This window comes from Microbacterium sp. zg.B48 (assembly GCF_024623505.1).
Classification (GTDB): Bacteria; Actinomycetota; Actinomycetes; order Actinomycetales; family Microbacteriaceae; genus Microbacterium.
In genome coordinates, this window is sequence record NZ_JANJFE010000010.1 from 169,254 (window position 1) to 223,353 (window position 54,100).

57 protein-coding genes and 2 tRNA genes (2 of these 59 only partly in view) are annotated in these 54,100 nt (G+C 69.8%); 30 read left to right on the forward strand and 29 right to left on the reverse strand.

What is annotated here, in order from left to right; genetic code table 11:
* From NQ152_RS08070 to NQ152_RS08090, 5 genes are all read right to left on the reverse strand, one after another.
* Nucleotides 1-570: the 5' portion of a response regulator transcription factor gene (locus NQ152_RS08070; RefSeq protein ID WP_257501835.1), read on the reverse strand. It extends 93 nt beyond the left edge of the window; the window shows 570 of its 663 coding nt (coding positions 1-570); the start codon lies at nt 568-570; its stop codon lies off the left edge, out of view.
* The gene (locus NQ152_RS08075) at nt 567-1,748 is read right to left on the reverse strand and encodes a sensor histidine kinase (protein WP_257501836.1); all 1,182 of its coding nucleotides are present in this window, start codon (nt 1,746-1,748) and stop codon (nt 567-569) included. Before NQ152_RS08075 ends, NQ152_RS08070 begins: the two co-directional genes overlap by 4 nt.
* 177 nt (nt 1,749-1,925) lie before the next feature.
* On the reverse strand, nt 1,926-2,870 hold the full coding sequence (locus NQ152_RS08080; RefSeq protein WP_257501837.1) for a 5'-3' exonuclease: 945 nt from the start codon (nt 2,868-2,870) through the stop codon (nt 1,926-1,928).
* 169 nt (nt 2,871-3,039) lie between these two features.
* Nucleotides 3,040-3,537, reverse strand: a complete 498-nt coding sequence (locus NQ152_RS08085) for a hypothetical protein (RefSeq protein WP_257523613.1) — start codon at nt 3,535-3,537, stop codon at nt 3,040-3,042.
* Nucleotides 3,538-3,791: 254 nt separating this feature from the next.
* A complete protein-coding gene (locus NQ152_RS08090) occupies nt 3,792-4,331 on the reverse strand; it encodes a hypothetical protein (RefSeq protein ID WP_257523614.1) in 540 nt (179 codons plus the stop codon).
* A gap of 103 nt (nt 4,332-4,434) precedes the next feature.
* Here NQ152_RS08090 and NQ152_RS08095 point away from each other — a divergent pair, with 103 nt between their 5' ends.
* Nucleotides 4,435-4,800 (forward strand): hypothetical protein, encoded by a 366-nt coding sequence (locus NQ152_RS08095; protein ID WP_257523615.1) that lies wholly within the window; start codon nt 4,435-4,437, stop codon nt 4,798-4,800.
* Between the two features lie 9 nt (nt 4,801-4,809).
* Here the strand turns inward: NQ152_RS08095 and NQ152_RS08100 are convergent, their stop codons facing one another.
* Nucleotides 4,810-5,847 carry an FUSC family protein gene (locus NQ152_RS08100; RefSeq protein ID WP_257501840.1) on the reverse strand — a complete coding sequence of 346 codons (1,038 nt, stop codon included), beginning with the start codon at nt 5,845-5,847 and terminating at the stop codon, nt 4,810-4,812.
* Nucleotides 5,848-5,921: 74 nt separating this feature from the next.
* On the opposite strand from NQ152_RS08100, the gene NQ152_RS08105 reads away from it, so the two are divergent.
* Nucleotides 5,922-6,698 carry an isocitrate lyase/phosphoenolpyruvate mutase family protein gene (locus NQ152_RS08105; RefSeq protein ID WP_257501841.1) on the forward strand — a complete coding sequence of 259 codons (777 nt, stop codon included), beginning with the start codon at nt 5,922-5,924 and terminating at the stop codon, nt 6,696-6,698.
* A 64-nt stretch (nt 6,699-6,762) separates the two neighbouring features.
* Nucleotides 6,763-7,857 (forward strand): NAD(P)/FAD-dependent oxidoreductase, encoded by a 1,095-nt coding sequence (locus NQ152_RS08110; protein WP_257523669.1) that lies wholly within the window; start codon nt 6,763-6,765, stop codon nt 7,855-7,857.
* Between the two features lie 15 nt (nt 7,858-7,872).
* Here the strand turns inward: NQ152_RS08110 and NQ152_RS08115 are convergent, their stop codons facing one another.
* Together NQ152_RS08115 and NQ152_RS08120 are read right to left on the reverse strand one after the other, a co-directional pair.
* On the reverse strand, nt 7,873-8,040 hold the full coding sequence (locus tag NQ152_RS08115) for a methionine/alanine import family NSS transporter small subunit (RefSeq protein WP_257501842.1): 168 nt from the start codon (nt 8,038-8,040) through the stop codon (nt 7,873-7,875).
* Nucleotides 8,037-9,644 (reverse strand): sodium-dependent transporter, encoded by a 1,608-nt coding sequence (locus tag NQ152_RS08120; RefSeq protein ID WP_257523616.1) that lies wholly within the window; start codon nt 9,642-9,644, stop codon nt 8,037-8,039. Before NQ152_RS08120 ends, NQ152_RS08115 begins: the two co-directional genes overlap by 4 nt.
* A 117-nt stretch (nt 9,645-9,761) precedes the next feature.
* Here NQ152_RS08120 and NQ152_RS08125 point away from each other — a divergent pair, with 117 nt between their 5' ends.
* Together NQ152_RS08125 and NQ152_RS08130 are read left to right on the forward strand one after the other, a co-directional pair.
* On the forward strand, nt 9,762-10,187 hold the full coding sequence (locus tag NQ152_RS08125) for a YchJ family protein (RefSeq protein WP_257523617.1): 426 nt from the start codon (nt 9,762-9,764) through the stop codon (nt 10,185-10,187).
* A 34-nt stretch (nt 10,188-10,221) separates the two neighbouring features.
* Nucleotides 10,222-10,719, forward strand: coding sequence for a DUF427 domain-containing protein (locus tag NQ152_RS08130; protein WP_257523618.1), 498 nt, complete (start codon nt 10,222-10,224; stop codon nt 10,717-10,719).
* A 9-nt stretch (nt 10,720-10,728) separates the two neighbouring features.
* Here the strand turns inward: NQ152_RS08130 and NQ152_RS08135 are convergent, their stop codons facing one another.
* Nucleotides 10,729-11,484 carry an LON peptidase substrate-binding domain-containing protein gene (locus NQ152_RS08135; protein WP_306815760.1) on the reverse strand — a complete coding sequence of 252 codons (756 nt, stop codon included), beginning with the start codon at nt 11,482-11,484 and terminating at the stop codon, nt 10,729-10,731.
* Between the two features lie 82 nt (nt 11,485-11,566).
* Nucleotides 11,567-12,661: a hypothetical protein gene (locus tag NQ152_RS08140; RefSeq protein ID WP_257523619.1), complete on the reverse strand. Its 1,095-nt coding sequence runs from the start codon at nt 12,659-12,661 to the stop codon at nt 11,567-11,569.
* 213 nt (nt 12,662-12,874) lie between these two features.
* On the opposite strand from NQ152_RS08140, the gene NQ152_RS08145 reads away from it, so the two are divergent.
* From NQ152_RS08145 to NQ152_RS08155, 3 genes are read left to right on the forward strand one after another with little or no spacing between them, the layout of a single operon-like run.
* Nucleotides 12,875-15,046 (forward strand): M66 family metalloprotease, encoded by a 2,172-nt coding sequence (locus tag NQ152_RS08145; protein WP_257523620.1) that lies wholly within the window; start codon nt 12,875-12,877, stop codon nt 15,044-15,046.
* 51 nt (nt 15,047-15,097) lie between these two features.
* Nucleotides 15,098-15,739 carry an NAD(P)H-binding protein gene (locus tag NQ152_RS08150; RefSeq protein WP_257523621.1) on the forward strand — a complete coding sequence of 214 codons (642 nt, stop codon included), beginning with the start codon at nt 15,098-15,100 and terminating at the stop codon, nt 15,737-15,739.
* Nucleotides 15,736-16,080: a TraR/DksA C4-type zinc finger protein gene (locus NQ152_RS08155; RefSeq protein ID WP_257523622.1), complete on the forward strand. Its 345-nt coding sequence runs from the start codon at nt 15,736-15,738 to the stop codon at nt 16,078-16,080. Before NQ152_RS08150 ends, NQ152_RS08155 begins: the two co-directional genes overlap by 4 nt.
* A 17-nt stretch (nt 16,081-16,097) precedes the next feature.
* On the opposite strand, the gene NQ152_RS08160 is transcribed toward NQ152_RS08155, so the two are convergent.
* The 3 genes from NQ152_RS08160 to NQ152_RS08170 all read right to left on the reverse strand — a co-directional run bounded on the left by NQ152_RS08160 (nt 16,098) and on the right by NQ152_RS08170 (nt 17,760).
* Nucleotides 16,098-17,060 (reverse strand): alpha/beta hydrolase, encoded by a 963-nt coding sequence (locus tag NQ152_RS08160; RefSeq protein WP_257523623.1) that lies wholly within the window; start codon nt 17,058-17,060, stop codon nt 16,098-16,100.
* 98 nt (nt 17,061-17,158) lie between these two features.
* On the reverse strand, nt 17,159-17,371 hold the full coding sequence (locus NQ152_RS08165) for a DUF1653 domain-containing protein (protein ID WP_257523624.1): 213 nt from the start codon (nt 17,369-17,371) through the stop codon (nt 17,159-17,161).
* Nucleotides 17,368-17,760, reverse strand: a complete 393-nt coding sequence (locus tag NQ152_RS08170) for a DUF1801 domain-containing protein (protein ID WP_257523625.1) — start codon at nt 17,758-17,760, stop codon at nt 17,368-17,370. Before NQ152_RS08170 ends, NQ152_RS08165 begins: the two co-directional genes overlap by 4 nt.
* Nucleotides 17,761-17,884: 124 nt before the next feature.
* Between NQ152_RS08170 and NQ152_RS08175 the strand changes: the two genes are divergently transcribed.
* The 5 genes from NQ152_RS08175 (at nt 17,885) to NQ152_RS08195 (ending at nt 22,937) form a co-directional block, all read left to right on the forward strand.
* Nucleotides 17,885-19,045, forward strand: coding sequence for an acyl-CoA dehydrogenase family protein (locus NQ152_RS08175; protein ID WP_257523626.1), 1,161 nt, complete (start codon nt 17,885-17,887; stop codon nt 19,043-19,045).
* Nucleotides 19,046-19,116: 71 nt separating this feature from the next.
* Nucleotides 19,117-19,857, forward strand: a complete 741-nt coding sequence (locus tag NQ152_RS08180; RefSeq protein ID WP_257523627.1) for a sulfurtransferase — start codon at nt 19,117-19,119, stop codon at nt 19,855-19,857.
* Nucleotides 19,854-20,264 carry a DUF3054 domain-containing protein gene (locus NQ152_RS08185; protein ID WP_257523628.1) on the forward strand — a complete coding sequence of 137 codons (411 nt, stop codon included), beginning with the start codon at nt 19,854-19,856 and terminating at the stop codon, nt 20,262-20,264. The genes NQ152_RS08180 and NQ152_RS08185 overlap by 4 nt, the downstream gene beginning before the upstream one ends.
* A 347-nt stretch (nt 20,265-20,611) precedes the next feature.
* Nucleotides 20,612-21,205 (forward strand): PadR family transcriptional regulator, encoded by a 594-nt coding sequence (locus NQ152_RS08190; protein WP_257501856.1) that lies wholly within the window; start codon nt 20,612-20,614, stop codon nt 21,203-21,205.
* 37 nt (nt 21,206-21,242) lie between these two features.
* Nucleotides 21,243-22,937: an AarF/ABC1/UbiB kinase family protein gene (locus tag NQ152_RS08195; RefSeq protein ID WP_257523629.1), complete on the forward strand. Its 1,695-nt coding sequence runs from the start codon at nt 21,243-21,245 to the stop codon at nt 22,935-22,937.
* A 38-nt stretch (nt 22,938-22,975) separates the two neighbouring features.
* On the opposite strand, the gene NQ152_RS08200 is transcribed toward NQ152_RS08195, so the two are convergent.
* Nucleotides 22,976-23,524, reverse strand: coding sequence for a hypothetical protein (locus NQ152_RS08200; RefSeq protein ID WP_257501858.1), 549 nt, complete (start codon nt 23,522-23,524; stop codon nt 22,976-22,978).
* Between the two features lie 203 nt (nt 23,525-23,727).
* Nucleotides 23,728-23,931: a cold-shock protein gene (locus NQ152_RS08205; RefSeq protein ID WP_056118089.1), complete on the reverse strand. Its 204-nt coding sequence runs from the start codon at nt 23,929-23,931 to the stop codon at nt 23,728-23,730.
* 828 nt (nt 23,932-24,759) lie between these two features.
* Here NQ152_RS08205 and NQ152_RS08210 point away from each other — a divergent pair.
* A complete protein-coding gene (locus tag NQ152_RS08210) occupies nt 24,760-25,044 on the forward strand; it encodes a hypothetical protein (RefSeq protein ID WP_257501860.1) in 285 nt (94 codons plus the stop codon).
* A gap of 81 nt (nt 25,045-25,125) precedes the next feature.
* Here the strand turns inward: NQ152_RS08210 and NQ152_RS08215 are convergent.
* A tRNA-Met gene (locus tag NQ152_RS08215) sits at nt 25,126-25,199 on the reverse strand.
* 90 nt (nt 25,200-25,289) lie between these two features.
* Here NQ152_RS08215 and NQ152_RS08220 point away from each other — a divergent pair.
* The gene (locus NQ152_RS08220) at nt 25,290-25,802 is read left to right on the forward strand and encodes a DUF6328 family protein (protein ID WP_257523630.1); all 513 of its coding nucleotides are present in this window, start codon (nt 25,290-25,292) and stop codon (nt 25,800-25,802) included.
* Entirely contained in the window at nt 25,799-26,617 is an 819-nt protein-coding gene (locus NQ152_RS08225; RefSeq protein ID WP_257501862.1) for a carbon-nitrogen hydrolase family protein, read from the forward strand. The genes NQ152_RS08220 and NQ152_RS08225 overlap by 4 nt, the downstream gene beginning before the upstream one ends.
* A 48-nt stretch (nt 26,618-26,665) precedes the next feature.
* On the opposite strand, the gene NQ152_RS08230 is transcribed toward NQ152_RS08225, so the two are convergent.
* Nucleotides 26,666-27,868 (reverse strand): aminotransferase class I/II-fold pyridoxal phosphate-dependent enzyme, encoded by a 1,203-nt coding sequence (locus NQ152_RS08230; protein WP_257523631.1) that lies wholly within the window; start codon nt 27,866-27,868, stop codon nt 26,666-26,668.
* A 97-nt stretch (nt 27,869-27,965) separates the two neighbouring features.
* Here NQ152_RS08230 and NQ152_RS08235 point away from each other — a divergent pair, with 97 nt between their 5' ends.
* From NQ152_RS08235 to NQ152_RS08245, 3 genes are read left to right on the forward strand one after another with little or no spacing between them, the layout of a single operon-like run.
* A complete protein-coding gene (locus NQ152_RS08235; protein WP_257523632.1) occupies nt 27,966-29,717 on the forward strand; it encodes a S1C family serine protease in 1,752 nt (583 codons plus the stop codon).
* A gap of 44 nt (nt 29,718-29,761) precedes the next feature.
* Entirely contained in the window at nt 29,762-31,039 is a 1,278-nt protein-coding gene (locus tag NQ152_RS08240) for a CDP-glycerol glycerophosphotransferase family protein (RefSeq protein WP_257523633.1), read from the forward strand.
* Nucleotides 31,040-32,497 carry a CDP-glycerol glycerophosphotransferase family protein gene (locus tag NQ152_RS08245; RefSeq protein WP_257501866.1) on the forward strand — a complete coding sequence of 486 codons (1,458 nt, stop codon included), beginning with the start codon at nt 31,040-31,042 and terminating at the stop codon, nt 32,495-32,497. It abuts the gene before it with no gap.
* 1 nt (nt 32,498) lies between these two features.
* On the opposite strand, the gene NQ152_RS08250 is transcribed toward NQ152_RS08245, so the two are convergent.
* Together NQ152_RS08250 and NQ152_RS08255 are read right to left on the reverse strand one after the other, a co-directional pair.
* The gene (locus NQ152_RS08250) at nt 32,499-33,554 is read right to left on the reverse strand and encodes a zinc-dependent alcohol dehydrogenase family protein (protein ID WP_257501867.1); all 1,056 of its coding nucleotides are present in this window, start codon (nt 33,552-33,554) and stop codon (nt 32,499-32,501) included.
* An 89-nt stretch (nt 33,555-33,643) separates the two neighbouring features.
* Nucleotides 33,644-34,666, reverse strand: a complete 1,023-nt coding sequence (locus NQ152_RS08255; protein WP_306815793.1) for a glycosyltransferase family 2 protein — start codon at nt 34,664-34,666, stop codon at nt 33,644-33,646.
* Between the two features lie 110 nt (nt 34,667-34,776).
* On the opposite strand from NQ152_RS08255, the gene NQ152_RS08260 reads away from it, so the two are divergent.
* A complete protein-coding gene (locus tag NQ152_RS08260) occupies nt 34,777-36,057 on the forward strand; it encodes a CDP-glycerol glycerophosphotransferase family protein (RefSeq protein WP_257523635.1) in 1,281 nt (426 codons plus the stop codon).
* Between the two features lie 15 nt (nt 36,058-36,072).
* Here the strand turns inward: NQ152_RS08260 and NQ152_RS08265 are convergent, their stop codons facing one another.
* From NQ152_RS08265 to NQ152_RS08280, 4 genes are all read right to left on the reverse strand, one after another.
* Nucleotides 36,073-36,315, reverse strand: coding sequence for a hypothetical protein (locus NQ152_RS08265; protein ID WP_257523636.1), 243 nt, complete (start codon nt 36,313-36,315; stop codon nt 36,073-36,075).
* A gap of 40 nt (nt 36,316-36,355) precedes the next feature.
* Nucleotides 36,356-36,655: a hypothetical protein gene (locus NQ152_RS08270; RefSeq protein ID WP_257523637.1), complete on the reverse strand. Its 300-nt coding sequence runs from the start codon at nt 36,653-36,655 to the stop codon at nt 36,356-36,358.
* A 109-nt stretch (nt 36,656-36,764) separates the two neighbouring features.
* Nucleotides 36,765-37,736 (reverse strand): hypothetical protein, encoded by a 972-nt coding sequence (locus tag NQ152_RS08275; RefSeq protein WP_257501872.1) that lies wholly within the window; start codon nt 37,734-37,736, stop codon nt 36,765-36,767.
* Between the two features lie 59 nt (nt 37,737-37,795).
* A complete protein-coding gene (locus NQ152_RS08280; RefSeq protein WP_257501873.1) occupies nt 37,796-38,488 on the reverse strand; it encodes a phosphocholine cytidylyltransferase family protein in 693 nt (230 codons plus the stop codon).
* Nucleotides 38,489-38,686: 198 nt separating this feature from the next.
* Here NQ152_RS08280 and NQ152_RS17070 point away from each other — a divergent pair, with 198 nt between their 5' ends.
* The 3 genes from NQ152_RS17070 (at nt 38,687) to NQ152_RS08295 (ending at nt 42,236) form a co-directional block, all read left to right on the forward strand.
* Nucleotides 38,687-40,348, forward strand: coding sequence for an ABC transporter ATP-binding protein (locus tag NQ152_RS17070; protein ID WP_308209126.1), 1,662 nt, complete (start codon nt 38,687-38,689; stop codon nt 40,346-40,348).
* The gene (locus NQ152_RS08290; protein ID WP_257523638.1) at nt 40,324-41,895 is read left to right on the forward strand and encodes a hypothetical protein; all 1,572 of its coding nucleotides are present in this window, start codon (nt 40,324-40,326) and stop codon (nt 41,893-41,895) included. Before NQ152_RS17070 ends, NQ152_RS08290 begins: the two co-directional genes overlap by 25 nt.
* A 74-nt stretch (nt 41,896-41,969) precedes the next feature.
* Nucleotides 41,970-42,236 carry a DUF3039 domain-containing protein gene (locus tag NQ152_RS08295; RefSeq protein ID WP_257501875.1) on the forward strand — a complete coding sequence of 89 codons (267 nt, stop codon included), beginning with the start codon at nt 41,970-41,972 and terminating at the stop codon, nt 42,234-42,236.
* A gap of 30 nt (nt 42,237-42,266) precedes the next feature.
* Here the strand turns inward: NQ152_RS08295 and NQ152_RS08300 are convergent, their stop codons facing one another.
* Nucleotides 42,267-43,607 (reverse strand): nicotinate phosphoribosyltransferase, encoded by a 1,341-nt coding sequence (locus NQ152_RS08300; RefSeq protein ID WP_257523639.1) that lies wholly within the window; start codon nt 43,605-43,607, stop codon nt 42,267-42,269.
* Between the two features lie 115 nt (nt 43,608-43,722).
* Here NQ152_RS08300 and murI point away from each other — a divergent pair, with 115 nt between their 5' ends.
* The 4 genes from murI to NQ152_RS08320 all read left to right on the forward strand — a co-directional run bounded on the left by murI (nt 43,723) and on the right by NQ152_RS08320 (nt 47,087).
* Nucleotides 43,723-44,547 (forward strand): glutamate racemase, encoded by an 825-nt coding sequence (gene murI, locus NQ152_RS08305; protein ID WP_257501877.1) that lies wholly within the window; start codon nt 43,723-43,725, stop codon nt 44,545-44,547.
* A 91-nt stretch (nt 44,548-44,638) separates the two neighbouring features.
* Nucleotides 44,639-45,382 (forward strand): ribonuclease PH, encoded by a 744-nt coding sequence (gene rph / locus NQ152_RS08310; RefSeq protein ID WP_257523640.1) that lies wholly within the window; start codon nt 44,639-44,641, stop codon nt 45,380-45,382.
* Nucleotides 45,383-45,393: 11 nt separating this feature from the next.
* The gene (gene rdgB / locus NQ152_RS08315) at nt 45,394-46,011 is read left to right on the forward strand and encodes an RdgB/HAM1 family non-canonical purine NTP pyrophosphatase (RefSeq protein ID WP_257501879.1); all 618 of its coding nucleotides are present in this window, start codon (nt 45,394-45,396) and stop codon (nt 46,009-46,011) included.
* Between the two features lie 167 nt (nt 46,012-46,178).
* Nucleotides 46,179-47,087: a cation diffusion facilitator family transporter gene (locus tag NQ152_RS08320; RefSeq protein WP_257501880.1), complete on the forward strand. Its 909-nt coding sequence runs from the start codon at nt 46,179-46,181 to the stop codon at nt 47,085-47,087.
* 206 nt (nt 47,088-47,293) lie between these two features.
* Here NQ152_RS08320 and NQ152_RS08325 read toward each other — a convergent pair whose 3' ends face one another.
* On the reverse strand, nt 47,294-49,849 hold the full coding sequence (locus NQ152_RS08325) for an ATP-dependent DNA ligase (RefSeq protein ID WP_257523641.1): 2,556 nt from the start codon (nt 49,847-49,849) through the stop codon (nt 47,294-47,296).
* Nucleotides 49,850-49,864: 15 nt separating this feature from the next.
* Nucleotides 49,865-49,996 carry a hypothetical protein gene (locus tag NQ152_RS08330; RefSeq protein ID WP_257523642.1) on the reverse strand — a complete coding sequence of 44 codons (132 nt, stop codon included), beginning with the start codon at nt 49,994-49,996 and terminating at the stop codon, nt 49,865-49,867.
* 227 nt (nt 49,997-50,223) lie between these two features.
* On the opposite strand from NQ152_RS08330, the gene NQ152_RS08335 reads away from it, so the two are divergent.
* On the forward strand, nt 50,224-51,219 hold the full coding sequence (locus NQ152_RS08335) for a Ku protein (RefSeq protein ID WP_257523643.1): 996 nt from the start codon (nt 50,224-50,226) through the stop codon (nt 51,217-51,219).
* A 24-nt stretch (nt 51,220-51,243) separates the two neighbouring features.
* On the opposite strand, the gene NQ152_RS08340 is transcribed toward NQ152_RS08335, so the two are convergent.
* The 3 genes from NQ152_RS08340 to NQ152_RS08350 all read right to left on the reverse strand — a co-directional run bounded on the left by NQ152_RS08340 (nt 51,244) and on the right by NQ152_RS08350 (nt 52,545).
* A complete protein-coding gene (locus NQ152_RS08340; protein ID WP_257501943.1) occupies nt 51,244-52,014 on the reverse strand; it encodes a DedA family protein in 771 nt (256 codons plus the stop codon).
* A 75-nt stretch (nt 52,015-52,089) separates the two neighbouring features.
* Nucleotides 52,090-52,171: transfer RNA gene (locus tag NQ152_RS08345), tRNA-Leu, on the reverse strand.
* Nucleotides 52,172-52,326: 155 nt separating this feature from the next.
* Nucleotides 52,327-52,545: a PLDc N-terminal domain-containing protein gene (locus NQ152_RS08350; protein WP_257501883.1), complete on the reverse strand. Its 219-nt coding sequence runs from the start codon at nt 52,543-52,545 to the stop codon at nt 52,327-52,329.
* Between the two features lie 154 nt (nt 52,546-52,699).
* Between NQ152_RS08350 and NQ152_RS08355 the strand changes: the two genes are divergently transcribed.
* Together NQ152_RS08355 and NQ152_RS08360 are read left to right on the forward strand one after the other, a co-directional pair.
* On the forward strand, nt 52,700-53,857 hold the full coding sequence (locus NQ152_RS08355; protein ID WP_257523644.1) for an ATPase, T2SS/T4P/T4SS family: 1,158 nt from the start codon (nt 52,700-52,702) through the stop codon (nt 53,855-53,857).
* A protein-coding gene (locus NQ152_RS08360; RefSeq protein WP_257523645.1) for a type II secretion system F family protein crosses the window boundary here: on the forward strand, nt 53,854-54,100 show its beginning. 611 nt of this gene lie beyond the right edge of the window; only the first 247 of its 858 coding nucleotides appear in the window; the start codon lies at nt 53,854-53,856; its stop codon lies off the right edge, out of view. The genes NQ152_RS08355 and NQ152_RS08360 overlap by 4 nt, the downstream gene beginning before the upstream one ends.

Consider the following 54,100-nt stretch of genomic DNA (forward strand, 5'->3'; position numbering starts at 1 on the left):
GACGTGCGTCTTCGCCGTCAGTGGAGACAGGAACAGCCGCTGGGCGATCTCGTCGTTGGTCAGTCCCTGACCGACCAGCCGCAGCACTTCGGTCTCGCGCTCGGTCAGCGGGCCGAGGCGATCGGGGTCCGCGGCATCCCGCAGTCCCACGGCGGCGCGCTCGAGCAGGCGGCGCGTGACACCGGGGGAGAGGAGCGCGTCGCCGCCCGCGACGACGCGGACCGCGCGGATCAGGTCGACCGGTTCGGTGTCCTTCACCAGGAAGCCGCTGGCGCCCGCCCGGATGGCCCGGGCGACATACTCGTCCAGCTCGAAGGTCGTGACGATCACGACGCGGACGCCGGCCAGAGCGACGTCCGTCGCGATCTGCTCTGTCGTCCAGAGGCCGTCGCCATCCGGCATCCGGATGTCCAGAAGAGCGACGTCCACGGGCGTCTCGCGGATCGCGCGCAGCAGAGCCTGGCCACCGGAAGCCTCCACGACGACGTCGATGTCGGGCTCCGAGTCCAGCAGGGCACGGAATCCCGCGCGCACGAGCTGGTGGTCATCGGCCAGCGCGACCCTGATCACGCGACACCCTCCCAGGGGATGCGTGCGGTCACCACAGTGCCGGCGCGAGGGGCGGCCGTGATGGTCAGCTCGCCGCCGGCCAGCTCCGCACGCTCGCGCATACCGCGGATGCCGGCGCCGTCGGTCGCGGCCGGACCCCGCCCGGTGCCGTCGTCCTCGACGGTGAGGACGAGCTGATCCCCATCGGCGGAGTGCACCCGGTCGAGGGTGATGGTCGCGGCAGAGCCACCCGAGTGGCGCACGACGTTCGTGAGCGCCTCCTGAGCGATCCGGAACGCGGCGGTCTGGACGGAGCTGGGCGGCAGTGTCTCGCCGAGATGGTCAGCGATGGTCACCTCCAGCCCGAGGCCGGTGCGCTGCGTCGCCAGCATCCCGAGGTCGGCCAGCTGCGGCTGAGGGGTGAGCGGCGCGGTGATCGGGGAGGCTTCGTCCCCGCGCAGGAAGGAGAGCACTCCGCGCACTTCGTCCAGTCCGGTCGCACTGAGCGCGCGGATGTTCGCGAGTGCCTCGCGGGCGCGCTCGGGTTCCCTGTCGAACAGGTGCAGCCCGACTCCGGACTGCACGGCGATCTGGCTCAGCGAGTGCGCGAGGACGTCGTGCAGTTCGCGTGCGATGCGCGTGCGCTCCTCCTGCTCGACCGTCCGCCGCCGCTCCTGAAGCTGGGCGCGGCGTTCGGTGCCGCGGTCCATCCGTCGCCGGATGCCCTCGCCGATCGCGAAGCACGCGGCCAGGGCGAGTGTCGTGATCGCGACGCGGAACGGGTGCACGCCGTCGGGATTCAGCAGCCCCAGAGCGACGATCGCGACCAGCCACGCCGCACCGACCGAGATGAGCGCCCAGAGGCGGGCGCGTCGAGCCACCGCTCCGATGATCGCGAAAGCGAGCGCGACGTACGGGGGTGACAGGTCGGGTGGCACGAACAGATCCGCCACGGTGAGCGCCGTCACCACAGCGACCGTCGGCCCGGGGTACCGGCGGGCTCCGAGCAGAGCCAGGGCGGATGCCGCAGCCAGCGTGACGCTCAGCGCGGCGTACCCGAAGGGGACGCGCTGCCAGAGCGAGATGCCCACCGTGCCGGGAACCTGGATGAGCAGCGCCAGCACCACCGGGACGACCAGCAGAACTACCGGGTTCGGGCGCGAGCGGGAGCCGGAACCGTCCCAGCGCTCATCCGACATGGCACCCACGCGACACGGGGCTCATCCGGCGCAGCCCCCCTCGAGGGAGGCTGGTGCGAGATGGTGCTGACCCGGCATGGGCTCGATCGTACGCCGCGACACCGTGCGTCTCGTCGGCGCCCGGAAGGTGGCCGGCTACTCCGGGGGGAGTATCCCAGGCGGGCCGGCCCCGCCGAGTCAGCCCTTGCGCGCGCCGGTGGCGTCCAGCGCGCCGATGATGCGCGTCATCGCGGTGCCCAGCGCCCAGCGGTCGGCGAGGGCTGCGGCATCCGCCCGCGCACCGTCGTCGAGGGGCTGCAGCACCCATTCGCGGGCGTCGAGGTCGAGATCGAGGTCCTTGACGACTTCGACGACCGTCGGCGCGACGGCCAGGTAGGGCAGCGAGGAGAGGACCTTGCTGCGGATCCCCGCCGACATCCCTTCGCCGCGCTCGGCCGCCGCGAGAATGCCGGCGAGGTCGCCGTGCGCGGCGAGCAGGCTCGCGGCGGTCTTCTCGCCGATGCCCGCCACGCCCGGCAGCCCGTCGGATGCGTCGCCGCGCAGGGTCGCGAAATCGGCATATTGGCTCGGCAGCACGCCGTACTTGGCAACGACGGTGGCGTCGGTGACGGTCTCGAGGTTGCTCATCCCTCGGGCGGTGTAGATCACGCGGACCTGTGCGGCGTCGTCCACCAGCTGGAACAGGTCCCGGTCGCCCGTGACGACGTCGACGGGCAGAGTCGCGCGCGTTGCGAGAGTGCCGATGACGTCGTCGGCTTCGTGTGCGGCCGCGCCGACGATCGTGATGCCGAGCGCGTCCAGGACCTCGCGGATGACAGGCACCTGAACCTCGAGCGGGTCGGGGACGACCTCGATGTCCGGCCCGACGGCGGTGATCTCGGCGACCCGGTGGGTCTTGTACGTCGGAATCAGGTCGACGCGCCACTGCGGACGCCAGTCATCGTCCCAGCACGCGACCAGATGGGTGGGCTCGTAGGTCGTCACGAGCTTGGTGATGATGTCGAGGAAGCCGCGCACCGCGTTCACGGGGGTGCCGTCAGGCGCTCGTACCGTATCGGGCACGCCGTAGAAGGCACGGAAGTACAGCGACGCGGAGTCCAGCAGCATGAGGCGTTCGGTCACGCGTGTCATCCTGCCACGACGGTGTGACGCGGGCACGCGGCCTGGACCCCGCCGTTTGAGTCCCGACCCCGCGTGGGAGGCTCGCCCCCGCCGTTCGAGGCTCGCCTGTCACGTTGTGCGCGGTGGGTCGGCGTGTTGTGACAGGGGAGCAGCGGTGGGGGACGGGGGATCAGCAGCCGGGGCCGGCGGGGTTCTCGGCGCAGGTGCGATCCACCAGCGCGGTGCGCGCTTCCACGACGCGCACGTCGTAGCCGCCACTGGTGGCGGTGACATACCCCGTGACGGGCCGCCACGTCCCGGATCCGAAGTCGACGTAGGCGGCGTACTGCACGGTGACGCTCACCGGGTACGTGCCGCGCTCGCGGTAGACGTGACTCGTCGCGGTCGGCGTGAACTGCGCCTGTCCGAGGCTCTCCCAGCTCGCGCCGCCCGTCGTCGATCGCGCGGTCGACCCGTCGCCGTAGTCGAACACGAACCCGGCGGGAACGAACTGCACGGTCACGTCCCAGCCCAGCAGCGTCCCGCTCATGACCTGCTCGGATGCCGCAGCCACGACGTTCGCCGGTGCTCCGACGATGCCGAATCCGGCCGGTTCGCCCGTCAGCGACGGCGCGGCCGGCCGGAAGGAGGCCAGATCGGCCGCCGTGACATCGGGCGGAGTCACCACGATGAAGCCGCACCGGTCCGGCTGCGTCGGACAGCGCGGAGCGGGGGGCGAGGGCTCGCTGGGGGCGGGTGAGCCCCCTCCGCGCGAGTCACCGACAGGAGGTGCGGGTTCGTTGATGCTCGCCCCGATGTCCACCTGAGAGCCGTTGTTCGAAGCGCACGCGGTGATCAAAGTCGAGGCCGAGTCGCAGGTGGGTGAACTGCTGGCGGAGCTAGTCAGTCCGGCCAGGAGGATTACGGCAGCAGCCACTTGGATTAGCAATTCAGATCACCTTCGGCGGGAGAAATCGCGTCAATCCCGAGTGAGGTTGGGGTGTCAGCGGTGACAAATACAAGGGCTAGCCTCTGGAGCGAGGGTCTCTCAGGGGAAACTACGGACTTGCCTTCTTTGTCGACCACGTCGACCGCTGACACGTCGTAACACGCTTCCATCCGCACGGTGACGTCAGGACTACCGAGGCGGTGGACGGCACCGGCGCGAGTTTCCGTAATCCGCGCTTCTCCCGACTTGGAATACCCGTCTGCATGCCAGGCGGAGAAGTTCTTCCTATCCGTGGCGTTGAGCTCACCCGTCGTCCACGCGTACACGGCCTCGAAGGTCTCCGGATCACTCAGATCCACCTGGTTCAGCGCGTCCACATAGGCGCGATACGTCTCCTCGGCCGCCGCGAACGCCTCCTCCTCGCTGGCGAAGACCGAGGCTGTCGGAGTCGGCTCGGGCTGGGGCTGGCATCCGGTCGCCAGTCCGGCGAGCACCGCGAGCATGAGGATCACGGAGGCGACTCGGGGGATCACCCGACCAAGGTATCCGCGATCCGGACCGGCCCACCCGACTTATCCACACCCCGGCTTCCGCGTGGCGTGGTGCGGCGTGTCGGCACGCTGACATACTGACCGCGTGAAGATCTCGAACCTGTACGGCATCATCGCCGTCGTCGCGCTGACGGCCGGCCTCAGCGCCTGTGCGGCGCCCACACCGGTGATCGCGCCCGTGACCATGGACGCCGACGACCTGCAGGGGGCCACCGTGGACCTCGTGGTGGGTCAGGTGCTGAACATCAACACTGGCGACCTCGCCGTCGACAGCTACAGCGGCAAGGTGGCGGACACCAGCGTCGCGGAGTTCGTCGCGGGCCGCGAAGATGGCGGAGCCACGTTCAACCCCGGGGTGAAGGCGCTCGCGGAGGGCTCCACGCAGGTGGTCATGTCCAACTCGAACGGCGGCATCCAGAACCTCACCTTCACCGTCGACGTCGGCAAGTAGCCGCTTCCGTCACGAGGCAGGTTCGAGCGCCTCGTGGATCCGGCGCAGGTCCTCCAGCATGGAGCCGATCAGCACCCAATGGTCACTCGACGGCGTGCTCACCCTGAGCGGCGCGGTCAGCGCGGCCGGCTCCTCCCGGTGCTCCGCGATCAACGGCGCGGCATCCGTTCTTCGCACTTCGAGGCGCACGTCGTGTGCGGCGCGTCGCAGCTGCTCTGCGATCGCCTGGACGGCGGGCTCGTCCGCGATGGTCGGGTCGTAGTGGTCGGCGAACGCGCGGGTCATGCCGACGGTCTGCGTGACGATGGGGCCCAGACGGTCCAGCAGCGCCTGGACTGCGGCAAGGTCCTCCCGGTGCCGGCGCCCCCGCGGATTGAGGGAGAGCGACTCCGTCCCGACCTCGATGGCCGCGTCCGCGGCATCCTTCATCGGCCGCATGAGCCGTGCTTCCACGAGCAGGCCGTGCAGCTGACCCGCGGACTGCGGTGACTCGAGCGCACCGGCCAGCCGCTCGAGCGAATTGGCGAGCTCGTTGCCGAGCGCCATGACCGCGTTGCGTGCGGGTGCGACGGCGACGGGCGGCACCAGCGCGAGGTTGACCAGGATGCCGATCACCGCGCCGATCAGCGTCTCCAGCACGCGGTTGACCGCGTAGGCGGGCGTGGCCGTGCCCAGGGCGAGCACCAGCAGCGCGCTGATGGCGACCTGGTTCGTGGATCCCGGAGTCAGCCGCAGCGCCCACGCGATCAGCAATCCGGTCACCGTGGCGAGCAGGATCACCCAGGTGCTGCCGCCGAGGAGGATGCCGAGGAGGGAGGCGATCACGACACCGGTGAAGACTCCGATGCTGCGCTCGACGGCCTTCGTGAGCGACTGGTTCAGGCTCGGCGCGACCACCAGCAGGGCGGCGATCGCCGCGAACACCGGCGGCTCTCCCGGAATGAGCAACCCCGCGATCAGCCACGACGCCGCGATGGCGATCGCCGACTTGACGACCTGCAGGAGTGGGCTGCGGTGGGAGGCTCGGATGCCGGCGGTGACTCGCATCCTCCGAGGGTATGCCTGGCTCCGTGCCGGGTGCGGCGAGCCGACCACTTCGACCACCCCGATACCGTGGACGGATGAGCACTCAGCCAGAAAAAGCACAGACCCTCGCCCAGCTGCATGCCGCGCCCGAGATCCTCCGCGTCGTGAACGTCTGGGACGTCGTGTCTGCCAAGGCCATCGCCGCCATGTCGCAGACCAAGGCGCTCGCCACCGCGGGCCACTCGATCGCCGCGACGTTCGGGTACCCCGACGGCGAGAAGATCCCCCTGGATGTGATGCTGGACATGATCGGCCGGATCGCCGCCGCCGTGGACCTGCCCGTCTCCTCGGACCTCGACGCCGGTTACGGCAACCCGGGCGAGACCGTCCGTCGTGCGATCGGCGTGGGTGTGGTGGGCGCCAACGTGGAGGACGCCCTGAAGCCCCTCGCGGAATCGGTCGCCGCCGTGGAGGCGATCATCGCCGCGGGGCAGGCGGAGGGTGTGCCCTTCGTGCTGAACGCCCGTACGGATGCGTTCGTGCGCGCCGGCGACCGCCCGATCGCGGAGTCCATCGCTGACGCGATCACCCGGGGTCGTGCCTACATCGATGCGGGAGCGGATCTCGTGTTCGTTCCGGGCAAGCTGGACGCGGACACCACCCGCCGGCTGGTCGACGGGATCGGCGAACGCAAGATCAGTGTCATCGGCGTTCCCGGCGCGCTGTCGGCTGCCGAGTACGAAGCGCTCGGTGTCGCGCGCATCTCGTACGGTCCGCTCACCCAGCGGGTCGCACTGACCGCGCTGCAGGATGTCGCCGCCGACCTCTACGCCGACGGAGTGATCCCGACCACCACGCGGAATCTGAACTGACGGCGCCGCCCCCGATTCCCTCGGCCGAGGGAATCGGGGTCACCCCGTGGATGTTCACGTGAGCATGGAGCACACGCCCGTCGACGTCGTGGTGATCGGCGCGGGCCAGGCGGGTCTGTCCGCGGGATACCACCTTCAACGCCGGGGATTCGTGCCCGTGGGTCGGGCGTCCCAGGGGGAGCGCACGTTCGTCGTCCTCGACGCGAACGACCGGCCGGGCGGCGCCTGGCAGCATCGGTGGGCGTCGCTGAAGATGGCGACGGTCAACGGCATCCACGAGCTGCCGGGGCATGCGGTGCCGGAGGCGGCCGGTCACGCCGCGAGCCGCGACGTGCTGCCGCCCTACTTCAGCGAATACGAGTCCAAGTACGCGCTCGACGTGCGTCGACCGGTGCGGGTGACCGCGGTGCGGCGTGCCGACGAGGACCCGAGGGGCCGGCTGCTGGTCGACACCGACGACGGCGCCTGGGCGGCGCGCTACGTGATCAACGCGACCGGCACATGGACGCGCCCGTTCTGGCCGCACTACCCCGGCAAGAGCCGCTTCCGCGGGCGGCAGCTGCACGTCGCCGACTACGAGTCCGCGGAGCAGTTCGCCGGTCAGCGCGTGGTGATCGTGGGGGCGGGGATCTCGGCGGTGCAGCTGCTCGATGAGATATCCCGGGTGGCCGACACGTTCTGGGTGACCAGACGCGAGCCGGAATGGTCCGAGGAGGCGTTCGACATCCCCGCGCGGGTGGCCGCCATCGCCGGGGTCGAGGATCGCGTGCGGCGGGGCCTGCCGCCGGGCAGCGTCATCTCGGTGACCGGCATGCACTGGACACCGTGGGCTCGGGCTGCCCAGGCGCGAGGCGTTCTGGAGCGGCATCCGATGTTCAGCGCGATCGAGGAGGACGGCGTCCGCATGCCGGACGGCTCCTTCGAGCCCGCGGATGCGATCCTCTGGGCAACCGGCTTCCGGCCGGCCGTGGACCACCTGGCGCCGCTGCGGCTGCGCACACCGGACGGTGGCATCCGCGTGGCAGACACCCGCGCTCTGGACGAGCCGCGGCTGTTCCTCATCGGCTACGGACCGTCGCAGTCCACCATCGGCGCCAACCGCGCCGGCCGCGCCGCGGTGGGGGCGATCGTCGCCGACGAGGCGCCTGTCCCCGCGTGACGCGCTGATCAGGTCTCAGGTGTCATGGATGATCGGGGCGTCATCGTCGCGATGGTCGTCGATGCCGCCGGGCGGATAGTCGGTCAGTTCGGGCCGAGACCGCAGGTACAGCGTGCTCGCCACCAGCCCGCCCCAGACGACCACGATCGCGAGGATCAGGAAGGTGATGGCGATCGGGGTCATGACGATGCTCCTTCCCGCGTCGGAGAGTTCGACGCGGCGACCGGACCAGCCGGCGGATAGGGGGGCCAGGCCGTGAAGTCATCCGGCGACCGCCGCCAACGGAACATCGGCAGCACGACGGCCGCGACGATGACGAACGCGATCGTTCCCCAGCCCATGACCGCCAGATACCAGGGCGGCAGCCCCTCATAGCCCTCGATGATCAGCGTGATGATCCGCTGGATCAGCATGTAGCCGAGCACCACGGGTGCGAGCAGACCGACCAGCAGAACCCAGATCCGACCCACCCGGAACGTCGACACCGCGTTCAGGTGGTAGCGCAGTTCGGGTCCGCTCCGCAGCACCCAGATCACCAGGATGGTCGATATGACCGCGGAGGCGACGATCCCGACGTTGTTCGCCCACTGGTCGGTCACATCCAGAGCCAGCAGGCCCGTCGTGGTGGCGAACAGGAGGACGGACAGGATCGCGGAGAGGATGCCGACACCGACTGCGGCGCTGCGGCGCGAGATCCCGAACTTCTCCTGCACCGCAGCCGAGACCACCTGCAGCACGGAGATGAGCGAGGTGAAACCGGCCATCACGAGCGAGCCGAAGAACAGCGCCCCGAAGATCGGTCCGCCGGGCATCTCGGACACGATCGCGGGGAACGTGATGAAGGACAGGCCTACGCCGGTGAGACCTTCGAGTTCACCGACTTCGATGCCCTGCTGGAAGGCGAAGAATCCCAAGGTCGCGAACACTCCGATGCCCGCGAGGATCTCGAAGGACGAGTTCGCGAACGCCACGACGAGCCCAGGGCCGGTGAGGTTTGAGCGGCGCCGTCGATAGGACGCGTAGGTGACCATGATCCCGAACGCGATCGAGAGCGAGAAGAAGATCTGGCTGTACGCGGCGATCCACACGTTCGGGTCGCCCAGGACCGCCCAGTCCGGCGTGAACAGTGCGTTGAGTCCTGCCGCAGCACCGTCCAGGAACAGCGCGCGGACGACGAGGATCGAGAAGGCGACGACCAGGAGCGGCAGGAAGATGACGTTCACCCGCTGCAGCCCCTTGGCCACGCCCAGGACGAGCACGAGGATGACCGCGAGCCACACGATCAGCAGCGGAATGAGCACACCGGGGACGAACTCCAGGCTGAAGCCGGGATCGCCGACCTGCAGATATTCGCCGGTGAGGAAGCCGGCCGGGTCGTCGCCCCATCGCAGATCGAACGAGAACACGAAGTAGCTGAGCGCCCAGGCGATCACGGCGGTGTAGTACAGCCCGATCACGAACGCGATCGCCACCTGGAACCACCCGAGCGACTCCATCCAGACCTTGCCCCTGCCGAGTCGTCGGAACGCGGTCGGCGCAGAGCCGCGGAAGCGGTGCCCGATGGCGTAGTCGAGGAACAGGATGGGGATTCCGGCGGTGATCAGGGCCACCAGATAGGGGATGAGGAACGCGCCGCCGCCGTTCTCGTACGCCACGCCCGGGAAGCGCCAGATGTTGCCCAGGCCTACCGCGGATCCGATCGCGGCCAGGATGAACCCCACCTGCCCGGTCCATTCCTCCCGCGGCTTGTCCGGAGTGGCCGGCTTTCCGTTCTGCACGTCCGTCATTGGGGGACTCCTCGTATGCCGTCGCTTCGCTGCGATGCTCGTCGGTACGCGGCACGCTACCAGGATGGTTGCGTCTGCGCTCGCCTAGGCTGGCGGACGGTCCAGAAGGGAAGAATCATGTCATTCGGCAACGCCGCCTCGCGCCGCGCGCGCACCGTGGAGGCGACGGCGGCCTGCCCCTGCGGGAGCACGGCGACATTCGGCGGATGCTGCGGGCCGCTGCTGCGGGGTGCGCCGGCACCGACGGCCGAACGTCTGATGCGCTCCCGTTATACGGCATTCGTCCTCGGCGACGATGACCATCTGTCCGGATCCTGGCATGCCCGCACACGTCCGGACGCCGTCGACTCCGCGAGCGGCCCGCACTGGACCGGCTTGGAGATCCTCGACACCGAAGGCGGCGGGGTCGAGGATGCCGGCGGCGTCGTGGAGTTCCGCGCCAGATGGACCGACCGGGGCACGCGCGGTGAGCTGCACGAGCGCAGCCGGTTCGTTCGGCAGGCCGGGCGCTGGTGGTATGTCGCCGGAGATGTCCTGGGATGACCCTCGCCCCGTGAATCGTGCGTACCGTGGAGGCATGCCCCACCCCACGCCCGATCCCGTCCTGGCCGGTCAGGAGTCCGTGTGGGACTACCCGCGGCCGCCCCGCATAGAGACCGTCGATCGCCGGGTCACGATCGAGATCGGTGGTCAGCGGATCGTGGACACGGCCGATGTCGTGCGCGTCCTCGAGACCAGCCATCCGCCCGTCTATTACGTGCCGATCTCGGCGTTCGCCGAGGGGACGCTGATTCCCGCGCGAGGTTCCTCGTTCTGCGAGTTCAAGGGCTACGCGCGCTATTTCGACGTGCGAGGCGGCGATCGGACGGTCCAGGGCGCGGCATGGAACTATCCGACCCCTGCGCGCGGTTACGAACTCCTGGCCGACCGTGTCGCGGTCTACGCCGGCAAGATGGACGTCTGCACCGTCGACGGTGAAGTCGTCGCGCCGCAGCCCGGCGGGTTCTACGGCGGCTGGGTCACTGCCGACGTCGTCGGTCCGTTCAAGGGCGACCCGGCGACCCTCGGCTGGTAACGGCGCACGTCACGGCCCCGGCGGGGTCCCGTCCTCGGACGCGGCATCCGGGTCGTCGTCGTCCTGCGGCGCGGCGCTCGGGCCGTCGTCGGGAGCCTCTTCCTCGGCCTGCGCTTTGTCGAGGAGGTCTATCAGCGCCGCATCGAAATCGTCTCCGCGCGGCGGGGCCGTCAGAAGCGGCTCCGCGGCCAGTGTCAGGTCGATCAGCTCGCGCAGCAGTCCGCCGACCGTCGTCGAGCGCAGCAGACGGAACTGATCCAGCTGGCCGAGGGGAGCGATGGCCGCCAGCTGCCAACTCGACTCGAGCGGGTCATCCGACAGCTCTACACTCGGATCCCACTGCACCTCGGCGAACTCCGCTGCGCGCGCGAGAACCCGACGAACGATGCGCTCGGCCTCGGTGTGCAGCGGGGTGAGCGCGTCATCCCAGACCAACGGCGGCAGCTCCCGCACCGAGGCCGTCGGGTACGGCTGGTCATCGCGCCATTCGTCGACCTCGACGCGCGAACCGCCCACGGCGATGAGGTGGATATCGCTCTCACCTGCCATGACGTTGGTGATGCGTGCCATCGTGCCCACTCGCACGCGCTGTTCGCCGCCGCCGGTCTCGCTGCCGCGCTCGATGAGCACCACGCCGAACTGCGGATCCTCGTCGTCCAGCAGTCGGCCGAGCATCATGAGATAGCGCTCTTCGAAGATCCGCAGTGCCAGGGGCGTGTGCGGAAAGAGCACCGTTCCGAGTGGGAACATCGCGACGTTCGCCATGCATCCAGTCAATCAGCGTTCCGGCAGACCGGGCCGGAAAACTGCAATTCCGCGCCGGTCGGCGATCCCGCTGGCGGTGCGGCTACTGTGGCGCGGCCCAGTAGAGCTCGTAGTCGAAGCCGATGGCGGTACGCACGCCACCGACCGCATCCAGCGGCGCGTCGACCACGGAATGGAACGTCACGGTTTGGCCGGGCCCCATCGTCGCCAGGTCCAGCGCGCTGAGATACCCGTCCGGCAGCAGGAGGTACTCCTCCTCCAACGGCGCGCCGCCCAGGGTGACCCAGGAGGTCTCGACGACCCATTCATAGTCCCGCCACGGATCGATGGTCCCGTCGCCGATGTACGTCAGTGTGACCGGAACGGCGCTGTACACACCCGTCTCCGGAGTCGGATTGAACAGGTCCTCGGCGGCGAGCTCGCCGGTCAGGTCCACCGGTGTGCCGACCGAGATCTCCCAGACGGGATCGCCGGTCGCGGCGTTCCAGATCGGAACGAGCTCACCGTAGCCATACGGGCTGTCGATCGTCCCGCGCATGCCGTCGCTGCCGTCCGTCGGCTCGGCGTCCACGGGGGGGACGTAGGTCTCGGACGAGGGCAGCGGGCTCGGAACGACCGCGTCATCGCGCCAGGCATCGGCGAGCCCGAAGAGTCCGAAGACGACGGTGGAGAGGATCCACGCCGTCATCCCGCCCACCACTGCGACGACGATCGCGGCCACGCCGAAGCCCTTGCCGCCCTGACGGCGACTCGCGAGCGCGACGATTCCCAGAACGATCGCGGCGAGCAGGATGAGCCCTGCCACCACGCTGATGATCGGGACGAACACCGCGACCACACCCGCGAGGGCGGTCGCCAGCGCGACGGTGGCGAGCGTCTTCGGGCGGGAATCCGGCGCCGCGGCGTACGGCTGCGGATAGGGGTCCTGCATCGGCCCGCCGGGATACTGCGCTGTCTGCGCGTACGGCGGCGGGGGATACGGCGCTGTCTGCGCGTACGGCGGCGCTGTCTGCGCGTACGGCGGCGCGGGATACGGCGCTGTCTGCGCGTACGGCGAACCAGGCGCCTGCTGAAGCGCCGGATTCGGCTCGGGCGGGGCTCCGGGATAGCGCTGGATGAATGCCGGCGGCGGCGGCGCGGAATCGCGATTCGCGTCGCCGGTCGGAACCTCTGTCATGGCACGTCCTTTCGGTGCACCGACCGCGCACGCCTCACGACTCGCAGTGTATCGCCGACCTCGCCGTGCCGATGCCCGCTCCACACCGACGCGACCGTCTCGTCGGCGAACCCCGCGGAGTGTGCGGGTCCGTGCCGTCATTCCACCGCTGTGAGTATCACCGCGCCCGGCCGCGTCCTCTCCGCTGCAGAGATCCGACGACCGGAGGTGGCCATGCCTGAATTCGACGACATCGTCCAAAGCTTGAAACGGCTGCGGGACGCCATCGAGCTGGAGTCGCCGTTCTTCACCGGTCCGGCAATCACCGGCATCGAGGTGACGCAGGCGATCCAGTACTACGACTCCTCCGAGCACCTCAGTGATCCCGCCGACCGGGGCATGGACAACGCCGCCACACTGGTCGCATACAAGCCGGCCATCGTGCGGGTCTACGTACGCCCGCCGCTCGGCGACACACTCGGAGAGCCGGTCACGGGGGAGCTGCTGGTCGAGCGCGGGAAATTCTTCGGGCCGTATCGCGTGATCGGCACGTATGCGCCGGTGTGGACGAACACGGTCACGCCGCAGGACGACAGCTACGACGACGAACGGCGCAACTGGTGGCGTTCGCTGAACTTCCGGATACCGGCATCCGACTTCGTCGGCTCCCTGCGGTTGACGGTGACCCTCGAGACCGGGCAGACCCACACGGTATCGGTGGTTGCCGCGCTCGTGCAGACGTTGCGGGTCCGCGTCATCGGGGTGCGCTACCAGGGACCGAGCACGTCATCGCCTCCGGCCGGGACGGCCGCGACGGCGCTGGATCTCCCCGCTCCTTCGCTCGCGGATGCGCAGGTCACGGCGGCGCTCGCCTTCCGTGCCATGCCCGTGCAGCAGACCGGATCGTTCGCCACGGCGGGTGCGATGAACTGGTTCGTGCCGCTCGACGATCCGCGCAACGGGGCGGGTGGGTGCTCGGACAACTGGAACTCGCTGCTGGCCTGGATGCGACTGATCCGGGACAACGACGGCAACCGTTCCGATGTCGTCTACTACGGGCTACTGCCGGCCGGAATGCCTGTCGGAGTCCCGGGCTGCGGCGAGGGCGGGCTGGGCGCGGGGCGCGTCGGCGACACCGTGACGTTCGTGCACGAGATCGGACACGGATACGGCTTCGCACACACGCCCTCCGGGTCGGTGGGCACGCCCGACCCGGACTATCCGGTCTACGAGCCGCACCCATCGGCATCCATCGGCGAATACGGCATCGACATCCAGAACGGGCAGGTGTACTCGCCGGCTTCGTCGACGGACTACATGAGCTACGGTCCGATGCGGTGGATGTCGCTCTACCAGCACAACCGGCTGATCTCCCACCCGCGCCTGGCCCCGACCTGGATCCGCGACAAGAACCCGTTCGAGGACGTGCCCATCCCGTACGATCCGGACGACCTGTGGTGGCCCGATCCGCCCTGGCGGAGGGAGGAGCTGGTGATCCACGAGCTGCGGCCGATGATCTCGGTGCGGGGATTCGTCGACGAGCGCGGAGCGGTGCGGGTGGACTCGGTCGCCCGGGTGACCGCCAGCGCCACGGTGCACGGACCTGCGACGGACTGGTCGCTGCAGCTGGTGTCCGGCAGGGGCGAGGTCGCAAGCCGCGGGCAGCTCACCCGCGTGGACAACCATGGCGGCCAGGACTGCGGCTGCGCGCCTGGCGCGCACGAGGGCAACCCGAACCGATTGCCGTTCGCGTTCCACGCGATGATCCCGGATGCCGAGCCCGGAGCGGCGCTGCAGATCACCGACCCGCGCGGTGAAGGCTCCTGGGAGCGGCTCGCACCCGAACGTCCGGCACGCTTCACCCGTGCCGAGGGGGCGGTTGACGGCGACTCGCTGCGGCTGAGCTGGTCCCTTGACCGTGGGATCGAGGTCGCCGACGTCTGGGCGCAGTGGAGCCAGGACGACGGGCGAAGCTGGCACGGCCTCGCGATCGGGCTGACCGACGGGGACGAGCTGAGCGTGGCCGGCCTGCCCGCGGGGGTCGTCCTGGTGCGGCTGCTCGGTCATGACGGCTTCTTCACCGCCTACTCCGACGCCATCGAGGTCGAGATTCCGCAGCGCGCCCCCGAGGTCGCGATCCTGTACCCGACCGACACCGGGACTGTCCTGGCCGACACGCCGATCGAGGTCTTCGGCAGCGCGGTCGATCAGGCCGGCGCCCCGATCGAGGAGGAACGACTCGAGTGGCTGGTCGACGGGGAGCCGGTCGGCCGCGGCCGCGCGGTTTCGCTGACGCTCGAGCCCGGTGAGCACACCGTATCGCTCGTGGCCCATGCCGCCCCGGAGGGATCGACCCGGGTGCGGGTGCAGGCGCTGCGACTGGAGGACGCGGCCGGCACGCAATAGGCCGGGCGTCCCGCAGCACGCGTAGCGTGGAGGTGAACCCTGGAGGTCTTCATGTCTCGCGTCCTGATCATCGGCGGCCATGGCAAGATCGCGCTGCTGCTCGCTCCGCTGCTGGTCGCCGGCGGCGATGAGGTGACCGGTCTCATTCGCAATCCGGCGCACGCCGCCGCCGTCTCGTCCACCGGCGCGGCACCGCTGGTGGCCGACGTCGAGGCGCTGTCCGTCTCGGAGCTCGCGGAGCTGGTCGCGGGGCAGGATGCGATCGTGTGGTCGGCCGGAGCCGGTGGCGGCGACGCCGCGCGCACCTTCGCCGTCGACCGAGACGCCGCCATCCGGTCGATGGATGCCGCGGCATCCGCCGGGGTGGATCGCTACGTCATGGTGTCGTACTTCGGGGCGCGGACGGACCACGGGGTTCCGGCCGAGAATCCGTTCTTCGCGTACGCCGAGGCCAAAGCCGCCGCGGACGAGCACCTTCGTGGCAGCAGCCTCGCGTGGACGGTGCTCGGTCCCAGCGCGCTGACGCTCGACGAGCCCACCGGCCGGATCGACGTCGACCCCGCGGAGTCCACATCGGTCTCCCGGGCCGATGTCGCAGCCGTGGTCGCGGCGAGCCTGCACGAGGACGCGACGATCGGTCGGACGATTCGCTTCAACAACGGGCGGACGCCGATCGCCGAGGCGCTCGGGTGAGAGCCGAGTTCACGCGGCTCATCGCGGATCGACGAGCGGAGCTGGAGGCCAGGCTGACCGCCGCCGAAGAGCGGCTCGCGTCCATCCGGCTCGCCCGCAGCGGCGCGACCGACGACGACGAGCATGATCCCGAGGGCTCCACGCTCTCCACCGAGTGGTCCCGCGCGGAGGGGCAGCGCACGGATGTGATCCGTGAGCTCGCCGACCTGGACGCCGCCTCCGACCGGGTGGGCGCGGGGACATACGGCGTGTGCGCCGCGTGCGGCAACCCGATCCCGTTGGAGCGGCTGCGGCTGCTGCCCGCCGCCGCGCTCTGCGTGCCCTGCGCGTCCCGGGTCTGACCCGGCCTCGTTCGGCTTCAGTTCTCGAGCATGCGACCGAGCCAGCGGTTGCGGGTCTCGATCATCGATCGGGACACGCGCGCCAGCGGCACGAACCCGTCGAAGCCGTGGAAGCCGCCGGGCCAGACGTGCAGCTCGGCAACGCCCCCGGCCGCCCAGATCCGTGACGCGTAGGCGACATCCTCGTCCCGGAACACCTCTGCGCTTCCCACGTCGATGAACGTCGGAGGCAGGCCGGAGAGGTCCTCGGCGCGTCCGGGTGCGGCGTAGATGGACACGTCGTCGGTGCCGCGGCGGTCTCCGAGCAGCGCGTTCCAGCCGGTGAGATTGCTGACCCGGTCCCAGACGCCGATGCCCTGGATCTGGTGAGAGGACACCGTCTCGTTGCGGTCGTCGAGCATCGGATAGATCAGCAGCGATGCCCGCAGCGCCGGACCCCGACGATCACGAGCCAGCAGGGTCACTCCAGCGGAGAGCCCGCCGCCTGCGCTGGCCCCGCCGACGATGATCCGGGACGGATCGATGCCCAGCTCGGCGGCGTGCGCAGCCGTCCAGACGAGGCCGGCGTAGCAGTCCTCGACGGGCACCGGGTCGGGGAATTCGGGAGCCAGCCGGTACTCGACGCTGACGAGCACCGCGCCGTGGGTGGCGACGAAAGGCAGGAACGACGGCAGGCCCGAGAACCGATCGCCCAGCACCATACCGCCGCCGTGAATGTGGTAGATCCCCGGCCCCGCGATGCTCTGTTCGGCCGGACGGTAGATCGACACCACGATCTCCGCGCCGTCGAAACCGAGGATCGTGCGCTGTTCGTGAACGGCGCCGACGCTGGCCACGACGTCCTCCAGCCCCGGGTCAGGCGGCGTCTCCCGCATGAGCGGGATCATCTCGGGCGTGAGCGTCGGCGGCATCGTCTCGGACACGACCTCGAGCGCGGCTGCGAGCTCCGGATCGAACGGCGGAACGGCGTGGGCGGACATGCGGGCCTCCATCGGTACGAAACGCCTGCCCTACGGGTCGTGGGTGGCGAGAAACGTGGTCGCAGGCTATCGCGCTGCGGTCCGGAGGAAGTGCCCGATCACCGGACCCGTGCGAAGCGCGGTCCGTCGTACCCGTCCCGCACGACCCGCTCCTGCCACATGTCCAGGGGGCGGATCCACAGGTCGCCCTCGCCGTAGCGGGGACGGTAGAGCACGTACTGCTCTTCGGTCTCGCTGTGCCGCACGGTGCCGATCACCTCGTACTGCCGGCCCTTGAAGTGCTGGTAGATCCCCGGCTCGACCTCACTCATCGCGCACGTCCCTGCGTCTGGTCGATCCACGCGCCCACGATCTCGCGCAGCGCCGCCGCGTTGCTCTGCACGTCGCTCACGCCGGCGAACCTGACAACGGCCCGATCGGCTCCGCGCCACTCGAGCAGGTTCCCCGGGTCGTCGATCACCACACGGCGCGGGTCGCCTCTGCGTCGCGCGCCGGTGTGCAGGACGAGACGGACGCCACCACCGGGGGAGACCCCGGTGGTGGCGAAGTGATCCCTGATGGCGAAGCTGGGCGCGTTCCATTTGATCTCGCCCCGGATGCGCTCGTCGCACCCCACGATGAGTGCGCACAGCTCCGCCAGCACGCTGCGCGCCGGTTCCGCCACCGTGTGCAGGTAGCCGTCCACTTCGTCTGTGCTCATGCGATCTCGCCCTTGCCGTCGCGTCGCCCCTCGGTGAGCGTTCTCGGTTTCGCCGAGCCTACGGGAGGCCCGGCGCGCTACGGTGGCCGGGCACCACCGCCCGCTCTCACCCCCGGAGGCCGACATGAGCGCTGTCCCCGACCTGCTCGACTTCGATGAGCTCCTCACCGACGACGAGCGGGCTGTCCGCGACCGGGTGCGAGGATTCGTCGACGCGCGCGTTCGGCCGTTCATCGCGGACTGGTACGAACGCGCGCTCTTTCCGACCGAGCTCGTTCCCGAGCTGGCCGAACTCGGAGTGCTCGGGATGCATCTGCGCGGGTACGGATGCCCCGGCCGCAGCGCCGTCGAGTACGGCCTGGCGGCGATGGAGCTGGAAGCGGGCGATTCGGGACTGCGCACCTTCGTCTCGGTACAGGGCTCGCTCGCGATGAGCGCGATCCACACGTACGGAAGCGAGGCGCAGAAGAAGCGATGGCTGCCCCGCATGGCAGCGGGCGCGGCGATCGGCTGCTTCGGCCTGACGGAGCCCGATTCCGGATCCGACCCGGCCGGTATGACCACCTTCGCCCGCAAGGAGGGCGACGCCTGGATCCTGGACGGTGCGAAGCGGTGGATCGGCCTGGCGTCGATCGCGCAGATCGCGGTCGTCTGGGCGCAGACCGACGACGGCGTCCGTGGTTTCCTGGTCCCGACCGACAGTCCAGGTTTCGTGGCCACCCCCATCGGCCCGAAGATGTCCCTGCGCGCATCGATCCAGTGCGACATCACCCTCACCGAGGTCCGGCTTCCCAGCGATGCGCTGCTGCCGCAGGCACGTGGACTGCGTGCCCCGCTCTCCTGCCTCAACGAGGCCCGGTACGGCATCGGCTGGGGTGTCATCGGGGCGGCGCGCGACAGCTACGCGACCGCCCTGGCGTACTCGCAGACGCGGATGCAGTTCGATCGTCCGATCGCCGGCTTCCAGCTGACGCAGCAGAAGCTGGTCGACATGGCCGTGGAGATCGAGAAGGCCCAGCTGGTCGCGCTGCGGCTGGGCCGGTTGAAGGATGCCGGCAGGCTGCAGCCGCACCAGATCTCCGTCGCGAAACTCAGCAACACCCGGGCGGCGATCGCCATCGCGCGCGAGGCGCGCACGATCATCGGCGGCAACGGCATCTCCGCGGAGTACTCGCCGATGCGGCACGCCGCCAACCTCGAGTCCGTCCGCACCTACGAGGGGACCGACGAAGTCCACACCCTCGTTCTCGGTGCGCACATCACCGGGATACCCGCCTTCCGCTAGGTGCACCGGCTCGGGGTGCGCTCGGCGTGATCGTGCGTCGGACAGCAGCGATCCGTCCGTAGGCTGAGTGGGTGGCATCCGTACTGAACGTCTCGGCATACCTGTTCACGCGGATCGAGGACGCCGCGGCCCTGCGCGCGGTGCTGCGTGAGCGTGCTGCCGTGCGCGCTCTGAAGGGCACGATCCTCTTGGCCGAGGAAGGCATCAACCTCTTCCTTGCCGGCGACCCGCATGCGGTGCGCGCGTTTCTGGCCGACATGCGCGCTGATCCTCGTTTCGCAGATCTGACGACGAAGGAGAGCTGGTCGGACACGCAGCCCTTCAAGCGGATGCTGGTCAAGGTCAAGCGCGAGATCATCCGGATGGACCACCCCACCATCCGCCCCGACGCCGGCCGTGCACCCGCGGTGACACCGGCGACGCTCAGACGCTGGCTCGACCGCGGGAGCGACGACGAAGGCCGCGAGGTCGTGCTGCTGGACACGCGCAACGCGTTCGAGGTCGAGTACGGAGCGTTCCGGGGCGCGGTGAGTTGGGGGATCGAACGGTTCACGCAGTTCCCCGATGCCGCGTCCGCCCACCACGCCCAGCTGCGGGGCAAGACGGTGGTCAGCTACTGCACGGGCGGCATCCGCTGCGAGAAGGCCGCGCTGTATCTGCGTGAGGAGGGCATCGACGCACACCAGCTCGACGGAGGGATCCTCGGCTACTTCGAGCACGTCGGAGCCGAGCACTGGACCGGGGAGTGTTTCGTCTTCGACGAGCGAGAGGCGCTCCGACCAGACCTCGAGCCGCGGCACGTCGCGCGATGAGCCCGCACACGCACCCGCGATCCGACGACGGCGCGATCCGCCGGTCCCCCCGCACGCGCACGGTCGTCCTGTCCCTCGCCTGCGACGTTCTCCTCGTCGTCGCCTTCGCCGCCTTCGGTCGGGCCAGTCACGAATCCGACGTGTTCGCCGGTCTGTGGCAGACCGCGTGGCCGTTCCTGGCCGGCCTCGCCCTGGGCTGGCTCGTCACACTCGCGTGGCGAGCGCCGAGCGCTCCAGTGCGGACCGGCCTGGGAGTCTGGGCGGCGACGCTGGTCGGCGGGATGCTGCTGCGCACGGCATCCGGCCAGGGAACGGCGCTGCCGTTCATCGTCGTTGCAGCCGTCACGCTCCTCGTGGCGCTGGTGGGGTGGCGGGTGCTCGCGCGGATCGTCGCCCGCCGCCGCTGACCCGACTCCCGTCGCGGCCACTCCCATCCCCGTCCCCCGTCCGCTCACCTGTCACAACACGTCGGCGCGGCCCGCAGATCGTGACGGCGGAGCGGCGAGGTGTCCGTCCGCTCACCTGTCACAACACGCCGGTGCGGCCCGCTGGTCGTGACGTCGGAGCGGAGAGGTGTCCGTCCGCTCACCTGTCACAACACGCCGGTGCGGCCCGCAGATCGTGACGGGGGAGCGGCGAGGTGTCCGCTCGTCTGCGCACCGGTCAGTGCAGATTCACAGCCGCGACCGACCCTTAACGATATATCGTTGACTATCGCTGAGCCCGGCCGGGCGACGGCGCGAAGGAGGTCATCATGAGCGGTTCGAACATGGGCGACTGGTTCGGTGGCGGAGCCACCGGCAGCACCGGCGGCACTCGCGGATCGGGCCAGGGCTGGCCCTTGACCGGTCTGTGGGAAGCGATGGAGCAGCTGCGCGGGCAGTTCGAGCAGAAGGTCGGCGGCGGCACCCGGATGGGTCGCGGCGACGTACGCGCAGCGGTCCTGGCGCTACTGGCCGAGAAGCCGATGCACGGCTACCAGATCATTCAGCTGATCGAAGAGCGCAGCGGCGGCTCGTGGAAGCCGAGCCCCGGCTCGGTGTACCCGACGCTTCAGCTGCTGGCCGACGAGGGGCTGATCAGTGCGGAAGAGTCCAACGGGCGCAAGACGTACTCGCTGACCGAAGAAGGCCGACAGGTCGCCGACGAAGCCGGCAAGTCGGTGCCGTGGGAGACGTCGGCGGCGAAGGAGAACCCGCGCACCGCCGGGCTCCCCAAGGCCGGCATCGACCTCGCGCAGGCCGTCGCTCAGGTCGGACGCACGGGTACGCCCGAGCAGGTGAAGGAGTCCATCGCGGTCCTCGACGAGGCCCGCCGTCGGATCTTCAGCATTCTCGCCCAGGACTGACCGGTTGCCCGCCGAACGTCGGCATCATGGAGATCCGATGACCGACGCCGGCAGCATGCGCGCCCGCTACCGCCGGATCCTGCGGTTCGCTGCCCGTTACCTGGTGCAGGCGTGGTGGTTCGAGCTCACCCTGCCCAGGATCGGACTGGAGCGGGTCGCGGCACGCGGCAGGGCCGTCCGATTGCAGCGGATCGCGCAGCGCTTCCACGTGCTTGCGGTGGACCTCGGCGGCCTCATGATCAAGGTGGGGCAGTTCATGTCCTCGCGACTGGACGTGCTGCCTCCGGAGATCACCAAGGAGCTCGAGGGACTGCAGGACGAGGTCCCTCCCGTTCCGTTCCCCGCGATCCGTGAGCTGGCAGAGGCGGAGCTGGGCGTACCGCTCGAGCGTGCATACGCGTTCGTGGATCCGTCGCCGCTGGCCGCGGCATCCCTGGGTCAGGCTCATCGGGCACGGCTCTCGGATGCCGATGCGCAAGACGCCGGAATGACCGACGTCGTGGTGAAGATCCAGCGGCCGGGGATCGACAAGGTCGTCGACGTCGATCTGCGGGCGCTGCGTCGCGTCGCGGGCTGGCTCAGCCGCGTGAAAGTCGTCGCTGATCGCGTCGACATGCCTTCGCTCGTCGAGGAGTTCGCCCAGACCAGCCTGGAGGAGATCGAGTATCTCCACGAGGCCGCCAACGCCGAGCGATTCGCGGAGATGTTCGCCGGCGACCCCCGGGTAGGCGTTCCGCGCGTCTTCTGGGAGCGCAGCACCCGGCGGGTGCTCACCCTCGAGGACGTGACGGCGATCAAGATCAACGACATCGTCGCGTTGGAGGCCGCCGGTATCGACCCTGCGGAGGTCGCACAGCAGTTCGCCTCCGTGATGTTCGACCAGCTCTTCCAGCATGGGTACTTCCACGCCGACCCACACCCCGGGAACATCTTCGTCACCCCGCTGGTCGGGGGGGCGGATTCCGGCGGCCGGGCCTGGAAGCTCACGTTCATCGACTTCGGAATGATGGGCGAGGTTCCGGACGGTCTGCGCCGGGGCCTGCAGAAAGTGCTCATCGCAGCGGCATCGCGCGACGGCAAGGGGCTCGTCGACGGCATCCGGCACGTCGGAGTGCTGCTGCCGTCGGCCGACACCGCTGAGCTCGAGCGGGCGATGACGAAACTGTTCGGACGGTTCGGAGGAATGGGGTTCGCGGAGCTGCAGGAGGTCGATCCGCGCGAGTTCCGCGAGTTCGCGGTCGAGTTCGCCGACGTCGTGCGCACACTGCCGTTCCAGCTGCCCGAGAATTTCCTGCTCATCATCCGCTCGATGGGACTCACCTCGGGCATGTGCAGCGCGCTGGACCCCCGATTCAACATCTGGGACGCGATCGAGCCGTACGCCGCCCAGCTCATCCGGGACGAGAGCGGCAACATCCTGCAGGGGTTCGGTCAGAAGGCGATGTCGGTCGCGGGTCTGCTCGCGCGGCTGCCTCAGCGGCTGGATGACGTGGTCACGCGGATCGAAGACGGACGGCTGACGGCACAGAGTCCGCGGCTCGAGCGGCGCATGGGACGCCTCGAGCGCACCGGTCGGCGCGTCATCTCGGCCGTGCTGTTCGCGGCGTTGTTCATCGGCGGGATCCTGCTCCGCGTGGACGATGTCGTGTTCGGCACCGTGATCATGGCGATATCGGTGCTTCCCCTGCTGCACGCCCTGTTCGCCGGGCTCGCCGCACGCTCCGATCGGTGACGGTGACGGTGCCCGGCGCGCGGCGCGCCGCTGCCGCATCAGTTGCGCAGACCCACCCGGTCCGGGATCTCGAACGGCAGGCGGGGGAGCCAGGATGCCGGGTCCGGCCACGGCCGCGAGGACGGCAGGTGGCTGAGCAGACGCCGGATGGCGGCATCCGTCACCGTCGCCGGCGCGGGGGAGGCGAGCACGCGCTGAGGGGCGTGGTGTCCGAGCGCTCCGCACCACCAGTGCCGCCACGTGTCCGGCGCGCCCAGCGGCTCGAGCACGATGTAGTAGTCGGGCATCAAAGCGGAGCCCGCCTCGAACATGGCCAGGACGGTCTCGACCTCGAGTTCGAGTGCGCCCAGTGTCGATCGCTCCTCGAACAGCTCCACCCACGCGGCTGCGACGTGCTCCAGCGGGTCCGCATCGTGGACGATCCACGGGGTGCCGGCAGCGGCGATCCGTCGTGCCGCGAGCGCGGGCTCGCTGTCCCGCAACTCGAGCACCTCGACTCCACGGATGCCGTCGAGGCTGGCCAGTGCTTCTTCGGATTGCTCGCCGACGATTGCGACGATGGTCCCGGTGTTCATCGCGTGCGCCATGTTCGATATTACGTCGGGGTCGCGTGAGTACGGCCGACCTGCGCGGCGATGTCCCGAACAACTGCGCCCGGGACCCGACCGTTAACGGCGAATGCCGTGGACCCGAGGTCCACGGCATTCTTGTCCGTTCGCTCAGCGCCGAGGCGCACCGCGTAGGGAGTGGTCGGCCGGGGCGAAGCTAAGCCGCCCCAACCAACAGAAAATCAGAGAGGCCGGATGTTCGCAGCCTGCATGCCCTTCGGGCCGCGCTCGGCCTCGAATTCGACCTTCTGGTCTTCGCGAAGCTCCTTGTAGCCGTCGCCAGTGATCGCGCTGAAGTGCGCGAACAGGTCGGCGCCGCCGTCATCGGGAGCGATGAAGCCGAAGCCTTTTTCAGAGTTGAACCATTTCACGGTGCCAGTGGCCATCGTGTCTTTCCTTTTACTTTTAGGGCCGCGAGAGCGACCGGTTGTACCGCGCCGATGTGTTCGGAGCGGACGAATGGGGTGCAGGGGACGGCCCGTCTGCGACGGAGCCGCATGCGTGCCCGATGCCGCAACCACTGCCGAGGCCTGTTCTCGCGTCGCGTGTACGCCGAGGTCTTCGCCTCGAGCGCTGTGCGCTTCGTATCCGCGGGAGGTGATGCCGACGAAACCAGCGTACTCGCCGGCGGCTGTTGCGACGAACACGTCGTCGTCAGCGGGGCGCCAGTCGAGCGGCGGTCGCGATGTTGCGGTGATGCAGGTAGTCAATGCGGCTTTCAGGATTCGTGTGGCGATACAGACGCTCGTACACGGAAGTCGAAGGGTGATGGGGGCGGATGTCGATGCGACGATCCGGCGTCATGCTGTCTGCTACTCCACAGTGAGGCAGTGGGTTAAGACGCTAGACCCGAGTGGGCAGACACCAGCCTAGCACGCCGCGGCCGTGTCGCTTGACCGGCCACGGGCCGATCCGGGTCGCAACTCAGAAATCCGGTGGATCCGGGTCCACGAGATCGGAGTATTCGGGGTGCTCGGCGATGAACACCCGCACCCCCGGACAGAGCATCGTGATGCGAACACCCTGCCCCGGCCGGACTGGTCGTCTCGCATGGGCTCGCGTTCCCTCCGCGGTGTCGGCGCCCGGGCTTGCGGAACGCACGAGAACACCCTCCCAGGTCGACGCCCGGATAGCCACGGCATGGCATGTCAAGCCCGTCCCAGGACCGGAGCCCGGCGGCTAACGTGACGAACCTACGAGTCGGAGGGTGAGACGTGAGCAGACACAAGGACGATGTGGGCCCGGCATTCGCAGCGGGGGAGACGGAGGCGATGCCACCGGCGCCGTTGACGGAATCCGATCAGGTGCGCAAAGACATGACCTACAGTCCGGCCAGTGAGACCGAGACGCAGCAGAAGCAGGCGGACGCATTGCCGGAGACGATCGACGACGACATCGACGAGGATGCGGTCCGCGCTGTTCCCGGCACCGGTGGTCCCGACGACGTGGGCGACGTCGACGTCGATGCCGAGGACCTGAACCTGCCCTGGCGCGAATAGCGATCGCCGCTCGGCGTCTGCCTGCGCCGGGCTCGGAAGAAAAGAAGAAGGCGCCCCCGGAGGGACGCCTTCTTCTTTTCGTTGCGGGGACAGGATTTGAACCTGCGACCTCTGGGTTATGAGCCCAGCGAGCTACCGAACTGCTCCACCCCGCGGCACAGGAAAAGCTTAGCACGGCAAAACCGGCCGGTTGCCCGGCGGTGCTCGGCTTGCCGTTTGCAGGCGGTGACGGCAAGGATGAGCGCATGACCGCCCCGACAGACATCGACCAGGACGACCTGCACGACGGGCGCGATGAAACACCCCCGGAACGTGCGGACCGCAACTGGAACGAGGTGCTCCAAGAACTGCGGGTGATGCAGACCGGCACGCAGATCCTCACCGGGTTCCTGCTGGCCCTGGCCTTCCAGCCCGCCTTCAGCGACCTGAGCGACGACCAGCGGATCTTCTACCTGGCCCTGATCGTGCTCTCGGCGCTCACGTCGATCGTGGCGCTCGCACCCGTGGCCATCCACCGCTTCCTCTTCCAGCAGCGGGCGAAGGCCAAAGTCGTCACATACGGCCATGCGGCGCTGCTGACGGCACTCGTAACGGTGTCGGTCCTGCTCGTCGGGGTCGTCGGGTTCGTCTTCGATGTCGTGGTCGACCGCACCGCCGCGGTCACCGCGATCGCGGCCCTCACCGCGGTCGTCCTGGCGCTGTGGCTCGTTTGTCCTGCCATCATCCGGGCGAGGCTCGATAACGGGGCGGACCGATGATCGCGCCGGCAGCTCAGACCACCGCCATCGCGGTCGCTCAGTTCGCACCCAGCGCGGACAAGGAGGCGAATCTGACGTCCATCGGGCAGCTCGCGGCCGCGGCATCCGATCGGGGCGCCTCGCTGGTGGTGTTCCCCGAGTACTCGAGTTACTTCGTCGACCCGTTCGACGATTCGCTCGCCGAGAATGCCGAGGGCCTGGACGGCCCCTTCGTCCAGGCTCTGATCGGGCTAGCGTCCGAACACGCGCTGCACATCGTCGCCGGTCTCCTCGAGCGGGCGACGGATGATCGCCATGTGCGCAACACGGTCGTCGCGGTCGATGCGACCGGGATCGTGGCGGTCTACCGCAAACTCCACCTGTACGACGCGTTCGGTCAACGCGAGTCCGACTGGGTCCAGGCCGGGGACCTGGTCGCGCCGGAGACCTTCTCGCTGGGGGGCCTGCGGTTCGGGCTCATGACCTGCTACGACCTGCGTTTCCCCGAAGTCGGTCGAACACTCGTCGACGCCGGCGCCGACGTGTTCCTCGTTCCTGCGGAATGGGTGCGGGGACCGCTCAAAGAGCACCACTGGCGCACGCTGGTGCACGCCCGCGCCATCGAGAACACGGTCTTCGTGGCCGCGGCCGACCACCCGCCGCCGCTGGGCGTGGGCAACTCGATGATCGTGGACCCGCAGGGCGTCGAGGTCGCCGCGATCGGCACGGCGACCGACGTGGTCGTCGCCCACCTCGACCGGGACGCGGTGCAGCGTGTGCGCCGGGTCAACCCGGCGCTGCGCCTGCGCCGGATGGGGGTCGTACCGCGCGAGTGAGCGTGCCGCTGCGGGCATCGCTTCCCCGCGCTGACCCCCGCGCGCAGCTCAGGCGGTCAGCGCGCCCAGGCGCAGCACCGCGTCCTCGAGCACCCGAACGCGCTTGCACGCCGCGAAGCGAACCAGGGTGGCGTACTGCGCACGCCGTCCTGTGGTGACGAACGCCGTCAACGGAATGGCGACGACCCCGACGCGGTCCGGAAGCGCGCGACAGAAATCGGCGGCATCGGTCGCGCCCAGGGGAGCAGCGTCCGCGACCGTGAAATACGAACCCGCAGCGATCGAGACCTCGAAGCCTGCCGATCGCAGGCCTGCGCCGAGCAGGTCCCGCTTGTCGCGGAGCGTCCGAGCGATGCCTCGGAAGAAGTCATCGGACATGCGCAGTCCGGTCGCGATCGCCGGCTGGAACGGCGCGCCGTTGACGTACGTGAGGAACTGCTTGACGGCGAGCACGGCGTCGACCAGGACGGCTGGCCCGGTGATCCAGCCGATCTTCCACCCGGTCACCGAGAAGGTCTTGCCGCACGACGAGATGGTGAGGGTCCGTTCCCACGCCCCCGGCAGCGTGGCGATCGGCACATGGGGTCCGTCGAAGACGAGGTGCTCGTAGACCTCGTCGGTGATGATGAAGGCATCGTGACGATCCGCGAGGCGGATCACTTCGTCCTGGAGCTCGCGGCTGAAGACGGCGCCGGTGGGGTTGTGCGGGTCGTTGACCAGGATGACGCGGGTCCGGTCGGTCACCGCGGCGCGCAGCTGATCGAGGTCGGGCTGGAAGTCGGGCCACCGCAGCGGCACCGTCACGAGCCGGGCGCCGGTGAGCGCGACGACCGCTGCGTAGGAGTCGTAATACGGCTCGAAGACGACCACTTCGTCCTCCGGGCCGTCGATGAGCGCGAGCAGTGCGGCCGCCAGCGCCTCGGTCGCGCCGGCGGTGACCAGCACATTGCGCTGCGGGTCCAGATCGAGACCGTAGAAGCGCCGCTGATGCTCGCTGATCGCCAGCAGCAGATCCGGGGTGCCGCGGCCGGGCGGATACTGGTTCACGCCGTTGGCGATCGCCTCCCGTGCCGCGTCCAGCACTTCGCGTGGTCCGTCCTCGTCGGGAAAGCCCTGGCCCAGGTTGATCGCGCCGGTTCGCGCCGCAAGGGCCGACATCTCGGCGAAGATGGTGGGACGGGGTGAAGCATCGGCAGAGATGAGGCCGGCGCCCATCGCGGTTCGGCGCCAGGCTCCTGGAATTTCTCGCATCCGGCTCACGCTACTCGCATAGTCGACGCCCATCCTTGGCATAAGAAATCCACAGAATCCGGGAGCACAGTTGTCTTAGTCGGCAGAAGGAGCAACCATGAGCGACATCACGGGCAACCGCCCCGAAGATTCCACCCCCCGCACGCCGGTCGACGCTACGCCCGAGTCGACAGCGCCCGAGACTTCCACACCCGAGACCACGGAGCCGGAGGTGACCGCGTCCGAGCCGACGCCGGAGCCTTCGCAGCCCAGCATCCCGGCGGCCCCGCCTCTTCCCGAGCGGGTCGCCCCGGCGGCCACCCAGCCGCCCGCGTCCGCCCCCGCCCAGCCCGGTGCGCCCGCTCAGCCCGGCGCATCCGCCCAGCCCGGTGCGCCCGCTCAGCCCGGCGCGGCCGCCTGGCAGGCCCCGCAGGGTGGACGCCCGGCAGGATCGCCGGCGGGCTATCCCCCTTACCCGCAGCAGGCACCGCCCTACGGTCACCCGCGCGCGCAGTCCTACGCGGGCCAGCCCACGGCGGGTCCGCAGAATGCGTCGGCCTTCGGTGCGGCGGCCGGACGGCCGGATGCCAACCAGACCCGGCCGACCACGCCGCTGAGTCCGGGCTCGGCAGGCACGCCGCGTAGCGACGCCGAACCGAAGAAGAAGTCCGGTGCCGGCAAGGTCGTCGGCATCCTGGTCGCTGCCGCGATCGTCGGCGGTGTCGCGGGCCTGGGCGGCTCCTATGCCGGCGTCAACCTGTTCACGCCGGCGGCCACGAGCTCGCAGGCCGGCCCGGCCACTGTGACGGTGAACAACCCCGACGAGGTCACGCAGACCACGGCGATCGCCGCGAAGGTGCTTCCCAGCGTGGTCACCATTCAGGCAGCCGGCACGAACGGTGCCGGCACCGGGTCCGGTGTCATCCTGACCCGTGACGGCTACGTGGTCACCAACACCCACGTTGTGACACTCGACGGCGCGTCCGCCGACGCGACCATCCGCGTGAGCACCTCCGATGGCCGCGTGTTCAACGCCGAGGTGGTGGGCACCGACCCCACGTACGACCTCGCTGTCATCAAACTCGAGGGCGCCGAAGACCTCACACCCATCGAGTTCGCGGATTCGTCCAAGCTCAACGTCGGCGACGAGACCATCGCCGTCGGCGCTCCGCTGGGGCTTGAGAACACGGTGACCACGGGCATCGTGAGCGCGCTGAATCGTTCGATCCAGATCGCCTCCTCGGCTGCTCCGGACTCGAGCGACACCCCGGACTCCGAGGACGGTCAGGCGCCGGACTCCGAGGAGGCACCGCCGTTCTTCTTCGACTTCGGACAGGGCCAGGACCCGACGCAGCTTCCGACCGAGTCCATCTCGATCGCCGTCATCCAGACGGACGCCGCGATCAACCCCGGCAACTCCGGCGGAGCTCTCGTGGATGCCGAGGGCAAGCTCATCGGCATCAACGTCGCGATCGCGACCGCAGGCGGCGCGAGCGGTGCGTCCGGCTCGATCGGGGTCGGTTTCTCGATCCCCTCGAACATCGTCAAGCGTGTGACGGACGAGATCATCGAGGACGGGGCGGCGACGCACGGTCTGCTGGGCGCGAGCGTTCGCGACGCCTCAGCGGTCGAGGACGCCACGATCACCGGGGCGTACATCGCCGAGGTCGTCGAGGGCGGCGCCGCCCAGGCGGCGGGGCTCGCAGAGGGTGACGTGGTCACGGAGTTCAACGGGGTGCCCATCACGAACGCCACCGACCTGACCGCCCAGGTCCGCGCCGCTGCCGCGGGCAGCGACGCGTCCCTGTCCTTCGTGCGTGACGGCCGGACCCGGACGCTCGATGTGACGCTGGGCGAGTTGCAGCCGTAACACCGGTCAGAGTCCGAGACGCCACCCCGCGATAGAGTCGCGGGGTGGCGTCTTTCTCGTTCGGCGCGGGAAACGCGCGGAAGATCGCGAGCATCCCGCTCTACGTGCTCGGCCGCCTCGTCACGCTTCTGATTCCGCGTCGCCGGGGTACCTGGGTGTTCGGCTGCGCGGTCGGCATCGCAGACGGTGCCCTTGCGCTGTGGGACGAGGTCGCCGCGCATGGGCATCCCGCGGTCTGGCTCGTCGGCTCGGCTCAGCAGGAGAGGGATGCCGCCATTCGCGGCATCCCGTACGCGCGCAAGCAGTCGCTGCGCGGGTTCTGGCTCACCGCACGCGCGGGGATCGTCGTGGTCACGCACGGCTTCGGAGACGTGAACCGCTACGCGGTCCCCGGTGCGGTCATCGTGCAGCTCTGGCACGGCATCCCGCTCAAACGGATCGGCTTGGACTCGCCCGAGACCGTGCGCAGCGGCATCCTTCCGCGATCCCGCCTGCTGCCCGTGCTGATCGGTGCGATGTACCGCGCGGCCACTCGTCGCATAGACGTGCTGCCGGCCGCCTCCCACCTCGTCCGCGGACGCCTCGAGTCGGCCTTCGCACTGCCGGACGCGCATGTCCCGGTCACCGGCGAACCGCGAGTGGATGTCCTCTCGCGCGGCACTGCGGACACGCGCCGCTCCGCTGCCCGGGCGGCGATCGGCGCGGCGACGGGGACGCTGGATCCTGGCGCGCGGCTGATCCTGTACGCGCCGACGTGGCGTGACGGTGCCCCCGACCCGGCGGTGCCCTCCGCGGAGGAATGGCGGGCGATCGTCGCGGTGCTGAACCGTCACGACGCCGTCCTGCTGGTGCGATCGCATCCACTCGGGGCCGGCCACTATGCCCCGCCCGCCGCGACCGAGCGGGTGCGCAGCCTCGGCAGCGACCTCGTCGCCGACGTCACCCCTCTTCTGTCCGGCCTGGACGCGCTGGTCACCGACTACTCGTCGCTCGTGTTCGATGCGGCGCTCGTGCCGCTCCCGGTCCTCTTCCTGGCGCCGGACGTCGAGGCGTACGCGCGCACCCGCGGCTTCTACGGGTCGTACGCGGATGTCGCGGGCGAGGACTGGGCGGTGAACTGGCCGCAGGCCGCGGCGCAGCTGGACGCGTTGCTGGGCGAGCAGTCCGTCCGCGACCAGAGCATCGCGCGGTCTGCGCGACTGAGCCGTCGCGTGCACGCCTTCCGCGACGGAGAGAACACGCGCAGGGTGTACCGTGCGATCCTGGCGAGGGTACGCGCAGATGCGCGGATCGACGGCGCCGTGAACGACGAGGGGACATAGATGACCGACGCCCGCTTCTCCACCGATGCAGGAGCGACACTGATCGTCTCCGGTGCCGGCCCACGTCCGGAATCGGTCGAACTGGTCGGGCCCCGCGCCCGGGTCGTGGGATCGATGACCGGTCGCGGCAAGACCTGGCGCGCGGTGCTTCCACTGCGTTCCTCGCGGTGGGGCGGCGGGCAGCTTCCGCTGCCGGTGGGCAGCTACGACTTGCGCATCGCTGTCGCGGATGGCGATGAGCTCGAGCTGCCGGCATCCCTCCCCCTGACTCAGCTCGGAACGCTGCGCGCCGCGCTGGAGGGCAGCACACTCACGATCGGGCCGCCGATCGACCCCGCATACGACTCCGGCGACGGGCAGGCGGCGCTGGAGCGCCGATACGCGACACGACCCACTGCCCTGGAGAACGCCGTCTTCTTCGAGAGCTTCTACGGGCGAAACGCCAGCGACAACCCGCTCGCCATCGATCGCGAAATCGCCCGCCGTGCGCCGGAAGTGACCCGCTATTGGAGCGTCGTGGACCTTTCCGTGCAGGTCCCGGAGGGGGCCATCCCGGTGGTGGACGGAAGCCCCGACTGGTGGCGGGCCCGTGGCTCGTCCCGGCTGCTCGTGGTCAACGATTGGCTGCGGCGCACCTTCTCCCGCCGGGCCGGGCAGGTCGTGGTGCAGACCTGGCACGGCACTCCGCTCAAGCGCCTGGCCCTGCATCGCCCCGGATTCGATCTGCGCAGGATGGCCGCCGTCTTCAAGGAGTCGCGGCGCTGGAACGTGCTGCTCGCGCAGAACCCCTACGCGGCCCGCGTCCTGGGCAAGGCGTACGCCTTCCTGACGCGACCGATCTGGGTGGAGGGCTATCCCCGCAACGACGTTCTCGTCAACGGCGACAACGGTGCGACCAGGGAGGCCCTGGGCATCCGCCCGGACGAGCGCGTGCTGCTGTACGCCCCGACCTGGCGCGACGACCGCACCGAGATCGTCGACTTCATCGACCCCGCCGCACTGGCGGCGGCCACCGACTCGGTCGTGCTCGTGCGCGGTCACTCCCGGACGCTGCTGGCCGGACGGGATGCCGCGGGCCCCCGCGTCCTGGATGTCACCGGGTTTCCCGACACCGCCCGACTGCTGCTGGCCGCGGACGCCCTGATCACGGACTACTCGTCGGTGATGTTCGATTTCAGCGTGACCGGCAAGCCGATGTACTTCCTCGTTCCGGACATCGCGCACTATCGGGGCGAGCTGCGAGGGTTCTATTTCGACCTGGCCTCCCACGCGCCGGGGCCCGTGGTGCAGACCCAGGAGGAGCTGGTCCTCGCGCTGCGCGATGGGGACCCCGCGGATTTCGCGGTGAAGTACGCGCAATGGCGAGACAGGTTCAATCCCCGCGACGACGGACATGCTGCCGAGCGCGTGGTCGACCGGATCATCGACCAGCGCTTCATCGAGGCCGCGGGGACCTGACTCACGCGCGGATGAGGACCTTCAGCGCCTCGGTCTCCGCCGCGCGGGAGAAGACGTCGTAGGCCTCGTCCATCTGGTCGAGCCGGAACTCGTGGGTGACGAACGCCGCCGACGGGAGCTTGTGCTGCTCGACGAGCTTGAGCAGCGTCGGGGTGGTGTCGGTGTTCACCAGCCCCATCGTGATGGCGATGTTGGCGATCCACAGGCGATCGATCGGCAGCTCCACCGGCTTGCCGTGCACCCCGACGTTCGCGACGACACCGCCCGGCCGGATGATCTCCAGCGCGGCCTCGAACGTGGCCGGAATCCCGACCGCCTCGATGGCGACATCCACCCCCAACCCGTCGGTGAGCGCCAGCACCTGCTCTTTCCAGTCCGCATCGGAGGAGAGCACGCCGTCGGTCGCGCCGAACCGCTTCGCCTGCTCGATGCGGTTCGAATCCAGATCGAGGGCGATGACCCGCGACGGTCCGTACAGCCCCGCCGTGGCGATCGTGGCCAGCCCGACCGGACCGGCGCCGATCACGGCGACGACATCGCCGGCGGCGACCCGGCCGGCCTGCACGCCGATCTCGTGTCCGGTGGGCAGGATGTCCGAGAGCAGGATCGCCTCGGCATCCGTCACAGTGTCCGGAACCTTGTGCAGCGAGGTGTCCGCGAACGGTATGCGCACGTACTCGGCCTGTGTGCCGTCGATCAGGTGCCCGAGGATCCAGCCGATTCCCGATTGGCCTTCGGGCGCCAGGCAGTGCGAATACAGCTGCCTGCGGCAGTAGGAGCAATGGCCGCACGCGGACACGCACGAGATGATGACGCGGTCGCCCACGCTCAGCCCGCCCACCGCGGTGCCGACCTCGGTGATCGTGCCGACGCCCTCGTGGCCGAGGATGCGCCCTTCGACGACGGCGGGGACATCCCCCTTGAGGATGTGCAGATCGGTCCCGCAGATGGTGGTCGCCTCGATTATCACGATCGCATCGGTCGCGTGGATGATCTCCGGGTCGGGGACCTCTGTCCACGCCTTCTTGCCTGCTCCTTGGTATACGAGGGCTTTCACTTCGGGGCCTCCTGACCTGGCTGAGGGCCTATGTTTGCTCAGCGCTCCACCGAGCGGTAGAGCACAAAGGCGGTCGGCGTGTCGACAGGTCAGGGCAGCGGGGTGTTGCGGTCGCCCAGTCGCGACGTATCGACGGTGTCGTGCGCACCCCGCACGACGCCGACGAGGAATCCCGTGCCCCACGCGAGATGCATGCTGGGCAGCACGGCCAGGGTCCACAGCTTGTCGCGCCAGCCGGAGCCGCCGCCGCGACCGAGCGCCATGGCGAGGACCAGCAGTGCATACGCCAGCACCGGCAGGTAGACGGCCGACGCGGCAACGGCCCACCATCCGGTGACCACGCCGGTGAGCTGCAGGAGCCCGACGACCACACTGAGTACCAGCGCGATGACGAGAGCCGGCGGGGCGAAGAACCGCAGCGAGTTGCCGCGGCCGTAGCGGCGGACGAGCTCTCCCCGCCACCGCCCCGTCGCGGAGAACTGCCGCACGAGTCGGGTCCAGCTTTCGCGGGGCCAGTAGGTGACCGAGAGCGCGGGATCGAACCACACCCGGTAACCGGCGCGGCGGATGCGCAGGTTCAGCTCCCAGTCCTCGCCTCGCCGAATGCTCTCGTCGAAGAGCCCGACCTCGTCCAGCACGTCCCGGCGCATGACGCCGAGATAGGCGGACTCGGCCTCGCCCTCGGAGGTGCCGCCGTGGTACGCCCCGCCACCGAGGCCGATCGGGGAGTTGTATGCGCGCGCGACGGCGCGCTGGAATGGCGTCCGGCCGTCTGCCTTCATCACGCCGCCGACATTGGCCGCGCCGACGCGGTCGAGAGTCTCCAGGGCGCGCGTGGTGTACCCCGGCTCCAGTTCGGAGTGCGCGTCGACCCGCACGATCGTCGGATACCGGGCGGCGCGAATGGCGCGGTTCAGTCCGATCGGGATGTCGGCATCGGGGTTGTCGACCAGCACGATGCGTTCATCGGCGGCGAGTTCCCGGGCCAGCTCGGTGGTGCCGTCCGTCGAAGGGGCAAGCGCCAGGATCAGCTCGGTGGGACCACCGACGTCCTGCGCGAGCACGGTCTCGACGGCGCGGCGCAGGTAGACCCTCTCGTTCAGCACCGGCATGACGAAGCTCACTCCGGCGCCTTCGGCGACGACCGGCGCATCCTTGCGTCCGGGTTGGTCGACATGCACCCGTCGATCATGCCACGCGGCCCCGCCGGTATCCTGAGGGCGTGGGTCTTGTGACGGATGCGAAGAAGGCGGCAGCTCTGCTGCGCAAGGCGGTCGTCAGCCGCGGCGCCGTCCGTGAGGTCCGGCAGGCGATCGAGCGGATGCCGCCGCACGTGCCGAATCGCTATCGCGTCGCGGTGTACTTCGCGGACGGTGCGGTCAACATGTACCAGCTGCGGCAGTGGTACAAGCCGCTCGCGGAGCTGAGCAAGACGTGGCCGGTGGTCGTGATGAGCCGCGTTGCGACCGGCGCTCGCGCGCTCCTGGCCGACGGTGCGCTTCCGGTCGCCTTCGTTCCCACGGTCCGCGATGTGGAGAACTTCATCTCGGATCAGGACATCCGCGTTGTGCTCTACGTCAACCAGAACACGCGAAACTTTCAGATGTTCCGGTACGGGCGGCGCTGGCACGTGTTCATCAACCACGGCGAGTCCGACAAGATGTACATGACCACGAACCAGTACAAGGCGTATGACTACGCATTCATCGCGGGGGAGGCCGCTCGGGAGCGGCTCGGCCGGGTGCTGTGGGACTACGACCTGGACCGGCGGACCATCCAGATCGGGCGCCCGCAGGCGGACCACTACTCCGGTCTGCTGCCGTACACACCGGATGAGCGCGTCGTGGTCCTGTACGCCCCCACCTGGGAGGGCGACCGTCCGTCCGCGCACTACGGCTCGATCCTCACGCACGGCGAGACGCTGATCACCGCGCTGCTCGCCACCGGCCGCCACCGCGTCATCTATCGCCCCCATCCGCGCTCCGGCGTCGTCAACCCTGAGTACGGCGCGGCGAACCGCCGCATCATCGCCGCGCTCGAGTCAGCCAACGCCGCGGACAGCATCGCGAACCACGTCTTCGACGACGGTCCCGACCTCGGCTGGCAGCTGGCCGCGGCCGACGTCGCCATCGTCGACATCTCGGCGATGGTCTACGACCGACTCGCCGCAGACCGGCCGCTGATGGTCACTCGGCCGGTCGACCCGGAGGCCGTCATCGACATGCACGGCTACCTGTCGGCCTGTGAATGGCTCGCGGCGTCGGATGCCGCTGCCATCGTCGCGGAAACGGACCGCGTTCTGGAGGACGCCGATGCCGTCGCGCGGTTGGAGCAGTGGGTGACCTTCTACTTCGGCGACACCCGCCCCGGAGCGGCGACGCAGCGGTTCCACGCAGCGGTGGGGCAGCTGATGGCTGCCTGGGAGACGTGGCACGCGCGGGGAGCTGCCGACCAGGACGAAGACGACGAGTCCGAGTCGGACGAGGCGGACCTGGACGACTGATCTTCAGGCGGGCGCTCACTCCGGCGTCGGTTCGGGGGCTTCCCGCTCAGCGGTGTCGGCGGCCGGCGGCCCCGGCTCCGCCACGGGGACGACCACCGGGATGACGATGGACTGCACTGCCGGCCCCAGCACGCGCAGCGGATCGGTGTACCCGGTCGCGGGGTCCAGCGAGTCGACTGCCTGGACCGGCTCGAGCGGCTCAGAGGGAAGCCCGGCCCACTCGGCGGGCTCTTCGGGACGCGGCGTGAACAGACCCATGCCTCCATTGTGCGCGCGTCTGCGTGCGCGGGTCGTGGTGTCAGACGAGGAATCGCCACACGTACTCGATTCCCGTTTCCGGGCGGAACCAGCTCAGCGTCACGACCACATCGTCCGGGTCGTGATCGCACAGGCACAGCTCGATCGTCTCGCCGGGAAGCATCTGCCCCCAGAGCTCGGTCTCGGGCGCGAACGCGCTGCTGTCCACGAAGACCCGGACGAAATCCAGGGGAGTGTTGCCGGCGTTCGTGATCAGGGGATGCGTGTCATAGACGTGGTCGACGTGCCACGGCACAGGGTATGCAGACGGGAACTCTTCGGGATCGACGACTCTCAGCATGTCGGGAACGCTAGAAGCGGCGTCCGACGACGGGCCGTCGATTCTGCCCGATCAGACCGCTGATGTGCGCGGACGGAGATCACCCGGCGCTGGGGAGGAGCGGTGGGTCTCAGCCCTCGGCGTGACCGTCGTCGATCGAACGGTCGGATGCCGCGGCACCGTGTTCCTCGATCGCCTTCCGCCGGCGTGGGGTGACCGCACCACCGACTTTGCGTCCGGCGCTGCCCACCGCCGAGACGCCGCGGGTCACCCCCTCAGCGATCGCTCCCCCGGCGCGACGGATGCCGCGAGTAGCGGCGTGCTCCAGCCGCAGCGTGTCCGGTCCGGGCTCCAGGTCGACCGGAAGCTCGACCGGCGGCAGTCCGAACGCGCGGCGCGACCCGATCAGCACTCGCCGGCCGAGGATGTGATTGCCGGCGCCGCCGACCGCCGCGCCGATGCCGAACGGCAACGCCTTTCCCAGGAAGGATGCGCCGCCGCGCGCGGCGAAGGAGCGCACGAAAGCGGTCTTCAGACGGTCGACGAGGGGACCGACCGCGGCCCGCGGAAGGGTCTTGGTGACCAGCTCGCCCCAGTAGCGGTCGCGGCCGGGGCCTTTGCCCGTGACCTGACCGGCCAGCTGCGCGACCAGATCCACGCCCTCCTTGCCCAGCATGAGGGCCAGGACGAGCGCTCGCGCGCGGTCGGGGTCCGCTACGGGGATCCCGTGCACCTCGGCCACCGATTGCGCGAACAGGGTCGTCGCTTCGAGGAACCCGACGGTTTCGACTCCGCTCAGCGCGAGCGTCACGCCGGTGCCGATCCCGGGCACGACGGCCGTGGCGCCGACGGCCGCGCCTCCCGTGGTCACGGCGGCGAGATAGCGACGTTCCAGAATGCGGACGATCTCGCTGGTCGTGGCCTGGGGATGACGCAGGCGGATGCTGCGCAGGTGCGCCACGACAACCGGTCGCTGGATCGCCAGCACGCGGTCCAGCATGCGGACGATCAACGGATGCTCGTCCGAACCGGCGGGCGGAAGTCCTCCCGTCCACGGAGCGTCTTCCGGGAGGGAGTGGATTCGGTGCACCTTTTCGGCCATCGGGCCGATCTTACGCGTGCACCACCGAGCGAAGCCTGGGCTTGACAAGCAGAGCGGGCTCAGACGAAGAGGTTGGCGCGTTCCAGATCTTCGGCGAAGTCGACCTCGACGGCGTACAGATCAGAGATGTCCATCGGCTCCAGCAGGACGCGGTCCTCGACGATCGCCAGTTCGAGGCCACGCTCGAAGTAATCCTGGTCGTCCACGCGGGACAGCTGGCGGATGAATGCCTGCTTGTCGGTGCTGGAGATGTAGTTGATCCCGACGGCCTCGCCGATGCCGCCCTGGACGGTCTTGGACAGCTCGTTGATGAAACCTTCGGCGGTGACGGTGTACTTGACCTCTTCGTCACTGACCTTCGAGGTGTTGACCGCGACGAAGGACTGATCGCGCTCGATCAGCTCGATCGCCCGCCCCAGCACCCGAGGATCGAAGACGACGTCGCCGTTCATCCAGAGCACGCCGCCCTTGCCGCTCTTGGTGAGGGCGCGCAGCAGGCTCTTGGAGGTGTTGGTCTGGTCGTAACGGTCGTTGTAGACGTAGTCGACGCGGGGGAAGGCCTCCACGATCGCCTCCGCCTTGTATCCCACGACGGTGGTGATGCGCGCGTCGGTGCCGAAGGCGGCGCGGATGTTCTCATGCTGCTGCTGCATGATGCTGCGTCCGTCGCTGAGCTCGGTCAGGGGTTTGGGCAGGCTGCGGCCTAGCCGCGAGCCCATTCCGGCTGCGAGAATCACGGTCTGAAGGGTCAAAAGTCTGCTCCTGGGGATGAGTGTCTTCACTGTCGGTTCACCGACGCGACACTCCCTTGTGCCAAAATTCATGGTAGCGATGACACCTGGGAACCGGCATGAAGGGCCCTCGCCGTTGCAGACTTGTGACAAAAAGACGCTCGCCCGGTCAGGGGCACGCGTTGCCGCCGCGTCGGGACCGCTTGGTAGGTTGTATCGGTGACAGCCCCGCTGCCTCTGCCGCAAGACGCCCATCCGAACCTCTCGGATGGCGAACCCGGTGGCGCGCGCGGCCAGGTCAGAAAGCTTCCGCCCAAACCCGACGTGCCCGCCGATGTCGCGGCGGCGCAGGCCCAACCCCGGCCCACCCCGAAACGACCATCGGGTAGGACCACGGCCAAGAAGGCACCGCGCAGGAAACCGACTCCCGCCCCGGGACCGCCGCCGCCGCTGCCGCAGGATCTGTTGCTGCCGCCGGATCTGCCGCTGCCGCCGGATCTGCCGCCGCCGCCGGATCTGCCGCTGCCGCCGGATCTGCCGCCGCCGCCGGATTTCATCGTCCCGCCGCGTCCTCCGCTCCCGCCCCCGACCACACCGGATGAGGCTGAGCTCGAAGCGCCGGAGCGTGCCGGGGCGCCGGAGTCCGTTGCCGAGACGGCCGAGCCCGCGGAGGCGGTCGCCGAGCCAGCAGTCGCCGTGCCGCCCGGAACGACGCCCGAGCCCGTGGCTCAGACGGCCGAGCCTGCGGTGGCTGTGCCGCCCGAAACAACGACCGAGCCCGAGCCCGAGCCCGTGGCTGAGGCGATTGCGGCTGCGGTGGCTGCGCCGGCGGAGACGACCGAGTCCCTGGCCGACACGACGACCGAGTCCCTGGCCGACACGACGACCGAGTCCCTGGCCGACACGACGACCGAGTCCCTGGCCGAGGCGACGGCCGAGCCCGCGGTGGCTCCGCCGGCCGGACCCGGTGGGCCGGGTACGGATGAGCCGTCCGGGCTGCCTGCCGAGGTGCCGCCCGCGGATGCCGACGCGACGATCGTCGTGGCCCTGGACCGGGCACACGTCCGCCCGCCGACCATCGCCGCGCCGGACGCGCCGGTGACGGCAGCCGTGGATGCGGGCACCGCTGCGCTGGTGGTCAAGGGGATCACCAAGAGCTTCGGCGATACCCGTGCCGTGGACGGCATCGATCTGACCGTTCCCGCCGGAATCTTCTACGGGCTGGTCGGACCGAACGGCGCCGGCAAGACCACCACGCTGTCGATGATCGCCGGACTGCTGCGCGCTGACCGCGGGAGCATCCTCGTGAACGGAATCGACGCGGCATCCGACCCGATCGGCGCGAAGCGGCAGATGGGGGTGCTGCCCGATCGGCTGCGCACGTTCGACCGTCTCACCGGGCGGCAGCTGCTGCATTACTACGGGCTGCTGCGCGGACTGCCGTCAGCCGTCGTCGAGAGCAGAACAGCCGACCTGGCGCGTGCCTTCGACCTGTCCGGCGCCCTCGGTCGTGCCGTCTCGGACTATTCGGCGGGAATGGTCAAGAAGGTGATGCTCGCGGGCGCCCTGATCCACTCTCCGCGGGTCCTGGTCCTGGATGAGCCGTTCGAGTCGGTGGATCCGGTCTCCAGCGCGATCATCCTCGACATCCTCTCCGCTTACGTCGCACACGGCGGAACGGTCATCCTCTCCAGCCATGGGATGGAGCTGGTCGAGCGAGTCTGCGGCCGACTGGCGGTCATCGTCGCCGGCCAGGTGCTGGCCGAGGGGACCGTGGACGAGGTGCGCGGCGAGCTCACGCTCGAACAGCGCTTCATCGAGCTCGCGGGCGGTCTGAGCGACGTGGAGGGCCTGGAGTGGCTGCACACGTTCTCCGACTGAGGATCGCTCTTCTGCTGGGTGCCCTGCGCGGCGACTCCGCGCACGTGACCCGGGTGCTGCTGGGACTGCTGCTGCTGGCGATGTCCGCGGTGACCGTGTGCTGGGCGATTCTCACGCTGCGGGATGCGCGCACCGAGGAGCTGCTCGCCGTCACGGTACTCGGCGGGTCCGCCGTCACACTCGGGTTCGCGCTGGCCCCCCTGATCGCCGGGGCGACGGATCCGCTGGATCCTCGCCGGTTCGTGGTCCTCGGCCTGCCCGCCGGCAGGCTGGCGGCTGTCCTCGGCGTCGCCGGGTTCCTCAGCGTGCCCACGCTCGTCCTGGTGGCCGTGGGGGTGTGCGCGGCCGTCGTGTGGGCCGAGCGCGGCGTTCCCGGGTGGGCCGCGGGCCTCGGCGTCGTGCTGGGTGTTGCCACGTGCGTGCTGCTCGCGCGGGTGTGCATGGCGCTGACGGCCCTGTTCTCACGCGGGCGGCGTTCACGTGAACTGGCCGGAGTGTTCGCCCTCGTCGTCCTGGTGGTCGCCGTGCCGGTGGCCGTGTTCCTGGGCTCGCTCGAGTGGCGCGGCCAGGTCCCGCCGCAGCTGGCGGAGGCCGTCTCGATCCTGGCGCTGACACCGCTGGGAGCGGCGTGGGCCCTGCCCGGGGCGCTCGCACAGCAGCAGACCGGCGCGGCCGGCGCGATCGTGCTCATCGCTGCGGGCACCCTTCTCACCCTCGGCTTGATCTGGTTCCTGCTTGTCAGACGACTGCTTTCCACCACGGACCGGCCGGTGAGTGTGCACGTGCGCGGCGGGCTGGGCTGGTTCGCCGTCGCTCCCCGAACCGCCGGCGGAGCGATCGCCGCGCGAAGCCTGATCTATTGGCTGCGCGACCTCCGCTACGTCGTGAACATCGCCGTCATCCCGGTCGCGGCGGTCCTGACCACGGTCCCGCTGCTGATCGCGGGTGTCCCTCCGCAGATCGTGGCGCTGGTACCGGTCCCCATCATCGCGCTGTTCCTCGGCTGGTTCCCGCACAATGACGTCGCCTACGACTCCACGGCGATCTGGATGCACATCGCGAGCGGCATCCGCGGAGTATCCGATCGGGTGGGGCGGCTGGTCCCCGTGCTGCTGATCGGCATCCCCCTGCTGGCGATCGGCGTCCCGATCGCCGTCGCCCTGAACGGTCGCTGGGCTCTGCTGCCGGCGATGGCCGGCGTCTGTGCCGCTCTGTTCCTGACCGGCCTGGGACTGTCGAGCATCTCCTCGGTCGCCGCGCCGTACGCGGTCTCACGGCCCGGAGAGAGCCCGTTCCAGCAACCCCAGCGGGTGGGCGCGGGCGGCGCCATCGCGCAGGCGGTGGTCATGCTGGGCGGAGTCGTACTCAGCGCCCCGGCGCTGTGGTGGGCATGGCTGGCGCTGAACGGCGACCCGGAGGCGGCGACGCTCGCGTTGTGGGGCGGCCTGGCGATCGGAGCGGTCGTGCTGATCGTCGGCATCGCGATCGGATCCGCTGTCTTCCGGCAGCGCGGCGGCCGGCTCATGGAGTTCGCGGAATCCGTGTGAGAACACCCCCCGCCGGGACGGCCGGCGCCTCGCCCGGCCCCTCGCGTTCTGTCAGCGCGATACACTGACTGACCATGAGCACCCCCCTCGACACCCCGGATCAGGGTGGCACCGCGACCCTAGATCGAGAACTCGAAGAGCTCATCCGGGAAGAGAACCTGGAACCCGGCGATCACGAGCGCTTCTCGCATTATGTGAAGAAGGAGAAGATCCTCGAATCGGCGATCACGGGCAAGCCGGTCCGCGCGCTGTGCGGCAAGAAGTGGACGCCCGGACGTGATCCGGAGAAGTTCCCGGTGTGCCCGACGTGCAAGGAGATCTACGAGTCGCTCGTCGGCTGATCGCCGGTCCTGTTCCCCCCGCGGGGCAGCTCACGAGCCGGCGTCGACGAAGACGGTCCGGATCGCCGGATCCGACCGGCTCAGCGCGAGCCCCCGCATCGGAAGCTCGTGCCGTGCGCGGACGTGATGCGCACGCGCGGCTTCGACGCCGGGGTGGCCCTGGTACGCGGCATCCGGTTCCCCCTCCACCATGAGCTGAACCTGCAGCGGCCGCGCTCCGGGGTGGTCGGCCGCCGTGTCGACCTGCTCGAACCCGTCCGAGACCGCCACGACCTCGGCGGTCGCGACACCGTCCTGCAGTGCGCGGAACGCCGCCTTGCGGCCGCCCATCGAGCTCTTGTCGGCCGAGGACTTCGCCACCGCGACCCACGACCCGTCGGATGCCTGCCGGGCGACGAGCTTGTAGACCATGCCGGCGGTCGGCGTGCCCGAGCCGGTGACCACGGAGGTGCCCACTCCGTACGAGTCGACCGGGGATGCCGCCAGCGCGGCGATCGCGAATTCGTCCAGGTCGCTGGTGACGGTGATCTTCGTGGCTGTGGCCCCGAGCTGATCGAGATGCGCCCGGACCTGAGCGGCGACGGTGGGAAGGTCACCCGAGTCGATCCGCACGCCGCCGAGGCCGGTGCCGGCGACCCGCACGGCGGCCGCCACGCCCTGCCGGATGTCGTAGGTGTCGATCAGCAGGGTGGTGTCCACGCCGAGAGCCTCGATCTGAGAGCGGAAGGCGTCCTCCTCGCTGTCGTGCAGGAGCGTCCAGGCATGTGCGGCGGTGCCCATCGTCGGGATGCCCCAGCGCCGGCCGGCCTCCAGGTTGCTGGTTGCGCCGAACCCGGTGATGTACGCGGCGCGAGCCGCGGCGATCGCGGATTCCTCGCCGGCGCGACGGGAGCCCATCTCCGACAGAGGACGCTCCCCGGCGGCGATGCTCATCCGCGCGGCGGCGGTCGCGATGGCAGAGTCGTGGTTCAGCACGCTCAGTGCGAGCGTCTCCAGCACGACCGCCTCGGCGAACGTGCCCTCGATGGTGAGGATGGGGGAGCCGGGGAAGTACAGCTCGCCTTCCCGGTAGCCCGTGATCGAACCGCGGAAGCGGAAGCCGGCGAGGAATTCGAGCGTCGCGGCATCCACCACCCGTTCGTCGCGGAGGAATCGCAGCTCGTCGTCGCCGAAGCGAAAATCCTGGATCAGCGAGAGCAGGCGACCGGTGCCGGCCACGACACCGAACCGCCGTCCCGCAGACAGGCGCCTGCCGAACAGCTCGAAGACGCAGCGTCGCTGCGCGGTGCCGTCGCGGAGTGCCGCGTCGAGCATCGTCAACTCGTACCGGTCGGTGTGCAGGGCAGTGCTCCGCGGGAAGGGCGCGCTCATGCGCTCAGCCTACTGAGACCGGAACCGGCGCATTCGCCGGTTCCGCGGCGTTCTGGGCGATCGCGACCGCGCGGACGAGGTCGCGCCGACTGCAGCGCGGGTAGGCTGGGCTCTCGTGAACGACGCGCCGATCGGCATCTTCGACTCCGGGGTCGGCGGACTCACCGTGGCGCGGGCGATCTCCGCCCAGCTGCCACGCGAGTCGCTGCTGTACATCGGAGACACCGCCCGCTCGCCATACGGGCCGAAGCCGATCGCCGACGTGCGACGCTATTCGCTGGAGATCCTCGACACGCTGGTCGAACAGGGCGTGAAGATGCTCGTGATCGCCTGCAACACCGCGTCCGCAGCGATGCTCCGCGACGCGCGCGAGCGCTACGACGTACCGGTGGTCGAGGTCATCGGCCCCGCTGTCCGCACCGCGATGTCCACGACCCGCAACGGCCGCATCGGCGTCATCGGCACCGCCGGCACCATCAGTTCGGGCGCCTATCAGGACATGCTCGAAGTCAACGAGCGCCTCACCGTCTTCGCGGAGGCGTGCCCTCGCTTCGTGGAGTTCGTTGAGGCGGGCATCACCGACTCGCCCGAGGTGCTCGCGGTGGCTGAGGAGTACCTGGCGCCGCTGCGGCACGCCGGCGTCGACACGCTCGTCCTCGGGTGCACGCACTACCCCTTTCTGGAGGGCGCCATCAGCTACGTCATGGGACCGGACGTGTCCCTGGTCTCCAGCGACACTGAGACCGCGAAGGACGTCTACCGCCAGCTCGTGAGCCGGGACCTGCTCTCCGGTGCGAATGCCGCCTCCCGCCACGTGTACGAGGCCACCGGCGACTCCGCCGACGAATTCCTCAGTCTCGCCCACCGCCTGATGGGCCGCGAGATCAGCGAAGTGCAGCTGGTCCACACCGGTGCCATCGACCTGCCCGCGGGGCGCTGAGGCGCCTTGCCCCGATCCGTGTCCCGATCGTGCAGCCGACACGCCGTGTCAGCGGTGTGAGAGTGGGACACCAACAGAAGAAGAGAGACTCATGACCGACATCATCCGCGCCGACGGCCGCAGCGTCGACCAGCTGCGCCCCATCACGATCGAGCGCGGCTGGAGCAGCCACGCCGAAGGTTCGGCGCTCATCTCGTTCGGCGAGACGAAGGTGCTGTGCACCGCGTCGTTCACCAACGGCGTGCCGCGCTGGCTCACCGGCAAGGGCAAGGGATGGGTCACGGCCGAGTACGCGATGCTGCCCCGCGCCACGAACAGTCGCAACGACCGGGAGAGCGTGAAGGGCCGCATCGGCGGACGCACTCACGAGATCTCGCGGCTCATCGGCCGCGCTCTGCGCGCGGTGGTGGACACCAAGGCCCTCGGCGAGAACACGATCGTCATCGACTGCGACGTGCTGCAGGCCGACGGCGGAACCCGCACGGCCGCGATCACCGGCGCCTATGTCGCCCTGGCCGACGCGATCGAGTGGGGCCGGGCGAAGAAGTTCATCGCCCAGAAGGCGACCCCGCTCATCGACTCGGTCTCGGGGGTGTCCGTCGGGATCATCGATGGCGAGCCGATGCTGGACCTGGCCTACGTGGAGGATGTCCGCGCTGAGACCGACATGAACCTGGTGGTGACCGGCCGCGGGCTGTTCGTCGAGGTGCAGGGGACCGCCGAGGGCGCCCCGTTCGACAAGCGCGAACTCGACGCGCTCCTCGAGCTCGGCCTGGCCGGCTGCGCGGACCTCCGTGACCTGCAGGTCGCCGCGCTGGCAGCTGCCGCGGAGTAGGGACCTCGGACATGGATGCCGCACGCAGGGCGATCGTGCTGGCCACGCACAACGCGCACAAGGTCGAGGAGTTCCGTGCGATCGTCGCCGCGACCCGCCCGGACCTCGACGTGATCGGATACGACGGACCCGAGCCGGTCGAGGACGGTGTGACCTTCGCCGAGAACGCGCTGATCAAAGCCCGCGCAGCCGCCGCTCACACCGGACTGCCCGCGGTGGCGGACGACTCCGGCATCTGCGTCGAGGTCCTGGGCGGGGCTCCGGGGGTCTTCTCGGCCTACTGGGCAGGGCATGCGAAGGATGCTGCGGCCAACGTGAGCCTGCTGCTGGACCAGCTCTCCGACATCCGCGACCCGCATCGCACGGCCACCTTCGTCTCGACCATCGCACTCGTGATCCCGGGGGACGGCGGCGCCGCTGTGCACGTCGTCGAGGGACGGTGGCCCGGGCGGCTGGCAGAGTCGGCGTCCGGCGAGGGCGGCTTCGGGTACGACCCGATCTTCATTCCCGACGGGCAGCCCGAAGGGACCGAACGCACGGTCGCGGATTGGAGCGCAGAGGAGAAGAACGCGGCATCCCATCGCGCACGCGCATTCCGCGAGCTCGCACCGCTGCTGTCGTCTCTCTGAGGAGACCGGTCTAGCCCGGTCTGCACCCGCTCTGCGCCCGGTCACGGCGAGACCTGCGCAGGCACCGGGCCGGCCGCGGCGCCGGTCCGTCGCTATCGAGAACCGGACTCATTCCCGACTAGCCCGGAATCGCTCGGGTGACCGCCCGGCGGTCGTAGCCTGAGGGTATGCACGACCACGCTCCCGGCATCCGCGGCACCGGCAACCGCCGGCTGCTGGGGATCTCACTGGCCATCACCGCCGTGGTGATGGTGGTGCAGATCGTCGGCGCGGCGCTGTCGGGATCGCTGGCGCTGCTGGCGGATGCGGCGCACATGTTCACGGATGCTGCGGCGCTGGTGATCGCGCTCATCGCGAGCATCGTGGCGGCGCGTCCGGCGACGGACCGCCGGACCTTCGGATTCCAGCGCGCCGAGGTGTTCGGGGCGCTCGCGAACGGGGTGATCCTCATCGTCCTGTCGGTGTGGGTAGCCGTCGAGGGCGTCCAGCGGCTGATGAACCCGAGCGACGTGGCGGTCGCCGGCGGGCTGATGCTCGTCGTGGCTATCGTCGGCCTGGTCGCGAACGCGGTGGCGATGTGGCTGCTCAGCGCCGCGCAGCGGACGAGCATCAACGTGCGCGGAGCCTATCTGGAGGTGATGGGCGATCTGATCGGATCCGCGGCGGTGATCGTCGCGGCCATCCTCATCGTCACGACCGGGTGGATCCAAGCCGATGCGATCGCGTCGCTGTTCATCGCCGCGATGATCATCCCGCGCGCCGTGTCGCTCCTGCGTGAGGTGGTGTCGGTACTGAGCGAGTCCACTCCGAAGGGGATGCACGTCACGGAGATCCGCGACCACATCCTCGCCACGCCCGGAGTGGTGGACTGCCACGACGTGCATGTGTGGCAGCTCACCAGGGGCGCGCCGGTGTTCACGGCGCACGTCGTCGTGGACGACGAGGCGCTCGCGGACGGCCGCGCGGGCGCGATCCTGCAGCGACTGCAGTCCTGCTTGGACGAGCATTTCGACGTCGAGCACTCGACGTTCCAGCTGGAGCCCGCCGGCCACGTCGAGCACGACGCGCACGCCTGACACCCCCGGCGTCCGGGGCCGGCCACACCGGCCGCACCGGCCCGTTCGCCTGTCGCGTTCTGCGTCGGCGCTCGGCGTGTTGTGACAGGGGAGCGGGGAGGGCTGGTGGACCGGCCCGTTCGCCTGTCGGGTTCTGCGGCGGCGCTCGGCGTGTTGTGACAGGGGAGCGGGGCGACGCGAGTGGCGCGGGACGACAGCCGCGGGGACTAGGACTCGCGCACCACGTCCGCGGGGGACTTGTCCGGCCGAAGGCCGCGCCACCGGGAGTGGCGCAGGATGCCTCCCGGCGTGAACTCGCCGAACTCGACCTCGCCGACCAGTTCCGGCCGCAGCCATTGGACACCGCGGGCCTCCGGCCCCGGCACCCCGACTAGCGGGTTCTCGTCGGTGTGCAGCGGCGCGAACGTGCGCATCAGCGAGCGCAGCGTCGCGTCGCTGAACCCGGTGCCCACGCGTCCCGCATACTGCAGTCCGTCCGCCCCGGGGATGCCCAGCAGCAGCGACCCGAAGGTGTGCGCGCGTCCCCCCTGCCCCGGGCGGATGCCGGCCAGCACGACCTCCTGCGTGCGGGTCAGCTTCACCTTCAGCCACGACTCGCTCCGGATGCCGCGCCGGTACGTGGACGCGGGGTCCTTGACCACCACGCCCTCCAGGTCCAGCCGACGGCTGGTCGCCAGGGCGATCTCCACGTCATCGAAGACCGGAGGAACGACCAGCGGGGCGGACGCGCCTCCGGCGAGCTCTTCGAGGATCCGTCGACGCTCCCGCAGCGGCCGCGGCGTGACATCCAGGCCGTGGGCGCCGAGCACGTCGAAGAGGTAGTACTGCACCGGTGTCCGCTTCGCCTCCCGCGCGACGTCGCCGGCGCGCTGCAGATTCATCCGCGTCTGCAGCAGCGGAAAGCTCGGTCGCCCCCGTTCGTCGATCGCCACGATCTCACCGTCGACGATCGCCGGCTCGGCGCCCAGACCCACGTCCGCACCGGTGACCTCGGGGTACTTCATCGTGATGTCGTTGCCGCTGCGGGCAAATAGCGTCAGCCGGCTGCCGTCCCACACTCCGACGGCCCGGATGCCGTCCCACTTCGCCTCGGCCCAGGCCGGGTCGCCCCACCGACGCGCCGCGAGGGTCGCGCGCTCCGCGGTCGCGCCGGTCGACAGCATGGGGCGCAGGGACTCCGGGTCCGGGGGCCAGGCCAGCGGCACGTCGCCGGCCTGGTCCGGCTGCGCAGACGCTGAGCTTCGCGTGGCCGGGCGCCGCGGCATCCGTGGTTCGTCCGCCTGTGCCGAAGCCTCGACGGGCACGCCGTCGGGCTGAAGGTGCCCGTCGGCATCGGTCTTCATCCGGTGCAGGAGCCAGCTGGATTTCTCGCCTGCGCCCTCGGTGCGGATCAGCGCGAGGCGGACGCGCCCGAGGGGGCCCCCGGGGCGCCCCTGCAGAGTCGCGATGATCTCGTCGTCGCGCCACTTCTCCAGCTCGTACCTGCCGTCGTCCCAGATGGTGACACTCCCGCCGCCGTATTCACCGGCGGGGATGGTGCCCTCGAAGGACGCGTAGTCCATGGGATGGTCCTCGGTCATGATGGCGAGGTTGTTGCGCTTGTACGAGTGCGGCACCCCGCGCGGGACCGCCCAGCTGACCAGCACCCCGTCCCGCTCCAAGCGGAAGTCCCAGTGCAGCGCCGTCGCGTGGTGCTCCTGGATGACGAAGACCGGCAGGTCACCGGGTGGGCTCGATTCCGCGGCGGGACTGGACGGCACCGGCTCAGGGGTCTTGCCCGCGGTCCGCTTGGCGATGTACGTGCTCAGCGGCCCCTCGTCCACGGTGCGCCCGCCGGCGTGATAGCCCAGTTCGGACAGCGGGTCGCCGATCCGCTCCACACGCTCGAGCACCTCCTCGAACGAAAGCTGGGCGAGATCGGGATCGTCCAGCTCGTCCCACGTGCGCGGGGCGGCCACGTTCGGCCACGCCCGGCCGCGCAGCGAATACGGGGCGATCGTGGTCTTCGCGCCGTTGTTCTGGCTCCAATCGATCAGCACCCGGCCGCCGCGGATCGCCTTCTTCATGCTGCTGACGACCAGATCCGGATGATCCGCCTCGATCGCGCGTGCCAGCTCGTGCGCGATCGCGGACGCGGATTCGCTGCTCTGCCCGGGCGGCAGCGCCGAGTACAGCTGGATCCCTTTACTGCCGCTGGTCACCGGCAGCGGCTCCAGCCCCATGTGGCCGAGGATCTCCCGCGCCCACCGGGCGACCTCCGCGCACTCCGCCAGTCCGACACCGGGGCCGGGGTCGAGGTCCAGGACGAGGCGATCGGCATCCCCCCGGTCTCCGTCCGGAGTGAACCGCCACTGCGGGACGTGCAGCTCCAGGCTGGCCACCTGGGCGAGGTAGACCAGGGTGGGCACGTCGCTGACCAGCGGATAGTCCTTCGGCCCGCCGGAATGGGGGATCGGCAGACGGCGCACCCACTCCGGCGCGCCCGGCTCCAGGTCCTTGGCGAAGAACGCCTGCCCGGGATGATCCTCGGTGCCCACGCCGTCCGGCCAGCGTTTGCGGGTGACCGGGCGGCCGATCACGTGCGGGATCATCGTCGGGCCGATCCGGGTGTAGTAGTCGATCACCTCGCCCTTGGTCGTCCCGGTCTCGGGGTAGAGCACCTTGTCGAGGTTCGTGATGCGCAGGCGGCGGCCGCCGATGCTCACGAGCTGGTCGTTCGCACCGCGCGTCTGCGGTCGGCTCTTCGCCGCGGCATCCCCCATGCCTTCATCCTGCCGTCAACGCGGGTGCGTCCGCAGGATTCGCACGCGGAGGACCCGATAGATCACGCCGACCAGCACGGCGGCGGCGCCGGTCGCCACGGCCGCGACCGGCAAGGTCACCACGGCCGCGACCGGCAAGGTCGCCACCAGCGCCGCGCAGATCCGCCAGAGCCACCGTCGCGATCACCACCGCTCCGACCGATGAAGACCGCATCGCCCGTCCCGAGGCGCCTGGCCAGTGCTGGGGGAGGCGACACGAGCCGACTTTACGACCGCGCGGCCGGCCGTGGCGAGCCCCGCGCACAGATCCCCGGCGAGCGCAAGCGCACAAGCCCGACTAGCCGGGACGGGTGTGGCAGGTGTGTACTGGTGCGATGAGAGCGATCTGGAAGGGTGCATTGACGTTCGGACTCGTGAATGTCCCGGTCAAGGTGTACTCCGCGACCGAGGACCATGACGTGGCGCTGCATCAGGTGCACAACAAAGACGGGGGCCGCATCCGCTATCAGCGGATCTGCGAGATCGACGGCGAAGTGGTGCCGTACTCGGACATCGACAAGGCGTACGACGACGGCGAGCGCACCGTGGTCCTGACCAAAGAAGACCTCGACTCGCTGCCGGCCGAGCGCAGCCGAGAGATCGACGTGGTCGAGTTCGTGCCGACCGAGCAGGTCGATCTGCTGACCTTGGATCGTGCGTACTACCTCGAGCCGGACTCCGCCTCGCCCAAGGCATACGTCCTCCTGCGCAAGACCCTCGAGCAGACCGATCGCACGGCGATCGTACGGTTCTCGCTGCGCCAGAAGACGCGGCTGGCGGCGCTGCGCGTCCGCGGGGACGTGCTCGTGCTGCAGACGCTGCTGTGGGCGGACGAGGTGCGCGAGGCCGCGTTCCCAGCGCTGGATGAGCCGGTGCGGATCTCGGCGAAGGAACTGGAGATGTCGGCATCCCTCGTGGAGAGCTTCGCGGCGGACTTCGATCCCGCCGAGTTCTCCGACGAGTACCAGGACGAGCTGCGCACCCTGATCGAGGCGAAGCTCGAGCAGGGCGATGCGCTGGACACGTCCGAGACGTTCGGCGAACAGGAGGAAGAGGCCAAGGGCGGCGAGGTCATCGACCTCATGGAGGCGCTGCGGGCCAGCGTCGAGCGCAGCCGCGCGGCGCGCTCGGGCGGCGGCGGAAAGGATTCCGGCGGGAAGGATGCCGGGGCCAAGGGCGCCGCGAAGGCTTCGGACACGGCATCCGCGAAGAAGGGCACGACGAAGAAGGCGCCGGCCAAGAGCACCGCGAAGACTTCGGCTGCCAAGAGTTCGACGGCCAAGACCGCGGCCAAGAAGACGCCGGCGAAGAAGGCGGCCAAGGCCTCCTGAACAGCGCCGGAAGGCAGCGAACGGCTACGGCTTGGGGGACCCGTCCTCGGCGTTCGGGTGCTCCGGGCCGCGTTCGAAGACCTCGGGGTCCAGGACCAGTTCGCGTGCCTCTTCGGGGTCGGTGATGATGTCGGCGCCCGCGGCTGCGAGCTTCTTCGCCTTGCGGCGCTCGCTGAAGTAGTGCCACAGGGTCACCAGCGCCGTGCCGCCGACGGCGATGAGCAGGATGATGTCGATGTACTCGGTGACCAGGTCGCGCACCCACGGGATGAACGCGATCAGGTAGCCCAGCATCGTCAGCCCGAAGCCCCACAGCATGGCGCCGATGAAGTTGTAGAGCGTGTACCGGCGCCACGGCATGTGGCCGACACCGGCCGCGACCGGGGCGAAGGTGCGAACGATCGGCACGAACCTGGCCAGGATGATCGTCAGCCCGCCGAACCGCTCGAAGAACGCGTTCGTCCGCTCCACGTTCTTGACGCTGAAGACTCCGGATTCCTTGCGTTCGAACACCGCCGGCCCGCCCTTGTGGCCGATGAGGTAGCCGACCTCGCCGCCGACGAACGCGGCCAGTGCGATCAGGAGGGAGACCGCCCAGATGTTGAGTCCGAAGATGTTGCTCGTGTTCGTCAGCAGACCCGCGATCACCAGGAGCGTGTCACCGGGGAGGAGGAAGCCGACGAGCAGCCCGGTCTCGGCGAAGACGATGAAGCACACCACCAGAAGTGCCCAGGGGCCGGCCGCCGCGATGATCGTTTCAGGGTCGAGCCAGGGGATGAGGGCGGTGGGGTGCAAGACGGTTCCCGTCGGTCGTTTCGGTCGGCGGTCAGCTGCGATGGCCACGGAGGGTGGATCGCGCGCGAATGCGCGTGCGGAAGGTGGGACTTGAACCCACACGCCCGGAGGCACAGGAACCTAAATCCTGCGTGTCTGCCAGTTTCACCACTCCCGCGGGTGCGATCAGTCTATCTGCGAGGCTCTGGGGCCGCTGGGGGGCCGGCCCCCGACCGGGCGGCCCGGCGGCCGGCAACCCGGCACAGCCGCTCGCCTGTCGCACACTGCTGTCCCGCTCGGCGTGTTGTGACAGGGGAGTCGGTGGACGGCGGCTCAGCGGCGGCTGCGGTGCACGAAGAAGTAGGCGGTGGGTCCGATCCAGTTGACCAGGATCACCGGGATCCACATCGGCTTGGGTCCGCGGATCTCGTCCTCGGAGCGATGCGCGAGATCCCAGAACGCGAGGAAGGCGTAGGCCGCCTGGATCACCCCCAGGATGCCGAGCGCAACGCGCCCTCCGGGCGTGATCTGCTTCTTGGTGAGCGTGGTCATGGTGCCCCTTTCGCTGGTCCTCCCATCCTGCCCCTCCGACGCGCCGCTCGCATCCGCGAGGGACGAAATCGCTCGCACGGCCCGGCCCGGCACTTCGCTCGCCTGCTGTGGATAACTTCTCCGGCGACCCTCCGGTGCTTGCGAGGATGCTCGCGTGACTCTCGCGTTCGCTCCCGCCGGAACCGCCGCCGCGGTGGTGGCCGAGCGCGTGCGCGACCGGCTGCGGGCGGAACTGGCCGATCCCACGCGCGATCCGGAGCTGGCCGCGCGGATCGCCCGCGCGGAGGTGCGCCGGCACAACGACTTCGCCCTCGCCCGCGGGCTGGACCCCGTCGATGACGAGGCGTCGTGCGTGCGCGATGTGCTCGCCGCGGTCGCCGGGTACGGTCCGCTGCAGGCCTACCTCGATGATCCGACCGTCGAGGAGCTATGGATCAACGCGCCGGACCGGATCTTCATCGCCCGCGAGGGCGTGGCCGAACGGGTGCCGCTGGCGCTGACGGATGCCGCCGTGCGCGACCTGGTGGAGCGGATGCTGCATGCCACCGGCCGCCGCGTCGACCTGAGCCAGCCGTTCGTGGACGCCTCGCTGCCCGACGGCAGCCGGCTGCACGTCGTGATCCCCGACATCACCCGCCGGCACTGGTCGGTCAACATCCGCAAGTTCCTGCCGGCCTACCGCGACCTGGACCGGCTCGTCACGGCCGGCTCGATTGCGCCACCGGCCGCCCGGCTGCTGAGGCAGGCGATGGAGACGGGCCGCAGCCTCCTCATCTCCGGAGCCACCCACGCCGGCAAGACGACGCTGCTGGCCGCGCTGATCGGGGCGTGTCCGCCGGAACACCGCATCGTGACCGTCGAGGAGACGTTCGAGCTGGCCGTGGACGCGCCGGACCTGGTCGCCCTGCAGGGCCGGCAGCCCAGCCTGGAAGGCACCGGCGAGGTGAGCCTGCGACGCCTGGTGAAGGAGGCGCTGCGCATGCGCCCCGACCGGCTGGTGGTGGGCGAGGTGCGCGATGCCGAAGCGCTCGACCTGCTGCTGGCGCTGAACACGGGTGTGCCGGGGGCGGCGACCATCCACGCCAACTCGGCGCGCGAGGCCCTCGCCAAACTCGCCGCGCTGCCCCTGCTGGCCGGGTGCAACATCGACTCGGGGTTCGTGCTGCCCGCGGTGGCGGCATCCGTGGATCTGGTCGCCCACTGCGAACGAGATGCGTCCGGCCGGCGCCGGGTCGTCGAACTGGTGGAGCCGGCCGGCGTGGCCGGCGGCACCGTCCAGGCCACGACGCTGTACCGCGCGGAGGCATCGTGACGTTCGTCTGGGGCGCAGCACTGGCAGCCGGCATCCTGCTGGTCGTCTCGCCGTGGGTCTGGCCATCGCGTGCCGTCGCACCCACGCCCGCTGCACCCGGACACCTCGCCAGACTGCTCGAATCGGCCGGACTCCCGCGCGTCCCGCCGGCAGGTGCCCTCGTGGCCTCGGCCGGCAGCGCGGCCGTCCTGGCCGCTGCCGCCTGGCTGTTCACTCAGGTCGGCGCCCTGACCCTGGTCGCCG

Excerpts from the sequence above, each read along its gene's own strand:
- NQ152_RS08075 (WP_257501836.1), bottom strand. The coding sequence starts at position 1,748 with ATGTCGGATGAGCGCTGGGACGGTTCCGGCTCCCGCTCGCGCCCGAAC.
- NQ152_RS08100 (WP_257501840.1), bottom strand. The coding sequence starts at position 5,847 with ATGCGAGTCACCGCCGGCATCCGAGCCTCCCACCGCAGCCCACTCCTG.
- NQ152_RS08105 (WP_257501841.1), top strand. The coding sequence starts at position 5,922 with ATGAGCACTCAGCCAGAAAAAGCACAGACCCTCGCCCAGCTGCATGCC.
- NQ152_RS08110 (WP_257523669.1), top strand. The coding sequence starts at position 6,763 with ATGGAGCACACGCCCGTCGACGTCGTGGTGATCGGCGCGGGCCAGGCG.
- NQ152_RS08115 (WP_257501842.1), bottom strand. The coding sequence starts at position 8,040 with ATGACCCCGATCGCCATCACCTTCCTGATCCTCGCGATCGTGGTCGTC.
- NQ152_RS08120 (WP_257523616.1), bottom strand. The coding sequence starts at position 9,644 with ATGACGGACGTGCAGAACGGAAAGCCGGCCACTCCGGACAAGCCGCGG.
- NQ152_RS08125 (WP_257523617.1), top strand. The coding sequence starts at position 9,762 with ATGTCATTCGGCAACGCCGCCTCGCGCCGCGCGCGCACCGTGGAGGCG.
- NQ152_RS08130 (WP_257523618.1), top strand. The coding sequence starts at position 10,222 with ATGCCCCACCCCACGCCCGATCCCGTCCTGGCCGGTCAGGAGTCCGTG.
- NQ152_RS08135 (WP_306815760.1), bottom strand. The coding sequence starts at position 11,484 with ATGGCGAACGTCGCGATGTTCCCACTCGGAACGGTGCTCTTTCCGCAC.
- NQ152_RS08140 (WP_257523619.1), bottom strand. The coding sequence starts at position 12,661 with ATGACAGAGGTTCCGACCGGCGACGCGAATCGCGATTCCGCGCCGCCG.
- NQ152_RS08145 (WP_257523620.1), top strand. The coding sequence starts at position 12,875 with ATGCCTGAATTCGACGACATCGTCCAAAGCTTGAAACGGCTGCGGGAC.
- NQ152_RS08150 (WP_257523621.1), top strand. The coding sequence starts at position 15,098 with ATGTCTCGCGTCCTGATCATCGGCGGCCATGGCAAGATCGCGCTGCTG.
- NQ152_RS08160 (WP_257523623.1), bottom strand. The coding sequence starts at position 17,060 with ATGTCCGCCCACGCCGTTCCGCCGTTCGATCCGGAGCTCGCAGCCGCG.
- NQ152_RS08165 (WP_257523624.1), bottom strand. The coding sequence starts at position 17,371 with ATGAGTGAGGTCGAGCCGGGGATCTACCAGCACTTCAAGGGCCGGCAG.
- NQ152_RS08170 (WP_257523625.1), bottom strand. The coding sequence starts at position 17,760 with ATGAGCACAGACGAAGTGGACGGCTACCTGCACACGGTGGCGGAACCG.
- NQ152_RS08175 (WP_257523626.1), top strand. The coding sequence starts at position 17,885 with ATGAGCGCTGTCCCCGACCTGCTCGACTTCGATGAGCTCCTCACCGAC.
- NQ152_RS08185 (WP_257523628.1), top strand. The coding sequence starts at position 19,854 with ATGAGCCCGCACACGCACCCGCGATCCGACGACGGCGCGATCCGCCGG.
- NQ152_RS08190 (WP_257501856.1), top strand. The coding sequence starts at position 20,612 with ATGAGCGGTTCGAACATGGGCGACTGGTTCGGTGGCGGAGCCACCGGC.
- NQ152_RS08195 (WP_257523629.1), top strand. The coding sequence starts at position 21,243 with ATGACCGACGCCGGCAGCATGCGCGCCCGCTACCGCCGGATCCTGCGG.
- NQ152_RS08200 (WP_257501858.1), bottom strand. The coding sequence starts at position 23,524 with ATGGCGCACGCGATGAACACCGGGACCATCGTCGCAATCGTCGGCGAG.
- NQ152_RS08205 (WP_056118089.1), bottom strand. The coding sequence starts at position 23,931 with ATGGCCACTGGCACCGTGAAATGGTTCAACTCTGAAAAAGGCTTCGGC.
- NQ152_RS08220 (WP_257523630.1), top strand. The coding sequence starts at position 25,290 with ATGACCGCCCCGACAGACATCGACCAGGACGACCTGCACGACGGGCGC.
- NQ152_RS08225 (WP_257501862.1), top strand. The coding sequence starts at position 25,799 with ATGATCGCGCCGGCAGCTCAGACCACCGCCATCGCGGTCGCTCAGTTC.
- NQ152_RS08230 (WP_257523631.1), bottom strand. The coding sequence starts at position 27,868 with ATGCGAGAAATTCCAGGAGCCTGGCGCCGAACCGCGATGGGCGCCGGC.
- NQ152_RS08235 (WP_257523632.1), top strand. The coding sequence starts at position 27,966 with ATGAGCGACATCACGGGCAACCGCCCCGAAGATTCCACCCCCCGCACG.
- NQ152_RS08245 (WP_257501866.1), top strand. The coding sequence starts at position 31,040 with ATGACCGACGCCCGCTTCTCCACCGATGCAGGAGCGACACTGATCGTC.
- NQ152_RS08255 (WP_306815793.1), bottom strand. The coding sequence starts at position 34,666 with ATGCCGGTGCTGAACGAGAGGGTCTACCTGCGCCGCGCCGTCGAGACC.
- NQ152_RS08265 (WP_257523636.1), bottom strand. The coding sequence starts at position 36,315 with ATGGGTCTGTTCACGCCGCGTCCCGAAGAGCCCGCCGAGTGGGCCGGG.
- NQ152_RS08270 (WP_257523637.1), bottom strand. The coding sequence starts at position 36,655 with ATGCTGAGAGTCGTCGATCCCGAAGAGTTCCCGTCTGCATACCCTGTG.
- NQ152_RS08275 (WP_257501872.1), bottom strand. The coding sequence starts at position 37,736 with ATGGCCGAAAAGGTGCACCGAATCCACTCCCTCCCGGAAGACGCTCCG.
- NQ152_RS08295 (WP_257501875.1), top strand. The coding sequence starts at position 41,970 with ATGAGCACCCCCCTCGACACCCCGGATCAGGGTGGCACCGCGACCCTA.
- NQ152_RS08300 (WP_257523639.1), bottom strand. The coding sequence starts at position 43,607 with ATGAGCGCGCCCTTCCCGCGGAGCACTGCCCTGCACACCGACCGGTAC.
- rph (WP_257523640.1), top strand. The coding sequence starts at position 44,639 with ATGACCGACATCATCCGCGCCGACGGCCGCAGCGTCGACCAGCTGCGC.
- rdgB (WP_257501879.1), top strand. The coding sequence starts at position 45,394 with ATGGATGCCGCACGCAGGGCGATCGTGCTGGCCACGCACAACGCGCAC.
- NQ152_RS08320 (WP_257501880.1), top strand. The coding sequence starts at position 46,179 with ATGCACGACCACGCTCCCGGCATCCGCGGCACCGGCAACCGCCGGCTG.
- NQ152_RS08325 (WP_257523641.1), bottom strand. The coding sequence starts at position 49,849 with ATGGGGGATGCCGCGGCGAAGAGCCGACCGCAGACGCGCGGTGCGAAC.
- NQ152_RS08335 (WP_257523643.1), top strand. The coding sequence starts at position 50,224 with ATGAGAGCGATCTGGAAGGGTGCATTGACGTTCGGACTCGTGAATGTC.
- NQ152_RS08350 (WP_257501883.1), bottom strand. The coding sequence starts at position 52,545 with ATGACCACGCTCACCAAGAAGCAGATCACGCCCGGAGGGCGCGTTGCG.